Source organism: Pseudomonas hefeiensis, assembly GCF_030687835.1.
Classification (GTDB): Bacteria; Pseudomonadota; Gammaproteobacteria; order Pseudomonadales; family Pseudomonadaceae; genus Aquipseudomonas; species Aquipseudomonas hefeiensis.
Map to the genome: position 1 here is coordinate 5,927,898 of NZ_CP117449.1, position 57,347 is coordinate 5,985,244.

The 57,347-nt window shown below is 60.9% G+C and carries 48 protein-coding genes, 3 pseudogenes and 1 riboswitch (1 of these 52 only partly in view); of the genes and pseudogenes, 18 read left to right on the forward strand and 33 right to left on the reverse strand.

What is annotated here, in order from left to right:
- Positions 1-249: 249 nt before the first annotated feature.
- Positions 250-2,433, forward strand: a complete 2,184-nt coding sequence (gene yccS / locus PSH57_RS26770) for a YccS family putative transporter (protein WP_305386459.1) — start codon at positions 250-252, stop codon at positions 2,431-2,433.
- 142 nt (positions 2,434-2,575) lie between these two features.
- Here yccS and PSH57_RS26775 read toward each other — a convergent pair whose 3' ends face one another.
- Positions 2,576-3,313, reverse strand: coding sequence for a substrate-binding periplasmic protein (locus PSH57_RS26775; protein ID WP_305386461.1), 738 nt, complete (start codon positions 3,311-3,313; stop codon positions 2,576-2,578).
- Positions 3,314-3,574: 261 nt separating this feature from the next.
- Between PSH57_RS26775 and PSH57_RS26780 the strand changes: the two genes are divergently transcribed.
- A complete protein-coding gene (locus PSH57_RS26780; protein WP_305386463.1) occupies positions 3,575-4,027 on the forward strand; it encodes a GNAT family N-acetyltransferase in 453 nt (150 codons plus the stop codon).
- A 125-nt stretch (positions 4,028-4,152) separates the two neighbouring features.
- On the opposite strand, the gene PSH57_RS26785 is transcribed toward PSH57_RS26780, so the two are convergent.
- Genes PSH57_RS26785 through PSH57_RS26795 form a run of 3 tightly spaced genes read right to left on the reverse strand, consistent with a single transcriptional unit; the run spans position 4,153 to position 7,121 of the window.
- On the reverse strand, positions 4,153-4,449 hold the full coding sequence (locus PSH57_RS26785) for a winged helix-turn-helix domain-containing protein (RefSeq protein WP_305386465.1): 297 nt from the start codon (positions 4,447-4,449) through the stop codon (positions 4,153-4,155).
- Positions 4,450-4,453: 4 nt separating this feature from the next.
- The gene (locus tag PSH57_RS26790) at positions 4,454-4,957 is read right to left on the reverse strand and encodes a M48 metallopeptidase family protein (RefSeq protein ID WP_047230503.1); all 504 of its coding nucleotides are present in this window, start codon (positions 4,955-4,957) and stop codon (positions 4,454-4,456) included.
- A 40-nt stretch (positions 4,958-4,997) separates the two neighbouring features.
- Complete coding sequence (locus PSH57_RS26795; protein ID WP_305386468.1) at positions 4,998-7,121, reverse strand: putative bifunctional diguanylate cyclase/phosphodiesterase; 2,124 nt, start codon at positions 7,119-7,121, stop codon at positions 4,998-5,000.
- Between the two features lie 323 nt (positions 7,122-7,444).
- Between PSH57_RS26795 and PSH57_RS26800 the strand changes: the two genes are divergently transcribed.
- The 3 genes from PSH57_RS26800 (at position 7,445) to PSH57_RS26810 (ending at position 9,828) form a co-directional block, all read left to right on the forward strand.
- The gene (locus PSH57_RS26800) at positions 7,445-8,116 is read left to right on the forward strand and encodes a polysaccharide lyase family 7 protein (protein ID WP_305386470.1); all 672 of its coding nucleotides are present in this window, start codon (positions 7,445-7,447) and stop codon (positions 8,114-8,116) included.
- Between the two features lie 294 nt (positions 8,117-8,410).
- Entirely contained in the window at positions 8,411-9,079 is a 669-nt protein-coding gene (locus PSH57_RS26805; RefSeq protein WP_305386473.1) for a polysaccharide lyase family 7 protein, read from the forward strand.
- Between the two features lie 464 nt (positions 9,080-9,543).
- The gene (locus tag PSH57_RS26810; protein WP_305386475.1) at positions 9,544-9,828 is read left to right on the forward strand and encodes a fructose-bisphosphate aldolase; all 285 of its coding nucleotides are present in this window, start codon (positions 9,544-9,546) and stop codon (positions 9,826-9,828) included.
- 753 nt (positions 9,829-10,581) lie between these two features.
- Here PSH57_RS26810 and fba read toward each other — a convergent pair.
- The 6 genes from fba to tkt all read right to left on the reverse strand — a co-directional run bounded on the left by fba (position 10,582) and on the right by tkt (position 16,976).
- Positions 10,582-11,646, reverse strand: coding sequence for a class II fructose-bisphosphate aldolase (gene fba / locus PSH57_RS26815; RefSeq protein WP_003177554.1), 1,065 nt, complete (start codon positions 11,644-11,646; stop codon positions 10,582-10,584).
- A gap of 244 nt (positions 11,647-11,890) precedes the next feature.
- Positions 11,891-12,226 (reverse strand): MliC family protein, encoded by a 336-nt coding sequence (locus PSH57_RS26820; protein WP_305386479.1) that lies wholly within the window; start codon positions 12,224-12,226, stop codon positions 11,891-11,893.
- Positions 12,227-12,283: 57 nt separating this feature from the next.
- On the reverse strand, positions 12,284-12,508 hold the full coding sequence (locus PSH57_RS26825) for a hypothetical protein (protein WP_305386481.1): 225 nt from the start codon (positions 12,506-12,508) through the stop codon (positions 12,284-12,286).
- A gap of 31 nt (positions 12,509-12,539) precedes the next feature.
- Positions 12,540-13,703 (reverse strand): phosphoglycerate kinase, encoded by a 1,164-nt coding sequence (locus tag PSH57_RS26830; protein WP_305386483.1) that lies wholly within the window; start codon positions 13,701-13,703, stop codon positions 12,540-12,542.
- 24 nt (positions 13,704-13,727) lie between these two features.
- Complete coding sequence (epd, locus tag PSH57_RS26835) at positions 13,728-14,813, reverse strand: erythrose-4-phosphate dehydrogenase (protein ID WP_256233287.1); 1,086 nt, start codon at positions 14,811-14,813, stop codon at positions 13,728-13,730.
- Positions 14,814-14,978: 165 nt separating this feature from the next.
- The gene (tkt, locus tag PSH57_RS26840; protein WP_305386485.1) at positions 14,979-16,976 is read right to left on the reverse strand and encodes a transketolase; all 1,998 of its coding nucleotides are present in this window, start codon (positions 16,974-16,976) and stop codon (positions 14,979-14,981) included.
- Between the two features lie 256 nt (positions 16,977-17,232).
- Between tkt and PSH57_RS26845 the strand changes: the two genes are divergently transcribed.
- Positions 17,233-18,228 carry an ArsR/SmtB family transcription factor gene (locus tag PSH57_RS26845; protein ID WP_305386487.1) on the forward strand — a complete coding sequence of 332 codons (996 nt, stop codon included), beginning with the start codon at positions 17,233-17,235 and terminating at the stop codon, positions 18,226-18,228.
- Between the two features lie 19 nt (positions 18,229-18,247).
- Positions 18,248-19,438: a methionine adenosyltransferase gene (gene metK / locus PSH57_RS26850; RefSeq protein ID WP_305386490.1), complete on the forward strand. Its 1,191-nt coding sequence runs from the start codon at positions 18,248-18,250 to the stop codon at positions 19,436-19,438.
- A gap of 228 nt (positions 19,439-19,666) precedes the next feature.
- Here the strand turns inward: metK and PSH57_RS26855 are convergent, their stop codons facing one another.
- A complete protein-coding gene (locus tag PSH57_RS26855) occupies positions 19,667-20,287 on the reverse strand; it encodes a LysE family translocator (protein WP_305386492.1) in 621 nt (206 codons plus the stop codon).
- 206 nt (positions 20,288-20,493) lie between these two features.
- Between PSH57_RS26855 and ligB the strand changes: the two genes are divergently transcribed.
- A complete protein-coding gene (gene ligB, locus PSH57_RS26860; protein WP_305386494.1) occupies positions 20,494-22,167 on the forward strand; it encodes an NAD-dependent DNA ligase LigB in 1,674 nt (557 codons plus the stop codon).
- Between the two features lie 87 nt (positions 22,168-22,254).
- On the forward strand, positions 22,255-22,650 hold the full coding sequence (locus PSH57_RS26865; RefSeq protein WP_305386496.1) for a DUF1090 domain-containing protein: 396 nt from the start codon (positions 22,255-22,257) through the stop codon (positions 22,648-22,650).
- Between the two features lie 67 nt (positions 22,651-22,717).
- On the opposite strand, the gene PSH57_RS26870 is transcribed toward PSH57_RS26865, so the two are convergent.
- Positions 22,718-23,167: a c-type cytochrome gene (locus PSH57_RS26870; RefSeq protein ID WP_305386498.1), complete on the reverse strand. Its 450-nt coding sequence runs from the start codon at positions 23,165-23,167 to the stop codon at positions 22,718-22,720.
- A gap of 123 nt (positions 23,168-23,290) precedes the next feature.
- Between PSH57_RS26870 and mltA the strand changes: the two genes are divergently transcribed.
- On the forward strand, positions 23,291-24,475 hold the full coding sequence (gene mltA, locus PSH57_RS26875) for a murein transglycosylase A (protein ID WP_305386501.1): 1,185 nt from the start codon (positions 23,291-23,293) through the stop codon (positions 24,473-24,475).
- Positions 24,476-24,627: 152 nt separating this feature from the next.
- Here the strand turns inward: mltA and PSH57_RS26880 are convergent, their stop codons facing one another.
- Positions 24,628-25,011, reverse strand: a complete 384-nt coding sequence (locus tag PSH57_RS26880) for an MAPEG family protein (RefSeq protein ID WP_305386503.1) — start codon at positions 25,009-25,011, stop codon at positions 24,628-24,630.
- 50 nt (positions 25,012-25,061) lie between these two features.
- Entirely contained in the window at positions 25,062-25,895 is an 834-nt protein-coding gene (locus PSH57_RS26885; protein ID WP_305386505.1) for an EamA family transporter, read from the reverse strand.
- A gap of 198 nt (positions 25,896-26,093) precedes the next feature.
- Here PSH57_RS26885 and PSH57_RS26890 point away from each other — a divergent pair.
- Positions 26,094-27,267 (forward strand): annotated as a pseudogene (locus PSH57_RS26890) (MFS transporter).
- Here the strand turns inward: PSH57_RS26890 and PSH57_RS26895 are convergent.
- Both PSH57_RS26895 and PSH57_RS26900 read right to left on the reverse strand, forming a co-directional pair.
- Entirely contained in the window at positions 27,218-28,099 is an 882-nt protein-coding gene (locus PSH57_RS26895; protein ID WP_092401564.1) for a formate/nitrite transporter family protein, read from the reverse strand. The pseudogene PSH57_RS26890 and the gene PSH57_RS26895 overlap by 50 nt on opposite strands.
- A gap of 206 nt (positions 28,100-28,305) precedes the next feature.
- Positions 28,306-28,710 (reverse strand): acyl-CoA thioesterase, encoded by a 405-nt coding sequence (locus PSH57_RS26900; protein WP_188251837.1) that lies wholly within the window; start codon positions 28,708-28,710, stop codon positions 28,306-28,308.
- A 191-nt stretch (positions 28,711-28,901) separates the two neighbouring features.
- Positions 28,902-29,008, forward strand: a riboswitch (S-adenosyl-L-homocysteine riboswitch).
- A 23-nt stretch (positions 29,009-29,031) separates the two neighbouring features.
- Here PSH57_RS26900 and ahcY point away from each other — a divergent pair.
- From ahcY to PSH57_RS26920, 4 genes are all read left to right on the forward strand, one after another.
- Positions 29,032-30,441, forward strand: coding sequence for an adenosylhomocysteinase (gene ahcY / locus PSH57_RS26905; RefSeq protein WP_305386514.1), 1,410 nt, complete (start codon positions 29,032-29,034; stop codon positions 30,439-30,441).
- 180 nt (positions 30,442-30,621) lie between these two features.
- A complete protein-coding gene (gene metF / locus PSH57_RS26910; RefSeq protein ID WP_305386517.1) occupies positions 30,622-31,467 on the forward strand; it encodes a methylenetetrahydrofolate reductase [NAD(P)H] in 846 nt (281 codons plus the stop codon).
- Between the two features lie 135 nt (positions 31,468-31,602).
- On the forward strand, positions 31,603-32,379 hold the full coding sequence (locus PSH57_RS26915; RefSeq protein WP_305386520.1) for a substrate-binding periplasmic protein: 777 nt from the start codon (positions 31,603-31,605) through the stop codon (positions 32,377-32,379).
- A 266-nt stretch (positions 32,380-32,645) separates the two neighbouring features.
- Positions 32,646-34,511 (forward strand): RNA helicase RhlE2, encoded by a 1,866-nt coding sequence (locus tag PSH57_RS26920; RefSeq protein ID WP_256233301.1) that lies wholly within the window; start codon positions 32,646-32,648, stop codon positions 34,509-34,511.
- A gap of 86 nt (positions 34,512-34,597) precedes the next feature.
- Here PSH57_RS26920 and PSH57_RS26925 read toward each other — a convergent pair whose 3' ends face one another.
- The 4 genes from PSH57_RS26925 to PSH57_RS26940 all read right to left on the reverse strand — a co-directional run bounded on the left by PSH57_RS26925 (position 34,598) and on the right by PSH57_RS26940 (position 39,152).
- On the reverse strand, positions 34,598-35,560 hold the full coding sequence (locus tag PSH57_RS26925) for an IS110 family transposase (RefSeq protein ID WP_305386055.1): 963 nt from the start codon (positions 35,558-35,560) through the stop codon (positions 34,598-34,600).
- Positions 35,561-35,933: 373 nt separating this feature from the next.
- Complete coding sequence (locus PSH57_RS26930; protein ID WP_305386522.1) at positions 35,934-36,530, reverse strand: YceI family protein; 597 nt, start codon at positions 36,528-36,530, stop codon at positions 35,934-35,936.
- 32 nt (positions 36,531-36,562) lie between these two features.
- Entirely contained in the window at positions 36,563-37,114 is a 552-nt protein-coding gene (locus PSH57_RS26935; protein WP_305386524.1) for a cytochrome b, read from the reverse strand.
- A 319-nt stretch (positions 37,115-37,433) separates the two neighbouring features.
- Positions 37,434-39,152 carry a flavin monoamine oxidase family protein gene (locus tag PSH57_RS26940; protein ID WP_305386525.1) on the reverse strand — a complete coding sequence of 573 codons (1,719 nt, stop codon included), beginning with the start codon at positions 39,150-39,152 and terminating at the stop codon, positions 37,434-37,436.
- A gap of 224 nt (positions 39,153-39,376) precedes the next feature.
- On the opposite strand from PSH57_RS26940, the gene PSH57_RS26945 reads away from it, so the two are divergent.
- Together PSH57_RS26945 and PSH57_RS26950 are read left to right on the forward strand one after the other, a co-directional pair.
- The gene (locus PSH57_RS26945; protein ID WP_305386528.1) at positions 39,377-40,783 is read left to right on the forward strand and encodes an adenosylmethionine--8-amino-7-oxononanoate transaminase; all 1,407 of its coding nucleotides are present in this window, start codon (positions 39,377-39,379) and stop codon (positions 40,781-40,783) included.
- 128 nt (positions 40,784-40,911) lie between these two features.
- The gene (locus tag PSH57_RS26950; protein WP_305386529.1) at positions 40,912-41,631 is read left to right on the forward strand and encodes a 16S rRNA (uracil(1498)-N(3))-methyltransferase; all 720 of its coding nucleotides are present in this window, start codon (positions 40,912-40,914) and stop codon (positions 41,629-41,631) included.
- Between the two features lie 147 nt (positions 41,632-41,778).
- Here PSH57_RS26950 and trhA read toward each other — a convergent pair whose 3' ends face one another.
- The gene (gene trhA / locus PSH57_RS26955; protein ID WP_305386532.1) at positions 41,779-42,396 is read right to left on the reverse strand and encodes a PAQR family membrane homeostasis protein TrhA; all 618 of its coding nucleotides are present in this window, start codon (positions 42,394-42,396) and stop codon (positions 41,779-41,781) included.
- Between the two features lie 220 nt (positions 42,397-42,616).
- On the opposite strand from trhA, the gene PSH57_RS26960 reads away from it, so the two are divergent.
- On the forward strand, positions 42,617-43,531 hold the full coding sequence (locus PSH57_RS26960; RefSeq protein ID WP_305386534.1) for a LysR family transcriptional regulator: 915 nt from the start codon (positions 42,617-42,619) through the stop codon (positions 43,529-43,531).
- 87 nt (positions 43,532-43,618) lie between these two features.
- On the opposite strand, the pseudogene PSH57_RS26965 reads toward PSH57_RS26960, so the two are convergent.
- From PSH57_RS26965 to PSH57_RS27020, 12 genes and pseudogenes are all read right to left on the reverse strand, one after another.
- Positions 43,619-44,565: pseudogene (locus tag PSH57_RS26965) on the reverse strand (IS110 family RNA-guided transposase).
- Positions 44,566-44,819: 254 nt separating this feature from the next.
- A complete protein-coding gene (madM, locus tag PSH57_RS26970; RefSeq protein ID WP_305386540.1) occupies positions 44,820-45,584 on the reverse strand; it encodes a malonate transporter subunit MadM in 765 nt (254 codons plus the stop codon).
- Between the two features lie 5 nt (positions 45,585-45,589).
- Positions 45,590-45,982: a malonate transporter subunit MadL gene (gene madL / locus PSH57_RS26975; protein ID WP_256230007.1), complete on the reverse strand. Its 393-nt coding sequence runs from the start codon at positions 45,980-45,982 to the stop codon at positions 45,590-45,592.
- 67 nt (positions 45,983-46,049) lie between these two features.
- Positions 46,050-46,970, reverse strand: a complete 921-nt coding sequence (gene mdcH / locus PSH57_RS26980) for a malonate decarboxylase subunit epsilon (protein ID WP_305386544.1) — start codon at positions 46,968-46,970, stop codon at positions 46,050-46,052.
- The gene (locus tag PSH57_RS26985) at positions 46,967-47,587 is read right to left on the reverse strand and encodes a malonate decarboxylase holo-ACP synthase (protein WP_305386545.1); all 621 of its coding nucleotides are present in this window, start codon (positions 47,585-47,587) and stop codon (positions 46,967-46,969) included. The genes mdcH and PSH57_RS26985 overlap by 4 nt, the downstream gene beginning before the upstream one ends.
- Entirely contained in the window at positions 47,584-48,387 is an 804-nt protein-coding gene (gene mdcE / locus PSH57_RS26990; protein ID WP_305386547.1) for a biotin-independent malonate decarboxylase subunit gamma, read from the reverse strand. Before mdcE ends, PSH57_RS26985 begins: the two co-directional genes overlap by 4 nt.
- The gene (locus PSH57_RS26995; protein ID WP_305386548.1) at positions 48,384-49,235 is read right to left on the reverse strand and encodes a biotin-independent malonate decarboxylase subunit beta; all 852 of its coding nucleotides are present in this window, start codon (positions 49,233-49,235) and stop codon (positions 48,384-48,386) included. The genes mdcE and PSH57_RS26995 overlap by 4 nt, the downstream gene beginning before the upstream one ends.
- The gene (locus PSH57_RS27000) at positions 49,228-49,527 is read right to left on the reverse strand and encodes a malonate decarboxylase subunit delta (RefSeq protein ID WP_214913753.1); all 300 of its coding nucleotides are present in this window, start codon (positions 49,525-49,527) and stop codon (positions 49,228-49,230) included. The genes PSH57_RS26995 and PSH57_RS27000 overlap by 8 nt, the downstream gene beginning before the upstream one ends.
- Complete coding sequence (locus PSH57_RS27005) at positions 49,527-50,402, reverse strand: triphosphoribosyl-dephospho-CoA synthase (RefSeq protein ID WP_305386552.1); 876 nt, start codon at positions 50,400-50,402, stop codon at positions 49,527-49,529. The genes PSH57_RS27000 and PSH57_RS27005 overlap by 1 nt, the downstream gene beginning before the upstream one ends.
- The gene (mdcA, locus tag PSH57_RS27010; RefSeq protein ID WP_305416224.1) at positions 50,403-52,073 is read right to left on the reverse strand and encodes a malonate decarboxylase subunit alpha; all 1,671 of its coding nucleotides are present in this window, start codon (positions 52,071-52,073) and stop codon (positions 50,403-50,405) included.
- 458 nt (positions 52,074-52,531) lie between these two features.
- Complete coding sequence (locus PSH57_RS27015; RefSeq protein ID WP_305386554.1) at positions 52,532-53,008, reverse strand: chemotaxis protein CheW; 477 nt, start codon at positions 53,006-53,008, stop codon at positions 52,532-52,534.
- Positions 53,001-57,347: pseudogene (locus PSH57_RS27020) on the reverse strand (Hpt domain-containing protein); it runs 1,565 nt beyond the window's last position. The gene PSH57_RS27015 and the pseudogene PSH57_RS27020 overlap by 8 nt, the downstream one beginning before the upstream one ends.

The window sequence follows — 57,347 nt, forward strand, 5'->3', positions numbered from 1 at the left end:
GGAATGTGGGCAATAACCCTGTGGGAGCGGGCTGTGTGGGAGCAAAGCTTGCCCGCGATGAAAACGCCGCGGTCTCTTGAGGACCGCAGCGCCTGGATCGCGAGCAAGCTTTGCTCCCACACAGCCTGCACACAGTGGGTTGGTGGCGGACATCGGAACACTTTTTGCTGCCGGATGTGATCAGCGCCATTGCGTCGGCGTCATTACTGCCTCAATTTAACGTCATTGTCCGTCAGGCCCGTGCACTTCATGTCATCGACCTCGTTTAGTCAGTCTCTGCGTCGCCTTTGGGCGTTGGATAAATTCAGTTATAGCGTGCGGGTGTTCATCGCCCTGACCGGCAGCATGGCGCTGTGTTGGTATCTGGATGAAATGGCGCTGCTGATCCCGCTGTTCCTGGGCATCATCGCCAGCGCCCTGGCGGAGACCGATGACAGCTGGCAAGGCCGCCTCAACGCGCTGGCCGTGACCCTGGTGTGCTTTACCGTCGCGGCGCTGTCGGTGGAGTTGCTGTTCCCTTATCCCGTGCTATTCATCGTTGCCCTGGCGCTGGCCAGCTTCGCACTGACCATGCTTGGCGCCCTGGGCGAGCGCTATGGCGCAATTGCTTCGGCCACGTTGATTCTCTCGGTCTACACCATGATCGGCGTGGACCAGCGCGGTGGCGCGGTCACCGATTTCTGGCACGAACCTTTGTTGCTGGTGGCCGGTGCGGCTTGGTACGGCCTGCTCTCGGTACTGTGGCAGGCGCTGTTTTCCAACCAGCCGGTGCAGCAAAGCCTGGCGCGGCTGTTTCGCGAACTGGGACGTTACCTGAAGCTTAAATCGTCGCTCTTCGAGCCGATCCGGCAGCTGGATGTCGAAGCCCGCCGCCTGGAGCTGGCCCAGCAGAATGGCCGGGTGGTCGCCGCGCTTAACGCGGCGAAGGAAATCATCCTGCACCGTGTAGGCAACGGGCGACCGGGTTCGAAAGTCAGCCGTTACCTGAAGCTGTACTTCCTCGCCCAGGATATCCACGAGCGCGCCAGCTCCTCCCACTATCCCTATAACGCATTGGCCGAGGCGTTCTTCCACAGCGACGTGCTGTTCCGCTGCCAACGCTTGCTGCGCCAGCAAGGCAAGGCCTGCCAGGCGCTGGCCGAGTCGCTCCAGCTGCGCCAGCCATTCGTCTATGACGCCAGCTTCGCCGAGGCGCTGAATGACTTGCATGCCTCCCTTGAGCACCTGCGGATCCAGAGCAACCCGGCCTGGCGCGGGTTGCTGCGTTCACTGCGGGCATTGTCGGCGAACCTTGGCACCATGGACCGTCTGCTCAGCGACGCGAGCAACCCCGACGCCCTGGCCGACGCCACCGACAGCAGCCTGCTGGATCGCTCACCGCACAACCTGAAAGACGTATGGGTGCGCTTGCGCACGCAGCTCACGCCCACCTCGCTGCTGTTCCGTCATGCTCTGCGCCTGCCGCTGGCGCTGAGCGTGGGTTACGCCATGGTGCATCTGATCCACCCGTCCCAGGGTTACTGGATCATCCTCACCACGCTGTTCGTGTGCCAACCCAATTACGGCGCCACCCGACGCAAGCTCGGTCAACGGATCATCGGCACCGCCATCGGCCTGACGGTGGCCTGGGCGCTGTTCGATCTGTTCCCCAACCCGCTGGTGCAATCGTGTTTCGCCATCGCCGCCGGGGTGGTGTTCTTTACCAACCGCACGACCCGCTACACCCTGGCGACCGCCGCGATCACGATCATGGTGCTGTTCTGCTTCAACCAGGTGGGCGACGGCTACGGACTACTGCTGCCACGACTGTTCGATACCCTGCTCGGCAGCGTGATCGCGGGCCTTGCGGTATTCCTGTTCCTGCCAGACTGGCAAGGCCGCCGGCTGAACAAGGTGTTGGCCAACACGCTGACCTGCAACAGCATTTACCTGCGCCAGATCATGCAGCAATACGCCGCCGGCAAGCGCGACGACCTGGCCTATCGCCTGGCCCGACGCAACGCCCACAACGCCGACGCCGCGTTGTCCACCACCCTGGCGAACATGTTGATGGAACCGGGGCATTTCCGTAAGGAAGCCGATGTCGGGTTCCGTTTCCTGGTGCTGTCCCACACCCTGCTCAGTTACTTGTCAGGCCTGGGCGCCCATCGGGAAACCCAGTTGCCCGCAGACGTGCGCGAACACCTGATCAACGGCGCGGGGGTGAAACTGGCAGCGAGCATCGACGAAATCGCCCAGGGTCTGGCGAGCAAACAACCGATAGCGGTCCAAAGCGACGAGGAAGAAACCTTGGCCAATGAGCTTGAGCAAATGCCCGATGAAATCGACGAGGGCCAGCGGCTGGTACAGACGCAACTGGGGTTGATCTGCCGTCAGTTGGGGCCGCTACGCACGTTGGCAGCGCATCTGGTCAAGGACACCAGCGAGGCTTGAGGAGTGTGCTGCTCGCACCACAGCCATCGCGAGCAGGCTCGCTCCCACAGTTTGATCTATAGCGGACACTTAAATTTTGTACACCGAGATCCACTGTGGGAGCGAGCCTGCTCGCGATAGCGCCAGTCCAGGCACCGCAAGATCACATCCCGTGCGCCTTCAATAACCGCGCATAACTGCCATCGGCCTTCATCGCCGCAATCTCCCGATCGAACCCCGCCACAATCTGCTCATGCTGCGGGTTCTTCAGGCTGACCAGAATGTGCAGGCTGTTTTCACTCAGTGGCTTGGGCATGAACTCCACGGCGTTGCGCACCTTGGCGGATTCACGAGACAGGTAATAACGGGCGACGAACTCATCTTCCAGGGTCAGCTTCACCCGGTCGGCGGCGAGCATGCGCACGGCCATCGCGAAGTTATGCACAGGGACTTTCTGCAGTTGCTGATCCTCATCGAACGCCTTGGAGTAGGCATATCCGCGTACCACGGCGATGGGATAGGTATGCAACTGCTGTAGGTTCTCGAACTGAATCGGTGCGTCCTTGCGCTTGATGAAGCGCACGCGATTAAGCAGGTACTCAGCCGAGAACCGACCCACATGAGTACGTTCTTCGCTGTACCAGGCATTGATCAGCACGTCATAACGACCTTCACCGATACCCAGCATCGCCCGGGCCCAGGGCACCTGCTCAAAATCACTGGCATAACCGGCCCGCGCCAGAGCGGTACTGACGATATCGGTCGCCAGGCCACCATTGACCAGCGTGGTATCGGTAAAAGGCGGCCAGCCATCGGCCACCAGACGCAACTTTTGCGCGCACGCGTTGTGGCTCAGCAACAGCAACCCAACCAAAGCAAGAGCTCGATGCAATCGCGGCATGCCAAACATCCTTGACGGGTTCAAAGCCCGGTTTGTTTTTAGCCGAAACTCATGAGATGTCGTCAGACATCCGGTCCTAACATTAGCTCAGTGGAACCGCTGCGCAGCGTTGAACCGAAGATTACACAAAGAAGACCGCGCCGCGACAATTCGATGATGGCATTTTGGCCTTTGTCACAGTTTTTTACAGTTGTTCAAGAAAGAGACTTCCACAGCCAGCCCGCTTAATATCGGCATCAGGTTCTTCAGGAAATTCAAAAAATGGATATCGATTGGGTCTGCAAACATCACAGTGACCTGAGCAAGGAACAGCTGTACGCCGTCCTCAAATTGCGCGCCGAAGTGTTCGTCGTGGAGCAGAATTGCCCCTATCTGGACGTAGACGGACTGGACCTGGAAGGCGATACCTGCCACCTGATGGCCTGGCAGGACAATCGTCTGGTGGCTTACCTTCGCCTGCTCGATCCGCACTCGCAAAACAGTGACGTGGTCATCGGGCGCGTGCTCATCGCCGCCGAAGCGCGGGGACAGGGGCTGGGCCATAAGCTAATGGAACAGGGCCTCAAGCAGGCCGAGCGGCACTGGCCCGGGACATCGATCTCACTGTCGGCACAAGCGCATCTGCAGGGGTATTACTCGCGGTACGGGTTTGGAGTGGTGGGTATCGAGTATATGGAGGACGGGATTCCACACATTGGCATGCATCGGCCTTGATGCCCTCTTCGCGAGCAGGCTCGCTCCCAAATTGATCGGCTGTGGACATATGATTTATGTACCACTGAGATCCACTGTGGGAGCGAGCCTGCTCGCGATAACGCCTACCCAGACACCGCCAATGTTCAGGGATACTCCAACACCGCTTTAATGCGCTGCAAATTCCCCTCGATCCAGCGCCGATCAATCGCCCCCCAATCACGTATCCGATAATGCCCGGCATGGTTACGCGCGCCCTCTTGCTGCTCGAATTCACACACAATATCCAGGTCCGCCAGCGCTGCAACGGTGTCCTGGGCGGTGCGCCGCGGCATGCCGGTGACTTCGGTGAGCGTGGGGATGTTGCTGGCCACACCGCTATCAATCAGGTACGCCACATACAAACGACGATAGAAGCTGCTTTTGGTCTTGCTGACGTCCATTCGGTCATTCCTTGGGTGGTTGCAGATCGCGCCAGGTCAGGTACACCCGCAAGTCGAACTCCAACTGGTGATACCCCGGCAGCATGTGCTCGCAGAGTTGGTAGAACGCTTTGTTGTGGTCCGACTCCTTGAAGTGGGCCAGTTCGTGCACCACGATCATTTTCAAAAACTCAGGCGCCGCGTCCTTGAACAGCGCAGCGATACGAATTTCTTTCTTGGCCTTGAGCTTGCCGCCCTGCACCCGTGAAATCGCAGTGTGCAGGCCGAGTGCACGGTGGGTCAGGTCCAGGCGATTGTCGAACAGCACCTTGTCGATAGCGGGCGCGTTACGCAGGTATTGCTGCTTGAGATCCAGCGCATAACCGTACAGGGCTTTGTCGCTCTGGACCGAATGCCGGTCGGGATAGCGCTGCTGCAAGTAGTCGCCCAGTCGATCCTGGGCAATCAATTGCTGCACTTGGGCTTGCAGGGCGGCGGGGTAAGCCTGGAGGTATTTGAGCGCGATCATCGACGGCAACACAGTCACAAAAGGCGCCAGTGTAGCGAATTCAGACCTGCATCGCGCTCCAGTCGAATGGCCGGGCAAAGGCATCGGTGTCTTCGGCCATCAAGGGGCGCGCTACCAGGAACCCCTGCACATATTCACAGCCGTGAGCCTTGAGCCACTGATATTGCTCAGGTGTCTCTACGCCCTCGGCAATCACCCGCAAACCCAACTGTCTGCACAAATCGATGACCGACGCGGCCATTGCCGCATCCCGGGGCGAATCCGGCAGACGGGCGATCAAGTGTCGGTCAAGCTTGAGGGTATCGAGTTCCAGGTCCCGCAAATGCGCCAGCGAGCAGGGGCCGGAACCGAAATCATCCAACGCCACCCGCACCCCCAGGTTACGCAGCAGCCGCAGTTGCTTATGAGTTTCGTCGGGGTTGCGCATCAACGCATCTTCGGTCACCTCGACCTCCAACTGCCGGGGTTTGAGCGCATGTCGCTCCAGGACCTGGCGCAACTCGGTCACCAGGTTAGGCAAACCAAACTGGGTGCTGCTCAGGCTCACCCCCAGCACCAGATCATCAGCGAACAACCGCTCCCAGACTTTACGCTGAGCCGCGCTGCGATGATAAATCCAGCTCCCCAACCGGCTGATCAATCGGGCCTCTTCCAGCAATGGCAGGAACAGGCCCGGCGGCACATCACCCACGCTGGGATGCTGCCAGCGCAACAGCGCCTCAAACCCGCGAATCCGCCCGTCGCCGACCCCCACCTGTGGTTGGTAGACCATATTGAAATCGCGGTTTTCGATGGCCGAGCGCACACTTTCTTCGAGCATCAGCCGTGAACGGGCTCGACCGTTCATTTCGTGATCGTAAAAACGGTACTGCTGACGCCCGGCGCGCTTGGCCTCGTACATGGCGATGTCGGACGCGCGCAGCAGCCCGTCGAGATTGGCGCCGCAGTCGGGGTACGTCGCAATGCCGATGCTGGCTCCCAGCATTACGTCCATGCCCTCGATCTGTTGGCAGATAGAGACCCGTTCGATGAGTTTTTCGGCAATCTTGGCCGCTTGCTCCGGCACTTCCAGATCCAGCAGGGCGGTGAACTCATCGCCGCCAAGACGGGCCAGAATGTCGAACGGGCGCAGGCACGCCTTCAGTTGTTCCGACACCCAGCGCAACACGCGGTCACCGGCATCATGGCCCAACGAATCATTGACCCGCTTGAAGCCATCAAGATCCAGGTACAGCAACACCCAGTTGCTTTCCAGCCGCTCGCTGCGCATCAGCAGGTTTTCGGCGGTCTGATAAAACCCCCTGCGATTGAGCAAACCGGTCAGCGGGTCTGTGACGGCCTGGTATTCAAGCTGTTGGTGCAAGTGACGCACCACCGACATGTCCTGAAGCGTTACCACCATGGCCTTCTGCTCGGCAGGCAGCGGCGCACAAGACAAGGCCACTGACACCTGCTGGCCCGGCGCGGTGCGCAAGACCGCATCGTGCAGGCGCCAGGTTTGCCCACGGCAATAGGCGACATGGATATCGGAGTCGACCCACTCGGGGATGTGGGGCTTTTGCAGGAAATCCAGGAGCGGCATTCCCTGCAACTGCTCGGCGGTGGCATTGAGCAGCCGGCAGGTGGACGGGTTCGCAAAGCGGATACAACCGCTTTCATCCACCACGAGGATGCCTTCGGCGGCGTTATCCAGCACCGAGGCGTTGAAGGCCCTGGCCGCTTCCAGATCCTGGCTCAGGCGCTGCAAGGCCCGGCGATTGCGCTGATGTTCGAGCAGCGCATGAACCTTGGGTTTGAGAATCTGCGGATCGAAAGGTTTGAACAGGTAATCCACGGCGCCGCTGGCGTAACCCTTGATCACCGCATCCTGGGATTGCTCGTTGGCGGTCAGGAAAATGATCGGGGTCAACCGTGTGCGCTGGCTGCCACGCATCAGACGCGCCACTTCAAAACCGTCCATGTCGGGCATCTGCACATCCAGCAGAACCAGATCAATGTCATGTTCGAGTAGAAGGTTAAGGGCCTCGACACCTGAGGACGCGGTCATCACCTTCCAATCCTGACGCTGCAACAACGCTCGCATGCTGAGCAAGTTTTCAGGGTAATCATCAACTATCAAAAGGACGGAACTGTCTTCGCCAAGCGTTGGTTGCACGCATTCCATGCTGCTTCTCTTATCGGGCGCCACGTCCGTCTTGACGTAGCAAGGCGGACAAATACTGTGACCTCACTCTAGACCGTGATTCTGAAAAGCAGTAGGTGTCATCGCGCCATCATCCAGACAAAGCCCAAAATAGCCGACTAACGGTCACCCACCTCGGGCACAAAACCTGCAATGACACCCTCGACGGACAATTGACGTCAATCATCCGCCGGACGGTCACTCATAAAGATCCATCCTGCGTGAAAAAACCGCCCAGAACGCGCGGAGCAGAGCCTCGCGCTGTGGCGTTCAGCATTTTTACTTTCGTTACGCAGGATCCGACCATGATCGATCTCACCACCTGGAATCTGAGCATTCCCGAAGGCAGCCCTCCGGCGACCATCGAGACGCCCAGACTGGCGCAAGGGTTCAAAGACCAGTATTTCAATGCCGAAACCGGCACCCTGTTTTTTTGGGCTCCCGTGACCGGCGCCAAGACCGCCAACGCCATTTACCCGCGCAGCGAACTGCGGGAAACCTACAGCGACGGCACCCTTCGCAACTGGCTCTACTCAGCGGCAGACAACAAGCTGCGCGCCACCCTCTCCGTCAGCCAGGTGCCGAGCACCGGCAAGATCGTGATCGGCCAGATCCACGCCAAAGACAGCACCAGACCCATGGTGAAACTGGAATACCAGTACAAGGCCTATAGCTCCACCGGCAACATCGTCGCTAAAGTCCGGCTGCGCCCCGACGACGAATCGGGCCAGGTCATCACCATCGCCACGGGCGTGCAACTTGATCGCAGGTTTACCTACCAGATTCACCTCAGCCCGAAGGGTGCGCTGGGCATCAGCGCGGCAGGTTACAACTGGAGAACCACGGTAAGCCCGGACTGGAAGGACAAGCCGCTGTATTTCAAAGCCGGCGTCTACGTGCAGGACAACACCGGCTACACCACTGAAGGTGGAAAAGTGACGTTCAGCATGCTGGAAATTCATCACACCGTTCGATAAGCGTATTTCTCCTGGCATACCGCAGCATGGACGCTGCTCCCTTCGAACCTGACGCGCATCGTTGCCGATGCCATAGCGCCATCGTTCAAAAAAAATTCGAATTGCCCGACTAACGGTCGTCGTCCTCGGGCACCAATGCGGCAAACACCACTCTGACGGACAGTTGACGCCAACCCCCCGCCGAACAGACATGAAAAGTTCGATCCCCGGGTTTCTGAGGGCGCGTCATAAAGCGCTGGCTAGAGCCTCCGGCTGGATCTTGCAACACATTCATTCCGTAGAAAGGATCCGCACATGGTCGATCTTGCAACCTGGAATCTGAGCATCCCCGAGGGGAGCCCACCCAAAACCATCGAAACCCCTCGACTGGTGGACGGTTTCAAGAACAAATATTTCAACTCTGAAGGCCAGGCCGTGTATTTCTGGGCACCGGTCACCGGCGCCAAGACGGAAAACGCCATATACCCGCGCAGCGAGCTGCGGGAAACCTATAAAGACGGCACCCTGCGCAACTGGCTGTACCCCGACGCCGACAACTTTCTGCAGGCGACCCTGGCAGTCAACCAGGTGCCCAGTAGCGGCAAGATCGTGATCGGTCAGATCCACGCCAAGGACAGCAACAAACCCATGGTGAAACTGGAATACCAATACAAGGACGCCAGCGGCACCGGCAACATCGTCGCTAAAGTGCGTATGCGCCCCGATGACGACGAAGGCCGGGTCATCACCGTCGCCACGGGGGTGAAGCTTGATCGGTCCTTTTCTTACCGGATCCATCTTGACCGTACCGGCGACCTGGGCATCACCGCGGCGGGTCGTAGCTGGTACACCACCATGAGCACCAAATGGAAGGTCAAGCCGCTGTACTTCAAGGCTGGCGTGTATGTGCAGGACAATACGGGCTACACCAGCGAAGGAGGGAAAGTGACGTTCAGCAAGCTGGATATCGATCACAACACCTGAGATTTTCAGCTCCGAAAATCTCGTAGGAATTTACCTTTGTGGCGAGGGGATTTATCCCCGCTGGGCTGCGCAGCAGCCCCCCTCTTTCGTCAGACCAACCGCATGCGCCGGTTTTGCGGCGGCTGCGCCCCCGAGCGGGAGCAAGCTCCCTCGCCACCGGGGGCCGGTGCGTCCTACAGGTCGATTTTGGCCTCGAAAATCTCCTCTATAGTTCGGGTTCGTCTGCTGGCTTTGGTCAGCGGGCACGGGTTTCGCAGCCCACTGACAGAACAGAGACTTTGCACCGTCAAATGAAAATTCAGGCAAACTCGCCTGCGTTCATTTTATGGCGGTTGCGCGCGGGAGACCTTCGGGTCTGCCGGGTTTGGTCTCTGTCTCGGTCTGCGAACCCGCGCGCAACTGCCACCCATTTGTTTCGCAGCAAGAAGGTGGCAATTAATTTCTATTAATAGAGCCCAAACCTTATGACGACGACTCAATCACTCAGCCGCTTCACCCCGCTCACTCCAATCGCCACCACCCAACCGGTCCTGTTCATCGACAAAACCGCCCCGCTAACAGAGCTTCACGCCTGCGCCAGCGAACGCCTGCACGCCACCCTCGATTATCTGACGCTCATGGCCTGCGCCACTTTGCGTGACTCAGCCGCCAGCGACTTCAACACCCTCACCAATGTTGCCCGGATCCTGGTTCAGGATGTCACCGATGTGTTCGGCGTCATTGAACAACGCGGCCTCGAAGTGGAATAAAATGCTGCGGGCATATCCATTCCTGCGGTAACGGCCGCTTATGGTTCCGCCCTTACGGCGGGTCACTTTTGGAAGAGCCGGGAGCCGGACCTGCCAAAAGTAACCAAAAACGCTTTGCCCCACCACTCGGCACCTCGCCTAGGCTCGGTGTTCCCGAACGCAGGCATTGCTCCGTGGGCCCGCCGCGAAGGGCCATCCATGGCCCAGCGCGGCTACCTCGGCATCCATGCCGAGGTGCCCACTACGCAACACCTGCGTTCGGCCAGCGTGGTTAACGGGGCTCCAGATCAACGTCCTCCGCGAGGCGGCCTTATAGCCGACCTGTTTTTTGATTGATCGCGTTTCTCCTGTGGGAGCGGGCTTGCTCGCGAAGGCGGTATAACAGCCTATGAGGATGTGTTGCATGCACTGGCCTCTTCGCGAGCAAGCCCGCTCCCACAATGGACGTGTGGCATATATAAACTTGTGCCTGTTAAATATCGAAATGTGGGAGCGAGCCTGCTCGCGATGACGGCAGTAAATCCAACTTCTGTGCAACTGAATTACCGCTATCGCGAGCAGGCTCGCTCCCACAATTGGGGCGGAGGACAGCCGTGACAAATAGGCCGGCTATCAGGCCCGTTTGCCAAAAGTAACCCGCCGTAAGGGCGGAACCATAAGCAGCCGTTACCCAAAAACGGATACACACACAAATCCCACACATAAAAAAACCCGCATCACTGCGGGCTTTCTCACAACCACAACGCTGAAGCCTCAGTTAACCTTAGCGTTCAACTCACCCTTCAAATACCGCTGGTACATCGCTTCCAGAGAGATCGGCTTGATCTTCGAAGCATTACCCGCAGTACCGAAAGCTTCGTAACGAGCAATACACACATCACGCATGGCAGTCACGGTCGCACCGAAGAACTTACGCGGGTCAAACTCACTCGGGTTGGTCGCCATCAGACGACGCATGGCACCCGTGGAGGCCAGGCGCAGGTCGGTGTCGATGTTGACCTTGCGCACGCCGTACTTGATGCCTTCAACGATTTCTTCAACCGGCACACCATAGGTTTCTTTGATGTCACCGCCGTACTGGTTGATGATCGCCAGCCATTCTTGCGGGACCGAGGACGAACCGTGCATCACCAGGTGGGTGTTGGGGATGCGTTTGTGGATTTCCTTGATGCGGTCAATGGCCAGCACGTCGCCGGTAGGCGGCTTGGTGAACTTGTAGGCGCCGTGGCTGGTGCCGATGGCGATGGCCAGGGCGTCAACCTGAGTCTTCTTGACGAAGTCCGCGGCTTCTTCAGGGTCGGTCAGCATCTGGCTGTGATCCAGCACGCCCTCGGCGCCGATGCCGTCTTCTTCACCGGCCATGCCGGTTTCCAGCGAGCCCAGGCAACCCAGTTCGCCTTCAACCGAGACGCCGCAGGCATGGGCCATGGCGACGGTTTGCTGGGTGACGCGCACGTTGTACTCGTAGTCGGTCGGGGTCTTGCCGTCTTCGCCCAGGGAGCCGTCCATCATGACCGAGCTGAAGCCCAGCTGGATGGAGCGCTGGCAGACATCAGGGCTGGTGCCGTGGTCCTGGTGCATGCACACCGGGATGTGCGGAAATTCTTCGATGGCGGCCAGGATCAGGTGACGCAGGAACGGTGCGCCGGCGTATTTGCGGGCGCCGGCCGAAGCCTGGACGATCACCGGGGAGTCAGTCTTGTCAGCGGCTTCCATGATGGCGCGCATCTGCTCAAGGTTGTTGACGTTAAAGGCTGGGACGCCGTAGCCGAACTCGGCTGCGTGGTCCAGCATCTGACGCATGCTGATAAGTGCCATTAGTGTGTCTCTCCCGGTCGAGGGTCGTTAATCGTGCCAGCCTGCCGGAGCGGCGGCGGCTATTCAAGTCATTGCGGGTCGGGGGTGGGTCCGGCCTGCGTGTTCGGTGAAACAAAATCTCGAAACTGTAAAGGCCCCTGTGGGAGCGAGCCTGCTCGCGATGAGGGCCTGACAGTCAACATCACTGGTGCCTGATCCATCGCTATCGCGAGCAGGCTCGCTCCCACATTGGATCTCTATTGAATCAGTCAGCCTTACAACCCCGGCCAATCAAGTCATTGGTGGCGACCCAGTACACCAGGCCTTCCTCACCTTTGACGTGAAACGCCAGCATGTCGTCGCTGTACAGCGTACCCGATGCGCCCGGCTCTTCCCTCAGGTGATAGACCTGCTCGGCACCGCCGAGGCGAACGTCGACTTCCTTGCGGGTGTCATCGGTATAACGCCAGAGTACTTTGGCCTGGCTGTCGCAGGTCCAGGTTGTCCAGCCCTCTACGACAGGCTCGGACGAACGAAACCGATCCAGCTGCGCACAACCGGCCAGCATTGCCAGCGCCACAACGGCGATAAAGCCTTTCATCCGTGTTCCTCGACTGACAGCGCAAGCCGCCAGCCATGAGTTAATGAGTCAGACCCGTCAAGGGCAACCATGTTCCTTGGCCGGGGCCTGCGTCTCGTATTTGTCCAGCCCCTCCGGCCCGGAACGCTTATTGAGCACCGGGTTGGTTTCGGCCTGCCACTCGGCCTGGTAGCAACCTGTTTTCGGCTCGCTGGGAGTGACTGCTTCCGGTGCGGCTTGCGGGTGGCTCCCGCAAGCCGCCAGGGATGCGGCCAGCAACAAAAGCGCCAACGTCTTGACCATCACAACACTCCTTTGCCTGGTCAACGCAATTTCAGGCCTTGGCCCGGCTTTCCAGGACTTCCACGGCTGGCAATACTTTGCCTTCGACGAATTCGAGGAATGCACCGCCGCCGGTAGAAATGTAGGAGATCTGCTCGGCCACGCCATATTTGTCGATGGCCGCCAGAGTGTCGCCGCCGCCCGCGATGGAGAATGCGTCACTCTCGGCGATCGCCTGGGCCAGCACTTTGGTGCCATTGCCAAATTGGTCGAACTCGAACACACCGACCGGACCGTTCCACAGGATAGTCTTGGAAGACTTCAGCAGTTCGGCGAAGTTGGCTGCAGTTTGTGGACCGATGTCGAGGATCATGTCGTCCTCGGCCACGTCAGCGATCAGCTTGACGGTAGCGGTAGCGCTTTCGGCGAACTCCTTGGCAACCACCACGTCCACCGGCAACGGCACACTGACTTTGGCGGCGATTTCCCGGGCGGTGTCCAGCAGGTCCGGCTCGTACAGGGATTTACCGACCGGGTGACCGGCGGCGGCAAGGAAAGTGTTGGCAATGCCGCCGCCGACGATCAACTGGTTGCACACCTGACTCAGGCTGTTGAGCACGTCGAGCTTGGTGGAGACCTTGGAGCCGGCAACGATGGCGGCCATCGGCTGGGCCGGAGAGCCCAGAGCCTTGCCCAGTGCGTCCAGTTCGGCGGCCAGCAGCGGGCCAGCGGCGGCAACTTTGGCGAACTTCGCCACGCCGTGGGTCGAACCTTCGGCGCGGTGGGCGGTGCCGAACGCGTCCATCACGAACACGTCGCACAGGGCCGCATACTGCTTGGCCAGTTCGTCAGCGTTCTTTTTCTCGCCTTTATTGAAGCGCACGTTCTCGAACAGCACGACATCGCCGGCCTTCACGTTCACGCCATCCAGGTAGTCAGCCACCAGCGGTACGTCACGGCCCAAGGCTTTGCTCAGGTAAGCGGCGACCGGCTTGAGGCTGTTTTCGGCCGAGAATTCGCCTTCGGTCGGACGACCCAAGTGCGAGCAGACCATCACGGCCGCGCCTTTTTCCAGGGCCAGCTTGATGGTCGGCAGCGAAGCCAGGATGCGCGCGTCGCTGGTGACAACACCGTCCTTGACGGGGACGTTGAGGTCTTCGCGGATCAGTACGCGCTTACCTTGCAGATCGAGGTCGGACATCTTCAACACGGTCATGGGTCGCAATTCCTGGGTAACTGTTTAGTGAGCAGGTGTTTTTGAAACAGAGAGCTGAGAAACAGAAAGCGAAGTCGCTGCTTGCAGATAATGTTCAGCGACATCCAGCATTCGGTTGGCAAACCCCCATTCGTTGTCGAACCAGGCCAGGATGTTCACAAGCCGCGGCCCGGAAACCCGGGTCTGGCTGGCATCGACAATGGCCGAATGAGGGTCATGATTAAAATCACAACTGGCATGGGGCAACTCGGTGTAGGCCAGCAGGCCTTTGAGCGGACCGCTGGTAGCGGCTTCGCGCAGGATCCGGTTGACCTCGGTGGCGTCGGTATCGCTCACGGTCTGCATCGTAATGTCGAGGCAAGACACGTTGACCGTCGGCACCCGCACGGCTTTGGCCTGAATTCGCCCCGCAAGTTCCGGCAGCAACCGTTCAATACCACGCGCCAGACCAGTGGACACCGGAATCACCGACTGGAACGCCGAACGGGTCCGACGCAGGTCTTCATGGTGATAGGCATCGATCACTGGCTGGTCGTTCATCGCCGAGTGAATGGTGGTGATCGACACGTATTCCAGGCCAATGGCCTGGTCCAGCAGGCGCAACAGCGGCACGCCGCAGTTGGTGGTGCAGGACGCGTTGGAGACCAACAGCTCATCGCCGGCCAGGCAGTCCTGGTTTACGCCGTAGACGATGGTGGCGTCCACATCCGCTTCGCTGGCCATCGGCTGGGAGAACAACACTCGCGGCGCGCCAGCGGCAATGAAACGCTGGCCATCTTCACGGGTGTTGTAGGCACCGGAGCACTCAAGCACCAGGTCGACACCCAAGGCCGCCCAATCGATGCCTTCGGGGGTGGCACTGCGCAGGACTTTCACGCAATCGCCATTAATGTGCAGACAATCGCCCTCGACCCGCACTTCGCCAGGGAACCGGCCGTGGGTGGAGTCAAAGCGTGTCAGGTATTCGATGCTGGCCATGTCGGCCAGATCGTTGATGGCCACAATCTCGAACCCGGCCTTCGCTCCTCGCTCGAACAACGCACGCAAGACGCAACGACCTATCCGGCCGTAGCCGTTGAGTGCAACTTTGTAGGGACGCGGTTGAGGCATGGGGTTCTCTGACCTGGGTGAATCCATGAATAAGGCGCTGAACATTCCATTGTCATCGCGGGCAAGCCTTGCTCCCACAGGATGGCATTTCCCCGTGGGAGTGCACATCCTGTGGGAGCAAGGCTTGCCCGCGATAGTGTCAGAACAGGCGATACATTCCTGGACTTAGTCTTCCAACAGCTCTTCAGCCTGACCCAGGATGTTCTCCAGGGTAAAGCCGAACTCCTCGAACAACGCCGGCGCAGGTGCCGATTCGCCGTAGGTGGTCATGCCGATCACGCGACCTTCCAGGCCCACGTACTTGTACCAGTAATCGGCGTGCGCGGCTTCGATGGCAATCCGGGCGCTGACTTGCAACGGCAATACCGCTTGTTTATAGCCGGCGTCCTGGGCATCGAACACGCTGGTGCACGGCATGGATACCACACGTACGTTGCGGCCCTGCGCGGTCAGTTTGTCGTAGGCCTGAACGGCCAGGCCGACTTCGGAGCCGGTGGCGATCAGGATCAGCTCTGGCTCGCCAATGCAGTCCTTGAGCACATAGCCGCCGCGGGTGATGTCGCCGATCTGGTCGGCATCGCGGTTCTGGTGCTGCAGGTTCTGGCGGGAGAAGATCAGCGCCGATGGACCGTCGTTACGCTCGATGGCGTATTTCCAGGCCACTGCCGATTCCACGGCGTCACATGGGCGCCAGGTGTCCAGGTTCGGCGTGCAGCGCAGACTCGCCAGTTGCTCGATCGGCTGGTGAGTCGGGCCGTCTTCGCCCAGGCCGATGGAGTCGTGGGTGAACACAAAAAGCACGCGCTTCTTCATCAGGGCCGACATGCGCACTGCGTTGCGGGCGTATTCCATGAACATCAGGAAGGTCGCGCCGTAAGGCACCAGGCCGCCGTGCAGGGCCACGCCGTTCATGATCGCGCTCATGCCGAACTCGCGAACGCCGTAATACATGTAGTTGCCGCTGGCATCTTCGGCGCTGACGCCTTTGCAGCCCTTCCACAAGGTCAGGTTGGAACCGGCCAGGTCGGCCGAACCACCCAGCAGCTCCGGCAGCAGCGGGCCAAAAGCGTTGAGGGTGTTCTGGCTGGCCTTGCGGCTGGCAATGGTTTCGCCTTTGGCGGCGACTTCAGCAATATAAGCCGAGGCTTTCTCAGCGAAATCGGCAGGCAGCTCGCCGCTGAGGCGACGGACCAGCTCATTGGCCAGCTCAGGGAATTGCGCGGAGTAGGCGGCAAAGCGCTGGTCCCACTCGGCTTCGGCGGCACGGCCTTTTTCCTTGGCGTCCCACTCGGCATAGATGTCGGCCGGGATTTCGAACGGACCGTGCTCCCACTTCAACGCAGCGCGGGTCAGGGCGATTTCTTCGGCGCCCAGTGGCGCGCCGTGGCAGTCTTCCTTGCCTTGCTTGTTGGGCGAGCCGAAACCGATGGTGGTCTTGCAGCAGATCAGGGTCGGCTGGGCGCTCTTGCGCGCCGTCTCGATGGCGGTCTTGATCTCTTCCGGGTCGTGGCCGTCGACATTGCGAATGACCAGCCAGTTGTAGGCTTCGAAACGCTTGGGAGTGTCGTCGGTGAACCAGCCTTCGACTTCGCCGTCGATGGAAATGCCGTTGTCATCGTAGAAGGCGATCAGCTTGTTCAGGCCCAAGGTGCCGGCCAGGGAGGCGACTTCGTGGGAAATGCCTTCCATCATGCAGCCATCACCCAGGAACACGTAAGTGTGGTGATCGACAACGTTGTGGTCTGGACGGTTGAACTGCGCCGCCAGGACTTTTTCCGCCAGGGCAAAGCCCACGGCGTTGGCCAGACCCTGGCCCAGTGGACCGGTGGTGGTTTCCACGCCTGGGGTGTAGCCATATTCCGGGTGGCCCGGAGTGCGGCTGTGCAACTGACGGAAATTCTTCAGGTCATCGATCGACAGGTCATAACCGGTCAGGTGCAGCAACGAATAGATCAACATCGAGCCGTGGCCGTTGGACAGCACGAAGCGGTCACGGTCGGCAAACGATGGGTTGCTCGGGCTGTGCTTGAGGTAGTCGCGCCAAAGCACCTCGGCGATATCCGCCATACCCATAGGGGCACCGGGATGGCCGCTGTTGGCTTTTTGCACGGCATCCATGCTGAGTGCACGGATGGCATTGGCACGCTCACGACGGCTGGGCATCGCTGATCTCCTGGATTTTGAATGGTGAAACTGAAAAAGGCGAGCATTTTCCCTCACCCACCCGCCCCGGGGCAATGACAGATAGTCATCCAGAGGCTTTTTTCCGGTGGATAAAGTCGCATTCGCCAGGTGAAACCTTTCCGCTGATGGGTTGTAGAGTCAAGCACACCTGTGGAAGTGCCATTTATCGAGCAATATCAAAACTTTTTGATATTGCTCTTGCGGTGATCCATACCCCTCACTAGACTGCCGCCCTATGAATTTACGCGTGCCTTCCATTCGCCATGACGATTGCGATGAGCTGGCGGCCCTTTGCAAGGCCGGCGGCGATCCGTTGCGGCTCAATGTATTGCGCGCCTTGGCTAACGATTCGTTCGGCGTGCTGGAATTGGCGCAGATCTTCGGCATCGGTCAATCCGGCATGAGCCACCACCTCAAGGTCCTGGCCCAGGCCGACCTGGTGGCAACCCGTCGTGAAGGCAATGCGATTTTTTACCGCCGCGCCCTGCCCCATACCGATCTGCTGGGCGGCAAGCTGCATGCCGCGTTGCTCGAAGAGGTGGACGAGCTGGACCTGCCGGCAGACGTGCAGGCCCGCATCGCCCAGGTACACGGGCAGCGAGCCGCCGCCAGCCAGGACTTTTTCGCCCGGGTGGCCGAGAAGTTTCGCGCCCAGCAGGACCTGATTGCCGGGCTGCCGCAGTACCGCGAAAGCGTAGTGGCGCTGCTCGACACACTGGGCTTCGAGCCCACCGCCACAGCTATTGAGGTCGGCCCTGGCGACGGCGCGTTTCTGCCGGAGCTGGCGCGGCGTTTCAGCCAGGTGACGGCGCTGGACAACAGCCCGGCCATGCTCGAGCTGGCACGCCAGGTGTGCGAACGTGAAACACTGGCTAATGTCAGCCTGCAACTGGCCGATGCCTTGGATGGTGTGAGCCTGCAGGCCGATTGCGTTGTATTGAACATGGTGCTTCACCATTTCGCCGCGCCGGCCGATGCGCTCAAGCACATGGCCGGCCTGCTGCAACCGGGCGGTAGCCTTTTAGTGACAGAGTTATGCAGCCACAACCAGAGTTGGGCCAAGGAGGCCTGCGGTGATCTCTGGCTGGGGTTTGAACAGGACGATCTGGCCCGTTGGGCCACCGCTGCGGGCCTCGTGCCCGGGGAAAGCCTCTATGTGGGCTTACGTAATGGTTTCCAGATTCAGGTCCGCCATTTTCAGCGACCGACTGGCGACACTCACCATCGGTAACTTGTAGGAAAACATCGAGATGAGCGAATACTCCCTTTTCACCTCCGAGTCCGTGTCTGAAGGGCATCCGGACAAAATCGCCGACCAGATTTCTGATGCGGTGCTGGACGCCATCATTGCTGAAGACAAGTTCGCCCGCGTGGCGTGCGAAACTCTGGTGAAAACGGGCGTGGCGATCATCGCCGGCGAAGTCACCACCTCGGCCTGGGTCGACCTGGAACAGATCGTCCGTGACGTCATCCTGGGCATTGGCTACAACAGCTCCGACGTCGGCTTCGATGGCGCGACCTGCGGCGTGATGAACATCATCGGCAAGCAGTCGCCCGACATCAACCAGGGTGTTGACCGTGCCAAGCCTGAAGACCAGGGTGCCGGTGACCAGGGCCTGATGTTCGGCTACGCCAGCAACGAGACCGACGTGCTGATGCCAGCCCCGATCACCTTCTCGCACCAATTGGTGCAACGCCAGGCTGAAGCCCGTAAATCCGGCCTGCTGCCTTGGTTGCGCCCGGATGCCAAGTCACAGGTGACTTGCCGTTACGAAGGCGGCAAGGTTGTCGGTATCGATGCCGTCGTACTGTCGACCCAGCACAACCCTGAAGTGTCCTACAAAGACCTGCGCGAAGGCGTGATGGAGCTGATCGTCAAGCACGTACTGCCTGCCGAGTTGCTGTCCAAGGACACCCAGTTCCACATCAACCCAACCGGCCAGTTTATCATCGGTGGCCCAGTCGGCGACTGCGGCCTGACCGGCCGCAAGATCATCGTCGACAGCTACGGCGGCATGGCCCGTCACGGCGGTGGTGCGTTCTCCGGCAAGGATCCATCGAAGGTTGACCGCTCGGCGGCCTATGCCGGTCGTTATGTGGCCAAGAACATCGTCGCCGCCGGCCTGGCCGAGCGCTGCGAGATCCAGGTTTCCTACGCCATCGGCGTCGCCCAGCCTACGTCGATCTCGCTGAACACGTTCGGCACCGGCAAGATCGGCGATGACAAGATCATCAAGCTGGTTCGTGAAGTGTTCGACCTGCGTCCGTACGCCATCACCACCATGCTTGACCTGCTGCACCCGATGTACCAGGACACTGCTGCCTACGGCCACTTCGGTCGCACGCCGCAAACCAAGACGGTCGGTAACGATACCTTTACCACTTTCACCTGGGAAAAAACCGACCGCGCCGACGCCCTGCGCGCCGCTGCCGGCCTGTAAAACCCGCTGGTACGAAAAAGCCCCTGGCGACTGAGTCGTCAGGGGCTTTTTCATGTCCGGCTCATACCCATTGAGGGGGTTGAAGCCATGCAAGGTTTTTTCGCTTGGGCACTTATCTGTGAGAGCAAGGCTTGCCCGCGATGAGGGCAACGCGGTCACCCGGAGGAACGAGGCGCCTGTATCGCGGGCAAGCCTTGCTCCCCCCCTCGCCACAAGGGGCCATCGACTTCAAGACCGGCGCGCCACCAGCAAAAACGAAGCCGCACTGGCCAGCAACCCCGCACACATGCGATTGAACAGACGCTTGCCGCTCGGCCGGGCAAACAACCGCCGCGCATAAATCCCCATGTAGCAATACAACCCGATGGCAATGCACTCCAGCGCCAGGAACAGGCCGCCCAGCATGGCGAACTGCTGGGTGACGGTGCCGACGCGGTCGACGAACTGCGGCAGGAAGGCGGTGAACAACAGGATCGCCTTCGGGTTGCCGATCGCCACCAGAAACTCCTGGCGGGCCAGGCGGGTCACGCTCATCGAAGTGACCGAGGCTTCAGCTCCGGCTTCTGGCTGTGCTCGCCACAATTGCACGGCAAGGTAGAACAAATAAGCGGCACCCACGAACTTGATCCCCAGGAACAACAGTTCCGAGGTATGCAGCACAGCGGTCAACCCCAACGCTGCCAGGGCAATCATGAGTGCAAACGCCAGCAGCCGACCAATGCCACCGCTGCACGCCCGGACGAAGCCATAACGCGAGGCGTTGCTGATGGACAGCAGGTTGTTCGGCCCCGGCGCCATGTTCAGCGCGAAGCAGGCCGGGATGAAAACAGCGAGGGTCGGCAGGTCCATTCGGGCGCTCCAGGCAGAGGTGGATCGAGGACCCATTCTGCACCGGTCATTGATCGGTTCAAGGGACAGTTGCGCGGCTAAATCGCGCAGGACTGTACCGCCGCGACGTTGCCACCAGGCTGCGCAAAATCCGGTAACGCTCCAGGCCTCGCAACTTCCGGGACGGTGGCTAGCCTTCAGGTACTCAACCAAGCAAGGATGCTTCGATGCCACCGTTTTTGTATGCACTCGCCTGTCTTGTATTCATTGCCATTCCAGCGGTCGCCGCGCCCTGTCCCGACTGGCCCACTGAACGCGCCCGGGCCGAGATCGCCGCGCTGCAACAGCAAATCGACACCTGGGACGACAGCTATCACCGCCGCGGCCAGTCGTTGGTGGCCGACGAACTGTATGATCAATCCCACACACAGTTGGGCCAATGGCGCCACTGCTTCAACCTTGCAGCCCCCGATGATCCCCTGCGCTCAGCGGGCGGAAAGGTGCTGCACCCCGTTATCCATACCGGCCTGAAAAAACTGAAGGATGCCGACGCCGTGGGGGCCTGGCTGCACGGTCGAGAGGACGTCTGGGCACAGCCGAAAGTCGACGGTGTGGCGGTAACCCTGGTCTATCGCAAGGGTCGCCTGCATCAGGCAATCAGCCGGGGTGATGGCGTCCACGGACATGACTGGACCACCAATGCGCGCAAGATCGGCGCCATCCCGCAGCGACTGCGCCAGCCTGTGGACCTGGTCGTCCAGGGCGAGTTGTACTGGCGCCTGGAGGCCCATGTCCAAGCCAGCAGCGGCAGCGTGAACGCCCGCGGAACCATGGCGGGCTTGATCGCACGGAGCAATTTGACGGTGCACGATGGGGTGTATATCGGCCTGTTTGCCTGGGAGTGGCCTGAGGGCCCGGACACCCTGCCCGAGCGGGAGGCGGCCTTGAAGGCGCTTGGCTTTGCCGACACGACCGGCTACAGCCAGCCCGTCCAGGCATTGACCGACGTCGAGCATTGGCGCGACCACTGGTATCGCACACCGCTGCCGTTTGCCAGCGACGGAATCGTCCTGCGCCAGAGTCGCCGCCCACCCGCCGACCGCTGGCAGGCCCGGGCACCGTTCTGGAGCGTGGCCTGGAAGTACCCGTATGCCCAGGCCTTGGCCGAAGTGCGCAAGGTCCGCTTCAAGGTCGGTCGTACCGGGCGCATCACCCCCGTATTGGAGCTTGAACCTACCCTGCTCGACGACCGACGGATTCGCCGGGTGAGCGTCAGCTCCCTCAAGCGTTGGGAAGAGATGGACATCCGCCCCGGCGATCGGGTCGCCATCAGCCTGGCCGGGCTGACCATCCCGCGACTCGACGAGGTTGTGCTACGCAGCCTCGAGCGCCAGGACGTCAATGCCCCTGCGGCGACCGACCATCACTTCTTGAGTTGCTGGCAAGCGACGCCAGGCTGCGAAGGCCAGTTCCTCGCACGCCTGAACTGGCTCAGCGGCAAGCACGGGCTCGCCCTACCCCATGTCGGCCCCGGCACCTGGGAAAAACTCCTGGCAGCAGGTCGACTCCACGGATTGCTGGATTGGTTGACCCTTGATGCCGCCGAGCTTGCTAACATTGCCGGCTTGGGCGAACGCAGTAGCACCCGCCTGCTCGCCAGCCTGGACAGCGCCCGGCAACGCCCTTTCGGGCAATGGCTCAAGGCTCTGGGCTTGCCACCCGTCGGTGAAGCCCGACTGGATGGGCCGTGGCAGGCGCTGGCCGAGCGCAATACCGAACAATGGCAAGCCGAAGCCGGTATCGGCCCGGAACGCGCCGCGCAGCTGAGGGCATTTTTTCGCGACCCACAGGTGTTGGCGCTGAGTGAAGTATTACGCACTGCCGGGATCGACGGCTTTTAATCCGCCCCCACAGTTGAACCCAAGAGGTAAAGGTACGCTCCAACTGCGCATCTATACCGACCGCTCGCGAGTTTTCACGGAGTAGCTATGAATTTTATGTCCTCGATCGCGCTGCTGACTCTATGCAGCGCCATGGCCGCCCCCCTGATGGCAGCCGAGCAAACACCGGAGCTCACCGGCTGCGCGGCCAAGCGTCAGGGCATCATCAATCAAATCGAGCTGGCCAAGTCCCGTGGCAACAAAGATCAGCAAGCCGGCCTGGAAACGGCGTTGAGCCAGGTCACCACCCATTGCACAGACGCCTCCCTGCGTAAGGAACGTGAAAACAAGGTCCTTGAAGCCAAGCACGAGGTCAGCCAGCGTCAGGCCGACCTGGACAAGGCCATGAAAAAGGGCGATGCGCAGCGGATCAACAAACGCAAGGACAAGCTGGCCGCTTCTCGCAAAGAGTTGCAGGAAGCGGTGGATGAGCTGGATAAATAAGCGACAAGTTTCAAGCGGCAGGCCCAAAGCCCGACACTTGCAGCTAAAAACTTGTAGCTGCTCCTACTCAATAGTCCCGAAACTGTTTATGGCAGGCGCTGCACGCATCTTCCACCTTCTGCACCGCAGGCCCCAGGTTGCTGGCCCTGTACGGTTGGACTTTGCTGACGGCCACCAACTCACCAGTGGCCGCTTCAAGGTTGCGGGCCAGTTCCTGGAAATGCGCCTGTTTTTGCCAGACCTCATCGCGGGCACTGGTGTGGTCTTCTTCACGCACTTGCGGAAAATGTTTCCACGGCTCGCGGGACAGTTGATCAAGTTTCACCGCCCCCTCGGCAAAGCGCGGGCCGTCGAACGGGATGCGACCGCGCAACATGCCACCCAGCTCTTCGTTGGTCTTGAGCATCTGCTTGAAGATCGCTTTGCGTTGGCCCAGCGGGGAATTGGGATCGACACCGCCACAGGCGGACAACATCAGGCAGGCCAGCACGGCCATGGAAAATCGTTTTACAAACATCTTGGCCTCGGAGCAGGAAACGGCGGTTAGTATCCTCGGGTCATCGGCAAAGACCAATAGCCCTATTATCAACACGGGTTGTCCGGACGCCTGGAGCGTTCGCACGACCGGCAAGGAAATCTCATGCACAGTTTCAAGACCTGGCACAAAGGCCTGGCGCTGACCCTACCGCTTATCGCGCTGCTGGCCGGTTGCAACCGCGGCGACAAGGTCGAAGAGCCCAAGACCCACGCCGTCGCCACTTATGTCAGCGCACCGTGGGAAGCCTTGCCATCGGTCTCCGACGAAGACCTGCTGGCGGGCTTCGGCTCCTGGCGCAGCGCCTGCACCCGGCTCAAGGCCGATACGGTGTGGGGCGCCACGTGCGCGGCGGCGGTCAGTGTGCCGCTGACCGCCGTGGATGTGCGCAACTTTCTGAAGCAGAACCTGGATGTCTACGGCCTGCGTTCGGGTGACAACAGCCCCAACGGTCTGATTACCGGTTACTACGAGCCGGTCTACCCCGGCAGCCTCACCCAGACTGCCAGCGCCAACATCCCGGTGTACGGGGTGCCGGAAGACATGATCATCGTGTCACTGGACAGTATTTATCCCGAGCTCAAGGGCAAGCGCCTGCGCGGTCGCCTCGAAGGCCGGGTGCTCAAGCCCTACGACGACGCGGCCACCATCGAAACCAACGGGGTGAAGGCGCCTGTGATCGCCTGGCTGACAGACCCGATGAACCTGCAATTCCTGCAGATCCAGGGCTCGGGCCGCATTCGACTCGATGACGGCCGCCAGTTGCGCATCGGCTATGCCGACCAGAACGGCCACCCCTACCGGCCCATCGGGCGCTGGCTGGTCGAACAGGGCGAGCTGAAGAAAGAAGACGTGACCATGGGCACCATCAGTGCCTGGGCAAAAGCCAACCCGAACCGGATTCCCGAATTGCTCGGCAGCAACCCCAGCTACGTGTTTTTCAACCGCAACCCCGACAGCAACGAAGGGCCACGGGGCTCACTGAATGTGCCGCTGACCGCCGGCTACAGCGTGGCGGTGGATCGCAAGGTGATCCCCCTGGGAAGCCTGTTGTGGTTATCCACTACCCGCCCTGACGGCAGTGCATTGAACCGGCCGGTCGCGGCCCAGGACACCGGCGGCGCAATTGCCGGCGAAGTACGGGCAGACCTGTTCTGGGGCACCGGTGAAGCAGCGGGGAACCTGGCCGGGGATATGAAACAACAGGGGCAGATCTGGATGCTGTGGCCCAAGGGCATGGCATTGCCGCAGGTGCCGCAGGTTGCCAATACTGTCACCGCCAATCCCTAGGAGATGCGGTGACTGCCCGGCCCTATCGCGAGCAGGCTCGCTCCCACAGTTGATCTCCAGTGGACACATGTTTTGTGAACAACTAGATCCAATGTGGGAGCGAGCCTGCTCGCGATGGCGCCAGCACAGACAACGGGATTCGACCGCCAGACTCAGACCGAAACGAAGAAGAAACTCAACACCAACCCTGCCCCCACGAACCACACCAGCGAACGCAAGATCGCCCAGTCCGCCAGATAGCAGATGATGTACAGCAGGCGACTGGTGATAAACAGCACCGCCAGCACATTGATGGTCACAAGCTCGGCATTGCCGGCCAGGTGCGCGACGATCACGGCAGCGGCGAAAAACGGGGTGATTTCAAAGCTGTTCAGTTGCGCGGCGTATGCACGCCGGGGAGCTCCTTCGAGCGAGTCCAGAAAATCCCGAGGGTCGTGGTTGTCCCGCAACCGGTACTTTCCACCGACCTTGGCGATCGCAACGCATACGTAAGGCAGGAGAAAAGCAATCAAAATGCACCACAGGGCAACCGTCATGAAGCAGTTCCTTCTTTGAATGTTATAGAAATCGAGAATCAGGGCACTGGTCAGAATTTCATCACCAGCATGCCAATCAGCACCAGCCCGCAGGCTAAGAGCCGCGGCCGGCCAAAAGGTTCTTTCAGGTAGCGCATGCCAAACAGCACCACCAGGATCACGCTGATCTCCCGCAGCGCCGCCGCTTCGGCGATCGAGCCCAGTTGCATGGCCCATAGCACCAGAGCGTAGCTCAACAATACGCAAAATCCGACCGCCAGCCCCAACTGCCACTGTTCACGCCAGAACAGCATGAACGCAGGTCGTTTGCGTACCAGCGCCAGCAACGGAAATGGCCAGGCACTGAGCAGCGTGACCCAGACCAGGTAATCCAGTGGCCGGGGCCAGCGCCGCAGGGCATGGCCGTCGATAAAGGTGTAGCAGCCGATGCACAGGCCTATCAGCGCCACCACTGGCAGCATCGACCAGGGCAACCGTTCGCCACCGCCGCCCTGCCACAACAGGCAAAGCATGCCGAACGGGATCAGCAAGATGCCGATGATCTGATGGGTCGTCAGCACTTCTCCGGCGAAGATCAACGTCAAAGCCAGCACCACCAACGGCGACAGACCACGCATCAGCGGATAGACCAGCCCCAGGTCACCCACCCGATACGCCTGGATCAACAGATAGCGGTACAACAACTCGAATGCCGCCGACGCCAGGATCCACGGCCAGATTTCCAGCGGTGGTAACGCCACGAAGCCCAGTGCCAGGATCACGAACAGCAACGCGACGCTGTCCATGCACGCCACCACCAGCAAACGCTCGCCACTGAACTTGATCAGCGTATTCCATGCCGCATGCAACAGCGCAGCGACCAATACCAAAGCGGTTGCCAGCACAGCACGCTCCTTACTTGCGTCCAGAGAATTGATTCGCCATCCATCAGCGGCCGTTTATACTGCAAGCGACCACGCCGCACTCAGTTGCGCATAAATCAATTCCAATAATTTTTGCTGCTGCCCCGTTTCATCCGAACCGGCGCATCGGCATGCGTATGCCTGATCAGAGCGTCAAGACTACAGACAGAGACCCTGCGCATGCCACTCGCCTTGCTTGCTTTGGCCGTCGCCGCTTTTGGCATCGGCACCACCGAATTCGTCATCATGGGGCTGCTACCCGATGTCGCCCGTGACCTGGCCGTGAGCATTCCCCAGGCCGGGTTGTTGATTACCGGGTACGCCCTGGGTGTGGTGTTTGGCGCGCCGATCCTGGCCATCGGCACCGCCAACATGCCGCGCAAGGCAACGCTGCTGGGCATGACGCTGATGTTCATTGTCGGCAACGTGCTCTGCGCCCTGGCACCGAACTACGCCACGCTGATGGCCGCCCGAGTCATCACCGCGCTGTGCCACGGGGCATTTTTTGGTATCGGTTCGGTGGTCGCGGCCGGCCTGGTGGCACCGAACAAACGGGCCCAGGCCATTGCGATGATGTTCACAGGGCTGACCCTGGCCAATGTGCTGGGCGTGCCGCTGGGCACCGCGCTGGGCCAATATGCCGGCTGGCGCTCGACCTTCTGGGCGGTATCGGTCATCGGGATTATTGCCGCCATTGCCCAATGGGTCTGGCTGCCCCGGGAAATCCCGATGGAAAAAGCCAACTTGGCCAGCGAGTTCAAAGTGCTGGGCAAGGCCAACGTGCTGCTGGCCCTGGGCATGAGCGTGCTGGCCTCTACCAGCCTGTTCAGCGTGTTCACCTACATCGCGCCGATCCTGCAAGACATCACGGGGGTCAGCCCCCACGGCATCACCCTCATGCTCTGCTGCTGTTCGGTGTCGGCCTGACAGCGGGCAGTTTCCTCGGTGGCCGCCTGGCGGACCGGCGCCTGCTGCCTTCGCTGGTAGCCATGGCCCTGGCGGTGGTGCTGGTGCTGGCCGCGTTCAGCCAGACCAGCCGGTCAGTGGTTCCGGCGGCTATTACCCTGGTCCTATGGGGTGTGTTTGCCTTTGCACTGTGTCCGATCCTGCAATTGCTGATCATCGACCAGGCCCAAGAAGCGCCGAACCTGGGCTCGACCCTGAACCAGAGCGCGTTCAACCTTGGCAACGCGGCGGGTGCCTGGATTGGCGGCCTGGTGGTGGCCAGCGGCGCCGATCTGGCCGACCTGCCATGGACCGGCGCTCTGGTAGGCGGGCTGACCGTGTTGACGGCACTGTATATTTTATTTATCGTCAGCGTCGTCAGGACGCCCTGGAGGGTGTGGCCGACTAGGCTGGCCGGTCTCGCTACGAACCTGGGCATGACTCAGCAGCGCAAAGATGAAGCTGCCACCAATGATGTTCCCCGCCAGGGTCGGCGCGGCGAACACCATCCAGAAGTCCTCCCACGACAGCTGGCCGGCGAACACCAGATAGGACACTTCGGCCGAGCCGACGACAATGTGGGTGAAATCCCCAAGCGCCATCAGGTAGGTGATGAGGATGATGATCCACATCTTGGCGCTCTCCATGGAAGGGATCATCCAGACCATGGTGGCGATCATCCAGCCTGAAATGATGCCCTTGGCGAACATCTGGCCGGTGTCGTTTTCCATGACCTTACGACCGATCTCCAGAAACGCCATATCGGTGCGACGGTCGAAAATCGGCAGATGCAGCATCACATAAGCCACCAGCAAGGTTCCGCACAGGTTGCCCACCAGCACCACACCCCAGAGCCGGAACAGACGGCCGAAGTTGCCCAAGGTGGGTTTGCTCATGATGGGCAGCACGGCGGTCAAGGTGTTTTCGGTGAACAGTTGCTGGCGAGCAAGAATCACCGCGAGAAAACCGGCGCAGTAGCCGAAGCTGGCGATCACCTTGAAAGCTTCGCCCTCGGGCAAGCGGGAATTGAGCAACCCCATCGCCATCAGTGACAGGCCCATGGTCAACCCGGCGGCCAGGGCCGACCACCAAAGCGCGGCGACACTGCGCTCCAGTTCCTGGTTGCCCTGGGTACGGATAATTTCATGCAGTACCGCGGCCCGCGGTGGCTGATTGCGGTCGACTTCGTGCTTTTCCTGCGCCGAAAGATCAGGGGTCTTGCCGTCTTTTCGAGTGTCCATGGAGCTCCTGAACCGGTGGCGTGATGTACCTACGACATGCGGCGTTCGGAGCTGTTCAGTGGCGGGCCACAATGTTCATCGGTGCCTTGAAACCGCTATCGCGAGCAGGCTCGCTCCCACAAGGGATTGGTGGTGGACAACAATGCTGCGACCGGCCGCAAGTTCATGTGGGAGCGAGCCTGCTCGCGATGGGCGCACCGCCAATCTCACGCGCTGGCAATATCGTCCTGGAACTGATCCTTGACGTACCTGATCTCGGTCCGGCCATGCGGCGCTGGCAGACCATCTTCTCCAAGATTGACGAAGACCATCTTCTCCACGGTCAGGATGCTTTTACGGGTGATCTTGTTGCGCACTTCGCAGGTCAGGGTGATGGAGGTGCGGCCGAATTCGGTGGCGGTGATGCCCAGTTCGATGATGTCGCCCTGGCGCGAAGCGCTGACGAAGTTGATTTCGGAGATGTATTTGGTAACCACGCGCTGGTTACCCAGCTGGACAATCGCGTAGATCGCCGCTTCTTCGTCGATCCAGCGCAACAGACTGCCGCCAAACAGCGTGCCGTTGGGGTTGAGGTCTTCGGGCTTGACCCATTTGCGGGTGTGGAAATTCATGTTCACTCCTGAGCGTCTGGCCGATGGATGCCTGCATCATGGCAGACCAGGCTGCGCGGCTCTATGTCGTGGCCCCTATAACGATCATCGGCAATTTTGATTTGCCGACAGAAACCCTTTGGAAGATCCAATTAGCCCGTTATAATCGCCACCGCTTTACCTCGGTCCACGCTTTGGACCGTTCCCGCCACCTGTCCGAGGGGCGCTGCAGCAGGTTCGACCTGTCAGGCTCGGATGGGGCGTTGTTTGTACGGGGCTCCCCGCACGGACACTAAACGCACAACGGCGCCCATTCGCATACATTACGAATGGAGGCTCTTCATGAGCGCTGTTATCACGCCTGCAGATTTTACCGATTACAAAGTCGCCGACATGTCCCTGGCTGCCTGGGGCCGTCGCGAAACCATCATCGCCGAATCCGAAATGCCAGCCCTGATGGGTCTGCGCCGCAAGTACTCTGGCGAACAGCCATTGAAAGGCGCAAAAATCCTCGGCTGCATCCACATGACCATTCAGACCGCCGTGCTGATCGAAACCCTGGTTGCCCTGGGTGCCGAAGTGCGCTGGTCGTCCTGCAACATTTTCTCGACCCAGGACCAGGCCGCCGCCGCTATCGCCGCTGCCGGGATCCCGGTTTTCGCCTGGAAAGGCGAGACCGAGCAAGAATACGAGTGGTGCCTGGAGCAGACCATCCTCAAGGATGGCCAGCCATGGGACGCCAACATGATCCTCGATGACGGCGGTGACCTGACCGAACTGCTGCACAAGAAATACCCGGCCGTTCTGGAGCGCGTCCACGGCGTGACCGAAGAAACCACCACCGGCGTACACCGCCTGCTGGACATGCTGGCCAAGGGCGAGCTGAAGATCCCGGCCATCAACGTCAACGACTCGGTGACCAAGAGCAAGAACGACAACAAGTACGGCTGCCGTCACAGCCTCAACGACGCTATCAAGCGCGGTACCGACCACCTGTTGTCGGGCAAGCAGGCACTGGTCATCGGCTACGGTGACGTGGGCAAGGGTTCGGCTCAATCCCTGCGCCAGGAAGGCATGATCGTCAAGGTGTCCGAAGTTGACCCGATCTGCGCCATGCAGGCCTGCATGGACGGCTTCGAGCTGGTTTCGCCATTCATCGACGGTAACAACGATGGCACCGAAGCAAGCATCGACAAAGCGCTGCTGGGCAAGATCGACTTGATCGTGACCACCACCGGTAACGTCAATGTCTGCGACGCGAACATGCTCAAGGCCCTGAAAAAGCGCGCCGTGGTCTGCAACATCGGCCACTTCGACAATGAAATCGACACCGCTTTCATGCGCAAGAACTGGGCGTGGGAAGAAGTGAAGCCACAGGTCCACAAGATTCATCGCACCGGCGCCGGTAGCTTCGATCCACAGAACGATGACTACCTGATCCTGCTGGCCGAAGGCCGCCTGGTGAACCTGGGCAACGCCACTGGCCATCCAAGCCGCATCATGGACGGCTCGTTTGCCAACCAGGTCCTGGCGCAGATTTTCCTGTTCGGCCAGAAATACGCCGACCTGTCGCCGGCCCAGAAAGCCGAGCGCCTGACCGTGGAAGTGCTGCCCAAGAAACTCGACGAAGAAGTGGCCCTGGAAATGGTCCGCGGTTTCGGCGGCGTGGTCACCAAACTGACCAAGCAACAGGCTGACTACATCGGCGTGACCGTCGAAGGCCCGTTCAAGCCGCACGCTTACCGCTACTGATCGGCGCTGTCTCCTTGGTGGAGCGGACCTGTGGGAGCGAGCCTGCTCGCGATGCAGACACCTTGATCTGACTGTCAGACCGAGGTGATGCCAATCGCGAGCAGGCTCGCTCCCACATGAGTCCGCTCCCACAAGAGATATGCAAGCCTCACCGGCCTACGAGTTTCCAAGGATATGACCATGTCCCAAGACCGTCGCTACAGCTTCGAGTTCTTCCCGACGAAGACCGATGCTGGGCATGAAAAACTGATCGCCACTGCCCGTCAGTTGGCGAGCTACAACCCCGATTTCTTCTCCTGCACCTATGGTGCTGGCGGCTCGACCCGTGACCGCACGATCAACACGGTGTTGCAGCTCGAAAGCGAAGTCAAAATCCCGGCTGCCCCGCACCTGTCCTGCGTGGGTGACAGCAAAGCCGATCTGCGCAGCCTGTTGAGCCAGTACAAGGCTGCCGGCATCACACGTATCGTAGCCCTGCGCGGTGACCTGCCCTCGGGCATGGGCATGGCGAGCGGCGAACTGCGCCACGCCAACGACCTGGTTGAATTCATTCGTGATGAAACCGGTGAGCACTTCCACATCGAAGTGGCTGCCTACCCAGAGATGCACCCCCAGGCACGCAACTTCGAAGACGACCTGCTCAACTTCGTACGCAAGGCCAACGCCGGCGCCAACAGCGCGATCACCCAGTACTTCTTCAACGCCGACAGCTATTTCTACTTTGTCGACCGCGTACGCAAGATGGGTGTCGACATTCCTGTCGTGCCGGGGATCATGCCGATCACCAACTACAGCAAACTCGCGCGCTTTTCCGACGCCTGCGGCGCAGAAATCCCACGCTGGATCCGCAAGCAACTGGAAGCCTACGGCGACGATACATCCAGCATCCAAAGCTTCGGAGAGCAAGTCATCACACAAATGTGTGAACGCTTGTTACAGGGCGGGGCGCCAGGGCTGCATTTCTATACCCTGAACCAGGCCGAACCCAGCCTCGCCGTATGGAATAACCTCAAACTGCCGCGTTAATGACTTGGTTCGGCGGTGTATAAAAAGGCCTTGGCGAAAACCAAGGCTTTTTCGTTCGTCCGATCTCAAAAGACAACCAGGCCGCAAGCCAGAGGGCTCTAGCTATTTGCTGAGCTCTCGTCGTAACCTCAGGCCATGCCCTTCATCGCCCGGTTATTGACTACCTTTTTTCTCCTTTACCTGAGCATGGATGCCCGGGCCGAGAAGTTGCGCATTGTCACCGAGCCCTGGGCACCTTATGTCTACGAAGAGAACGGCCAGGTCCGGGGACTCGACTACGAAACCACCGCCATTGTGTTCAAGCGCCTGGGCATTGATGTGCAATGGCAACTGCTGCCTTGGAAACGTTGTCTGGCGATGCTTGAGCAGGGCCTGGCGGACGGTGCGCTGGACATTTTCCACAGCAACGAACGCGACGCCATGCTGCTTTACCCCAGCGAACCGCTGTCGGACGTGGAGTTCGTGATGTTCTATGCCAACGCCCGCCCCCATCCGTTTCGCACCCTTGATGACCTGGGCGGCCTGACCGTCGGCACGTCACCCGGTTATCTGTACAGCCAGGCCTTCAGTGAGTCGCCCCTGTTCAAGCGTGAAACGGCGCCTACCCATGAAGCCAACTTCGGCAAGTTGCAACTGGGCCGGATTGACCTGCTCATTACCGACCGCCGGGTGGGCCGGCACGTACTCAAGCAAATGCAACTGGGCGACCAGATCACCGAAAACCCCGTGGTCGTGAGCCGTCAAAGCCAATACCTGGCGGTGCGGCGCAACGCCGGGATGGACTTGCTGGTGCAGCGTTTCAGCGCCGAACTCAAGCGTTTCAAGCGCGAACCGGCCTATGCCGAGCTGATCGCCCGCTATGGCGCCGTTCCGTCTGCCGAGACCGAGCCGTCCAGCCCGGCGCAGCACTGAAATAAACCGTTGAGCAGCAGGAAAGCGGCGCGCGGCGTTTGCTCTGTTATACTCCGGCCTTCCCGCCAGGCTCACGCCCGGACGCCCGGTCTTGCAAAAGGCATCCCGACACCGCTACAGCGCAGCTTCCAGCCCGCGCGAGCCCTGTCCGGACCTGCTTTCCAGACTCGGCAGGACCGGACGGGATGACGTCTTTTTGTTGAACGTCATTCGCGCCCGGCAAGACTATCCCATTGGGCCAGGCCCTCACTAAAACAGGATTACTCATGTCCTTTGCTTCCCTCGGTCTCTCCGAGGCTTTAGTCCGCGCCATCGAGGCTGCCGGCTACACCCAGCCTACCCCGGTGCAACAGCGGGCCATCCCCGCCGTGTTGCAAGGTCGCGATCTGATGGTCGCGGCGCAGACAGGCACTGGTAAAACCGGTGGTTTTGCCCTCCCGATCCTGGAGCGGCTTTTCCCCAACGGTCACCCAGACAAATCCCAGCGTCACGGCCCGCGCCAACCGCGCGTCCTGGTCCTGACCCCAACCCGCGAGCTGGCGGCCCAGGTACACGAGAGCTTCAAGGTCTACGCTCGTGACTTGAAGTTCGTCAGCGCCTGCATTTTCGGCGGCGTGGGCATGAACCCTCAGGTCCAGGCCATGTCCCGTGGCGTCGACGTGCTGGTGGCCTGTCCGGGCCGCTTGCTCGACCTGGCCGGCCAAGGCAGTGTCGATCTGTCCCACGTGGAAATCCTCGTGCTGGACGAAGCCGACCGCATGCTCGACATGGGCTTTGTCCATGACGTGAAGAAAGTTTTGGCCCGCCTGCCCGCCAAGCGCCAGAATCTGCTGTTCTCGGCGACGTTCTCCAAGGACATCACCGACCTGGCCGGCAAGCTGCTGCACAACCCGGAACGCATTGAGGTCACACCGCCGAACACCACCGTCGAGCGCATCGAACAACGTGTGTTCCGCCTGGCGGCCAGCCACAAGCGTGCCCTGTTGGCGCACTTGATTACCGCCGGTGCCTGGGAACAGGTCCTGGTGTTCACCCGCACCAAGCACGGCGCCAACCGCCTGGCCGAGTACCTGGACAAGCATGGCCTGCCGGCCGTGGCGATCCACGGTAACAAGAGCCAGAACGCCCGCACCAAGGCCCTGGCTGACTTCAAGGCCGGCGAAGTGCGCATTCTGGTTGCCACCGACATCGCCGCCCGCGGCCTGGACATCGACCAGTTGCCCCATGTGGTCAACTTCGAGTTGCCGAACGTCGATGAAGACTACGTACACCGTATCGGCCGTACTGGCCGGGCCGGCCGTTCGGGCGAAGCGATCTCGCTGGTCGCGCCGGACGAAGAGAAACTGCTCAAAAGTATCGAGCGCATGACCAAGCAGAAAATCGCTGATGGCGACCTGATGGGCTTCGATGCCAGCACCATCGAGGCCGAGAAGCCTGAAGTGCGTGAACGTCCGGACGTGCGCAACCCCCGCAATGCCCGTGGCCCTCGCGGTGACGGTCCAAATGGCGGCGGCGGTGGCGGCGGTCGTAAAGACAAAGGCAAGGACAAGGGCAAGGAAAAATCGGCCAGCACCAGTCGCGGCGAACGCCCGGCCCGCGAGCACAAGCCTCGCGAAGGTACCCCGGCCCGTGAACAGCAGCGTCCGGCACCACGCGCCGCTGCTGATCGCGCACCGGACGAGTTCCTGGACGACGATATCGACAACTTCGGTAACCGCGTCGACTACGTGCCGCAGCAGAAACCGGCCCAGGGTCGCGGACGTCGTCCTGGCGCCCCGGCACAGGGTGCTGGTGCAGGTGCAGGTGCTCCTCGGGGCCAGTCCCAAGGGCGTCAGAACGGCCCGCGCAACAGCAACGGCTCGTCCACCGGCACCCCACCGGCCAAACGCAGCGGCCCGCGCAACGGCGCGCCTCGTGACGGCCAGGCCCGCCGCGAAGACTCCCGCCCTCGCCGTCCGGCCCGTGACGACCAGCCTCGTCAGGAACCCGCCGTGCAAGCCCCCCGTGGCAACCAGCCGAAGATCGTGCACAAGGAATCGAAGGTCGATCGTTTCCCGACGCCTGAACAGCTGGACCAACTGCCAAGCCGTCCACGGGGCGAGAAGCCGGCACTGCTGACCCGCAATCGCTGAGTTTCTCCAGGCCGTAAAAATGCCCCTGATCTCGCGATCAGGGGCATTTTTATTTGAGTGACGCCGACTTCACCCTGTGGGAGATTCTATGTTGCAGGGCAACCCTGCAACATAGGTGTCGGCTGGTACTCGCTCTGATTTTTCATCAAAGCAAATGCCACCCGGCATAACTTTCGGGCCAGCACCACCAATGCCTGGGTTTTTGAGAAACCTCTCGCCAGGTATGACTCGTAGAACGGCTTCCATCTAGGCGAGCGGCGTGCTGTCATTGCAGCGATATGAGCCAATCGGCGTATCTCTGAATCGCCCTTCTTGGTGAGGTGCCGTTGACCCTTCTTTTTTCCGGAGTCATCGACCCTCAAGTCCATCCCCAAAAACGCGATAAATGCATCGCTGTCCGCAAAATCACCTCGCATGAAACTCGTCGCCAATCCAGTAGCGACCAGTTCACCAACGCCCTCGATGGCTTTGCAGCGGCCGATATTCGCCTCAATTCCCGCTTCTTTGCTGACTTTTCGTAGCAACTTCTGAATGGCCTGAATCGCCTGTTCGAACGCCTTTTGCTGAGTGGCCAGCGTTTTTTTTAACAGAGGCTCATCGTGCCAGCTCAACATCAGGCCGGTATGGTTCTTGACCAGCGTCGCACGCCTATGAAGCAGGCTTTTTAACGTCGTGTAGGCTTTCGGTGGCGGGCTCCAGAGCCGCAACTCGTGCTGTTCATTGGTTAAATACCGCGCCAGCAGACGAGCATCACAAGGATCGTTCTTAGCCCGCTGGCCGATGCCGCGACGATAATTGCTCACCCGATAAGCATCCACGACATAGACCTGATGCCCCATCGCATGAGCCAGCTCGACGGTGTCCAGGTGGTAGATGTTGGTTGCTTCGACGGCTAGAGCACTTTGGGCGGGCAACGTTTTAAGCCAGCGTTTGAGGGATGTTCGGTCATTCTTGATGGTGTCAGTGGTTTGCAGGTCATAGCGATAAACAACAACTTCGGCCTTGGCTATATCAATACCAACAACCGTCTGCGAGGTAAGGATTGTCATAGCGAATCCTCGGAGCTAGGGTTTAGGTGCTTGTCGGGGTCTACCTTTGCGCTGGCTTGCCTCTATTGTCGGTTTTACCGATGAATTCCTTATTGGCGCTTTGGGTAGAAGGGGCGGGACGAGAAGTCTCCCACGGTCCGTACTGGCTAGAGTCGGAATCGAGCTTTTAGTCCCGCCCACCCCTTCAAGTCTAAACATACAAGCGAGCCTGCTCGCGATTGCGTCGGCTCAGCCAGTACAGATGTTGACTGACCCACCGCTATCGCGAGCAGGCTCGCACACAAAGGTCATGCGCGGTTCACAAGACTCCATACGGCAATAAAAAACGCCCCTGATTCCAAGATCAGGGGCGTTTTTTTGTCAGGCGCGAAGGTTATTTCGCTTTGACACCTTCAAACGAAACGTACAGCTCGACCATGTCGGACGTTGGGCCCAGGTCTTTCTGCTTGCCGAAATCGGAACGCTTGATGCTGGTGGTCCCTTCGAAGCCAGCACGGTAGCCGCCCCAAGGGTCCTTGCCCTCACCCAGGAACGTGGCTTTGACCACGACAGGCTTGGTCACGCCCAGCAGGGTCAGGTCACCGGTCACGTCGGCAGTTTCCTTGCCATCAGCGTTTTTGCCGGTGGACTTGACGCTGGTGGAAACGAAGGTGGCCTTGGCGAATTTGCTCGCGTTCAGGAAGTCGGCACTGGCGATGTGCTTGTCGCGCTCGGCGTGGTTGGTGAATACGCTGGCAGTGTTCACGTTGAACTCGATCTTGCTGTCTTCAGGCTTGGCGGCGTCGAAGCTGAACTTGCCGTCGATGTCCTTGAAGGTACCAGTGATGTAGCTATAGCCCAAGTGGCTGATCTTGAAGTCGACGAAGGCGTGCTGGCCTTCCTTGTCGACCACATAATCGGCAGCCATGGCCTGGCCGGCCGACAGCAGGGCAGAACCGATTGCCAGGGCGGCGAGCGTTTTTTTCAACATGCTTTCTATTCCTTTGGAGTCGAGGTTGAACATCAGGCTTGGCGTCCCAGCATGCGCTTGAGGGTCGCGTCACGGTCGATAAAGTGGTGTTTCAATGCTGCCAACGCATGAAGGCCGGAGAAAATTACCAGCGCCCATGCCAGGTAGAAGTGAATCTGGCCGGCAATGTCTGCCTGATCAGGCAGCCCAGACACCAGCGCGGGAACTTCAAACAAACCAAACACCGGAATCCCGACACCGTCAGCGGTGGAAATCAGGTAACCGGCAATCATCACGGCGAACAGCCCGAGATACAGCGCGCTATGGCCGAGCTTGGCGCTGACACGGGTCAGGCGCCCATAGGTCTCCAGAGTCGGGGGCGGCGGGCTGACGAAACGCCAGCACACCCGCAACAACATGGCCGCCAGCAGCACCAGGCCAATGCTCTTGTGCAGGTCCGGCGCGTCTTTGCGCCAGGTGTCGTAGTAGTCCAGACCGACCATCCACAGCCCCAGCGCGAACAGCCCGTACACCACCAGTGCAATGGCCCAGTGCAAAACGATGCTGACCCAGCCATAGCGAGAAGAAGAGTTGCGTAGCTGCATTGCTCATATCCTGTGAAAACTGCGACCAAGACTAGCGAGTTATCTATCGATTTAAAGCGGAAATTTTTGCTTTGAAATATCGAGAAATACGATGAAGAGTTTGGGCTGGGTGGGTTAAGGAAAGATTAAAGCCAATACAATGTGTGATCGAGGCGTGTCATGGAGCCATTAGGCGCCAGAAAGGGCCTCATCGCGAGCAGGCTCGCTCCCGCATTTTGATCTGCATACACAAACCCTGTGGGAGCGCGCCTGCTCGCGATGCGGTTTTACAGGCAAAAAAAGCGCGGCTGACTCACCGCGCTTTTTCTCGCACCACGCTTTACTGCGCCTGGGTCTCAGTCGCCGCGGGCTTGGCCGCCGGTTTCTTCACCGGAGCGGCTTTCTTCGCAGGCGCTTTTTTAACCGGTGCCTTGGCCGCAGGCTTTTTGGCCGTTGGTTTGGCCGTTGCCTTCTTCACCGGCTCAACTTTCGCCGGGGCGACCGGTGCAGGCGCTGGCACCGGGGCGGGTGCTGGAGCAGGTGCAACCGGCGCAGCGGCCTTGACCGGCTCCTTGTCCGAGTCGCCGCCAAACAGGTTGGTGAAGAAATTACCCTTCTTCGCCGCCACCGCACCGGCAACTGCTGCCGCGGCCACCGGCACGACCTTGGCCGGCTCAAACGATTTGCCCGCCGCCAGGTCTTCAACCTGGCTGGCCGCCCGCTGCCCACTGCGCAACGCGCCTTCCAGGGTCCCTGGATACAAGGTGTCGGTGTGTTCACCGGCAAAGGCTACGCGCTGCAACGGCATTTCCCACAGACGCCAGTACTTGCTGATCTGGCCCGGCCCAAAGGCCAGGTACGCGCCGCCCATGGACGGGTCGGTGCTGTAGCGACGAATTTCATAACCAGTGAAGGCACCCCGGGCCTTCGGATAAAATGCGTGCAAGCGGATCAGCACCTGATCGGCGATCTGCTTGTCACCAAAGGCCTGCATCACTCGGGCGTTGTCGCCGGACAGATTGACGACCACATTGGCGCCGCCCTTCATGGCCGGCTCGATCCACATCATGCCCAGGCCGGTGTTGCTGTAGATCTCACCCGACATGCGCGCCTTGCTGTCCCAGACCGGGGTCTTGAACTTGAGCATGATCTGGTCGCGCCAGCCGTAGTTGGTGCCCTTGATCGCGCCCTGATGCCGGGCATCCAGGGCCGGGGTCAGCTGGATTTTGTTCAGGGCTCGCAACGGCACCGCCAGCACGACGTAATCCGCTTGGTAGCCGACGCTGCCAACCTTGACGGTGACGCCGTCCTTGTCCTGGGAGATGGCCGAGACGGGCGATCTGGTCTTGATGGTTTTCAGTTGCTTGACGAAGGCCTGGGCCAACACGGGGCTGCCACCCAGCAGACGCGCGGCGCGCAGGTCACGGTCGGATACACCACGATAGACCCGGGTCTGCTGGGCAAAATACAGCAACGACAGTCGCGACGGTTCGTCATAACGGGTACGAATCTGCTGGTTTACCAACTGCCGCGCGGTAGCCGGCAATTGCAGTCGGTCGAGCCAGTTGGAGACGCTGATCTGGTCCAGTGCGTGCAACGTGTTGTTGGCCGATGGGTTCTGCGGGTCTTCAATGGAACGCGCCAGGTCGTCCAGAGTGGCTTCGTAGCGTTTAAGGGCTTCGGCCGTGGCCGGTTGCTTGGTCGCCAGGTCAGCAGTGGTGAGGTAGGTGCCGTCGATCAGATAGCTGGGGGTGCGCACGAATTCCGGGGCCGGCGTGGTGCTCAGCTTGAAGGTCGAGATGTATTTGTTCAGCACCGGCTGAGTCTTTTCGTTGCCGATCCATTCGCTGGTGGCCATGCCCGAACGGCCGCCCAGGCTTGGCTTGGCTTCCAGCAGGGTCACCAGCCAGCCTTTGTTCTGCAGCTCGTAGGCCGCCGTGAGCCCCGCCAGGCCGCCGCCGATGACGATCACCGTCGGTTGCTTGTCCTTGGCCAGCGCACAAACGCTGAAAAGCCCAATCACCACCAGCGCACAGGCGCGCAGCCAACCAGCAGACATTCAGCGAACTCCGGAATAAAACGTAGGAACGATCAGTTTTTCGAGCCAGACGGCTCAGAGAACGGCGAAGAATACGTCAGCCATCCCAGCGCCGCCAGCGGCGTCTATCGCCTTACTCAAGGTAGCAGGCGTGACACAATGGGTTGTCCCCAGGGCCGCCATTGCATAGGCTTGCGCGATTGTTTTGCCCGCGCCCGCCGCGAGCCGCCTCGAGGAGACTGTATATGGGCCTGAATAACCAGTGGATGCAACGCGATCTCGCGGTGCTATGGCATCCTTGCACCCAGATGAAAGACCACGAAAAGCTGCCGCTGATCCCCATCAAGCGCGGTGAAGGCGTGTGGCTGGAAGACTTCGAAGGCAAGCGCTACCTCGATGCCGTCAGTTCCTGGTGGGTCAATGTGTTCGGCCATGCCAACCCGCGAATCAACCAACGCATCAAGGATCAGGTCGATCAACTGGAACATGTGATCCTCGCCGGCTTCAGCCACCAGCCGGTGATCGAACTGTCCGAACGTCTGGTGAAGATGACGCCCGAAGGCCTGACCCGGTGTTTCTACGCCGATAATGGCTCGTCCTGCATCGAAGTGGCGATGAAGATGAGCTTTCACTACTGGATCAATCGCGGCCAGCCGGATAAAAAGCGCTTCGTCACCCTGAGCAACAGTTACCACGGCGAGACCATCGCGGCGATGTCGGTGGGCGATGTGCCGCTGTTCACCGAAACCTACAAGGCGTTGCTGCTGGACACGATCAAGGTGCCGAGCCCCGATTGCTACCACCGCCCCGAAGGCATGGGCTGGGAAGAGCATTCGCGCAACCTGTTCGCAGCCATGGAGCAGACCTTGGCCGAACACCACGAGACCGTGGCCGCGGTGATCGTCGAGCCGCTGATCCAGGGCGCCGGTGGCATGCGCATGTATCACCCGGTGTACCTGAAACTGCTGCGCGAGGCTTGCGACCGCTATGGCGTGCATCTGATCCACGACGAAATCGCCGTTGGCTTCGGCCGCACCGGCACGATGTTCGCCTGTGAACAGGCCGGTATCACCCCGGACTTCCTCTGCCTGTCCAAGGCCCTGACCGGCGGCTACCTGCCGCTGGCGGCGTGCGTGACGACCGATGAGGTCTACAGCGCGTTCTACGATGACTACCCGACCCTGCGCGCCTTCCTGCATTCCCACAGCTACACGGGCAACCCGTTGGCCTGCGCGGCGGCCCTGGCGACGCTGGATATCTTCGAAGAAGACAACGTCATCGAAAACAACAAGGCCCTGGCCCAACGCATGGCAAGCGCCACCGCGCATCTGGCCGATCACCCGAACGTGGCCGAAGTGCGCCAGACCGGCATGGTCCTGGCCATCGAGATGGTCAAGGACAAGGCCAGCAAAACTGCGTATCCATGGCAGGAACGTCGTGGCCTGACGGTGTTCCAGCATGCCTTGGAACGCGGCGCGTTGCTGCGACCGCTAGGCAGCGTGGTGTATTTCCTGCCGCCGTATGTCATCACCCCCGAGCAAATCGACTTCCTGGCTGAAGTGGCCAGCGAGGGCATCGACATCGCCACCCGGGACAAGGTCAGCGTGGCGGTGCCGAAGGATTTTCATCCGGGGTTCCGGGATCCGGGCTGAGCCTGGGCCTCCGCCATCGCGGGCAAGCCTTGCTCCCACAGTTGATCGCACCGCCCTGTGGGAGCATGGCTTGCCCGCGATGAGGCCATCAGCTTCAACCACGATATTTTTTCTTGCAGAGATTCCACATGAGACTGTCCCGCTTCTTCATCGACACCCCCCTCAGCCTCGGCGCTCACGAACTGCCCGAAGCCCAGGCCCACTACATCGGTCGGGTGCTGCGTATGGCCGAGGGCGATGCGGTGCAGGTGTTCGACGGCTCTGGCCAGGAGTTTCGCGGCACCCTGGCCGAAGTCGGCAAGAAGCGTGTGCGTGTGCAGTTGGACGAGCAATTCGCCGGACAGGTTGAATCGCCCCTGCGCATCCATCTCGGCCAAGGGCTGTCCCGGGGCGAGCGCATGGACTGGGCGATCCAGAAAGCCACCGAACTGGGCGTCAGCGAGATCACGCCGATTTTCAGCGAGCGCTGCGAAGTGCGCCTCAAGGACGAACGCGCCGACAAGCGCCTGCTGCACTGGCGCCAAGTGGCGATCAGCGCTTGCGAGCAATGCGGGCGCTCCACCGTGCCGGTGATCCACCCGCCGCTGCTGCTGGCCGACTGGCTGAAGCAGACCGACGCCGAACTGAAACTGGTGCTGCACCCGGTGGCCGAGCCGCTGGTCAGCCATGCCAGACCGTCGAGCCTGGCCTTCCTGATCGGCCCCGAGGGCGGTTTGTCGGATGCCGAAGTTGAACAGGCCAAGACCGCCGGCTACCACGCAGCCCGCCTCGGCCCGCGTGTTCTGCGCACCGAAACCGCGCCAGTGGTGGCATTGGCCGTGGCGCAGCAGCTGTGGGGGGATTTCTAACTCCCCCCGCAGATTCTGCTAGCACTGAAGACCCATTGTGGGAGCGGGCTTGCTCGCGAATGCAATCTGTCAGTGACATCAATGTTGACTGACCCACCGCTTTCGCGAGCAAGCCCGCTCCCACAGTAGAGCTACGGTGTTCATGGGTCAGAGCACATAGAACAAAATCGCCACAAAGTGCAGCAAACTGCCGGCGATCACGAACAGATGCCAGATGCCATGGGCGTGCCGCAACCGATGGTCCAGCGCGAAAAAGACAATGCCGACGGTGTACAAGACACCGCCCGAGGCCAGCCAGGCAAATCCGGTGCTGCCCAGGGCCGCCAATAACGGTTTGACCGCCACCAGCACGATCCAGCCCATCACCGCGTAGATCACGATCGACAGGATTCGCGCTTCAGAGCGCGGCTTGATCTCCTGCAAGATCCCGATCAGCGCCAGCCCCCAGACAATCCCGAACAAGGTCCAGCCCCATGGCCCGCGCAGGGTGACCAGGCAGAACGGCGTATAGCTGCCGGCAATCAGCAGATAGATCGAAAAATGATCGACCTTCTGCATGATTTCTTTCTTGCGCCCGCGCACGCTGTGGTAAACCGTCGAAGCGCTGTACAGCACCAACAAGGTGAAGCCGTAGATGGCCACGCTGACGATCTTCCACGGATCGCCCGTCATCCCGGCAATTACCAACAACCACACCGCCCCGATAAAAGCCGCCACCGCCCCGACCAGGTGGGTCCAGGCGTTGAGTCGCTCTCCGTGATACATCCAGTCCCACCTCACATTCCAAAACAGACGCCAAGGCTCAGGCTTGGCGCTACAAAGTGCAATGTTTAGCTCCCTGTGGGAGCAAGGCTTGCCCGCGATGGAGATAACGCGATCTCCCAAGAGCCGAGTCGCCGGCATCGCGAGCAAGCTTTGCTCCCACAGATCAACATCCCCCTACTGATTGGGGCACAATCGGGCGATACGAATAAGAGTCCACCCCATGCTGATCGACGAAGAATTGACCCTGAAAAAACTCGAAGTGTTCCTGGCCTTCATGCGCACCGGCAATCTTGCGCGGGCGGCGGCCGAGTTGCAGACCAGCAACGTCAGCGTACACCGGGCCATTCACTCGTTGGAAAGCGCCTTGCGTTGCCCGTTGTTCAAGCACGAGGGCCGCAACCTCACGCCTCTGGAAAGCGCTTACGTGCTGGAAGAACGCACCCAGAAGCTGATTCAGGACGTGGTCGAAAGCGTGCGCCTGACCCGTGAAGCCGCCGGGTTTTCCGCAGAGCGGTTCAAGCTCGGCTCACTGTACTCACTGACGGTCAAGACCGTGCCGCAGTTGATCATGGGCCTGAAGATCCGCCGCAGCGAACTGAACATCGACCTGATTCTGGGCTCGAACATCGACCTGCTGTACAAGCTCAAGAACATGGAGGTGGACGCCATCCTGATCTCCCTGGACGACAGCGTGAACGACCCGGATTGCGAGCATATCGAGCTGTTTTCCGACGACATTTTTCTCGCCACGCCAGCCGACTCGCCCTTTGCCCAACGCAGCGAAGTCGATCTGGCCGAGGTGCGCGACGAGACGTTCATCACCCTGACCCAGGGTTTTGCCACGCACCAGGACGGTATCCGGGTGTTCAAGCAGGCAGGGTTCGAACCGAAGGTGGCGATGCAGGTCAACGATATCTTCACCCTGCTGAGCATGGTCAGCTCCGGGGTGGGTTATGCGTTGCTGCCTGGACGAATTGCGGCGGTGTATGAGAACCGGGTGAAACTGATCCCGTTGCAGGAAAGGTATCGGCTGCAGCAGCGCATTGGCGTGGTGTTCCTTAAAGCCAAGGAGCGTGATCCGAATTTGCTGGCGTTGTTGGCTGAGTGCCGGATGTATGCCAATCGCCAGGTTTGAAACCGAGTCGCGGCCTTCGCGAGCAAGCCCGCTCCCACAGGGACACGCGGTCGACTGTGGGAGATTCTATGGTGCCTGAATAGCCCGCTAAACACTTTTTGGCTGGTATTCGCTCTGGTTCTTCAACAGAGCAAATACCACTCGGGCAAGCTTGCGGGCCAGTGCCACCAATGCCTGAGTCGTGCTGAGCCCTCGGGCTCTCAAGGCTTCATAAAACCCCTTCCATGCCGTTGTGCGACGCGCTGACATCGCGGCGTTGTGCATCAGCCTACGCGCCTCCGGATCACCTCGCTTGGTCAGGCAGCGGCGGCCCTTTTTCTTCCCTGAATCCGATATGCGAAGGTCCAAACCTAGGAAGGCAATGAAGGCATCGGCATTTCTGAAGTCTCCGCGCTGGAAGGATGCGAGCAAACGGGCACCGCTCAATAGGCCAATGCCTTCGACTTTCATGCAGCGTTTGAGCTGATCCAGCAGCCCGGCTTCCTTCAATTCTGTCTGGATTGTTTTTTCAACCAGGGCTTCCAGTCTCTGCATGGACTTGATCTGGTTATTGAACGAGGTCTTGAGCAGCGGCTCGTTCGCCCAGCTTTGCTTAAGACTGACACGAGCTTGAACCACGGCCGCCCGGCGCCGGAAAAGGCTTATAAGCCGACGGTACAAAGGTGATGGTGGAGTCCAAGGGGTCAGATTTTGCCCTTCGTTTTTTAAATAACGGGCCAGTAGCTGAGCATCCAAAGCATCGGTTTTAGCGCGAACGTTCACCCCTTGCGGTAATGACTCAGTTCATAACCACCGACCATGTAAATCCTGCAATCGGCCCCATGCGCCAGATCGGCGAACTCCAAGTGATAGATATTGGTGGCTTCGATGGCGACATTCACTGGCGCAGACAAGGCTTTGAGCCATTTCTTGATCGCCGCTTTAGTGTTGGGGATCGTCTCGAGTCGATCTGATTCGGCGTGAAAAATCACCAACTCGTCTTTGGCGACATCAACACCTACGATCGGCTGAGTGATGGGGACAGGCATTGCCATTGAAAATCCTCCGGGCTAAGGTTTGAACACTTGAAGGGTTCACCCAGAGGCGCAGGCTTGTTCCTATCGTCGGTCTAGGCCAGATGCATTCTTTATCGGCGCTTGGGTGAAAGGAGGAGGGGTGAAATCTCCCACGGTCTGTACTGCGGCTAACAGTCAGAAGCGGACTTTGTCCCTCCTCCTCCCTTCAAGTCTTACCATACAAGCGGGCTTGCTCGCGAAGACGCCAGTCCTTTCAACGAAGAGACTAAACCCTACCCCATCAACCCCCGCATGATCAGAAACAACAGCGAAGGCCCGAGCAAGCACCCGAGCGCCGTATAGAACGCCGCCGTCAGACAACCATACGGCACCAGTTTCGGATCGGTGGCCGCCAAGCCGCCGGCCACGCCACTGGAAGTGCCCATCAACCCGCCAAAGATCACCGCACTGCGCGGATTGTTAAGGCCAATCAAAGGTGCCACGAACGGCGTCGCCACCATCACCAGGATCGCCTTGATCAAACCGGCGGCGATGGACAGCGCCATCACCTCGGAACTGGCACCAATCGCCGCGCCAGTGACCGGCCCGACAATGTAGGTCACCGCTCCGGCGCCGATGGTGGTCAGGCTCACCGCGTCGGTGTAACCGAAGGCCATCGCCACTCCGACACCGGCGATGAACGAGGTGGCCACCCCGACGAACAACGCCAGCACCCCGACGAAACCGGCGCGCTTGAGTTCCTCGACACTCACGCCAAACGCCGTGGCGACAATGGCGAAGTCCCGCAGCATGGCGCCGCCCAGCAGGCCGATGCCCGAGAGCAGCGGAATGTCTACTACACCCTTCTGCCCTCCGGTCATCGCACCGCCGATGTACGACAGCACCAACCCCAGGAGAATCGCGATGGCCGAACCGTGCAGGCGGCCCTTGGTGAACGTGTCGCTGATCCAGTACGACACCCACATGGTGATGCCGACAATCGCAAAGCCACTGAGCAGACCGTAGCCGGTGATCACTTTCATCATTGATTCGTACATGGCAATCACCCGACTGTCTTGGCGGAAACATCGCTTTCAGGCCCTTTGTTGCCGATGCGCACCAGCACCGGCACCATCGCAAAGGCAATCACCACCGCCAGGGTCCCGGCCAGAATCGCCATTGGCCCGCCCTTGAGCGCGCCATAGACGTTTTGCTGGGCCGCCATCGCGACCACGATAGGAATGTAGATCGCACTCCAGAATTCCACGCCGGCTTCGGACTTGCCCTTGAACAGCCCGCGTTTGCTCAGGTAACTGCCCAGGCCGATCAACAGCAGCATCGCAATGCCGACACCGCCGACGTTGGCCGGCACGCCGATCAGCTTGCCCAGCAGCTCACCGATGAAAATACCCGCCAGGGTACAAAAGGCCAGAAACGCCACACCGTAAATAATCATTGTTGTAGTCCTCAAAGTGCATCGTCGAAGTTGTTGTTTTTGTGCTTCGCCAGCTTGAGTCGGTGGTTTAGGGTCGGCGGCGTCCCTCCTCTCTGAGCAACGTCTGCAAGGTGTCCAGGCGCGCACCGTCGAAAGCAATGACGGTGCCTTGCTCGAACACCCGACGCGCCAGTCCCGTCAAAACCGCACCCGGTGGCAGTTCGATCTGTAACCGCACGCCTCGCTCGTAGGCGCTTTGCACGGTGCCGCGCCAGTCCACCACGCGGCACATGTTGAAGGCCAGGTCCTCACGCAAGGCGTCGGTGTTCACCATGGGCCGGGCACGACTGCCGCTCAGATAACCCAACGAGGGCGCTTTCAACGGCACGTCGGCGAACGCCTGGGCCAGTGTCCGGGCCGGGACCTCCAGCAATGGACAGTGGGACGGTACGCTCACCGCCAGCCGACATGCTTTCGCGGCGCCTTGGCTGCGCGCCTTCTCGGCGACGATACCCATTGCCTGGTCACTGCCAGCAATGACCACCTGGTTATCGGCATTGATGTTGGCCAGGTAAACCGGCGTCATGGCGCTGTGTACCTGCGCGAGCAACGCCTCCACCGTCGCAAGCTCAAGACCGATGATCGCCGTCATGCCATAGCCTCGCGGATACGCCTGCTGCATCAGTTCGCCCCGCAGACTGACCAGCCGCAAGGCATCATCGAACTCCAGCGCACCGGCCACCACCGCCGCCGGGTACGCGCCGATGGACAGGCCCGCGACGTAATCCGGCGCAGGTGCCTGCTCCAACAATTGCCGGGCCGCTGCCACACCAGCAATCAACAGACACAGTTGCACGGCCCGGGTCGACTGCAACGCCTCGGTGCTGTCCAACTGTCGTACGTTTTCCCCCAGCACTTCACCGGCCTGTTCCAGCAGTTGCGGCGACACGCCCTGGAGCATGCCCGCTCGCTGCGCACCCTGGCCGGGGAATACCAAAAGGCTGCTCACGCCACTTGCTCCAGCGCCGGTTGCCACGGATCAGTCACCAGACGCGCCTGAAGATTATCCTTGAGCAATACCCGCCGCGCCGCGCCGGCCCACTCGCGCAGGGCGACGGCGCCGAAGGGGGTTTGTAATTGCATGTCTACGGCGCACGTCGAACCGTCCAGTTGCGTCAACAAATCCCGGGCCTGAATACGATCCAGCGGATGCGGTGTGCGCAGGATCAAATCCAGGTCACTGCGCGCATGCAGCGCCTCGATGCCACTGGCCAGTTCAAATCCGGCGCTGCCGCTGACGCCCCAGATCCAGCCGCTGGCATCCAGCATCGGCCGCAATTGAGCGAGCGCCTGCAACGCCGGCAAGTCACGGCGCAATGCGACATGGCAAAGATCCTCCGGGCGCACCCGGCGCTGGATCGCCGTCACCGGCATCGACGTGGCGTAACGCTGTTCCCGCAAGGCTCCGCGCACGCCCACGGCAATGTGCCCCGGCGTGCTCATCGCCCGCCGCACCACCACCGGTTGCCCAAGGCTGAGGGACTCAATGACCCACGCCGGCGCATCCGCAGGCAACGGCTGTGGCGTCATTCCCCACAGCAGGTCGTGGGCCAGGAACGTGCTCACCACTGCGCTCTCAACAATTGGCGAACGGTGCTGGAGGCCGCACGATGCGTCGCCCCGAGGCGGCTGCTCAAGTCCCGAGGCGCGCCTGCCACGTCGTTGATCGCCTGTTGCAAGCACTCCCTGACCCGTGCCAGATCCGCTGCGTTTGGTTGTTCAATCTGCTCCACCGACAAGGTTTCCCACAGCAACCCGAGGCTGGCAAAGCTGTCGATGTCATAAGCCATCGGCGGCACGCTGGCGGCCAAGGCTTCAAGCTCTTCGACGCTGCGCAGGGTCACCCGCGCCGCCGAGGCCTTGCCCATGGCGTGGACCATCACGCCTGGATCGCGTAAGGCGATCAACCGGTTAGCCTGATAACCGTGGGCCAGGAATGCCCCGGACATAGCCTTGCCCACCAGCAAACCAATCACCGGATGCCCGGCCAGCCGCGCTCGGGCATAACTGTCCGCCGCACCGGCCAGGGCCTGATGAATGCCGAGGGCTTCTTCGCGACGACCGTAGGCCTGGCTCGGCACATCGACGATGGCGATCAGCGCGCGCTTGCTGGACGCATCGCGGTCGGCGTCAATGGCGTCATCCACGGCCTTGGCCAAGCCCCAGCCTTCCAGCAAACCGACTTCACCGTTGCGGGCCCGAGGGAAACGGCTATCGGGATCGGCCACGACCGCCAACAGCCGCACGTTTTGCTCGCCCAGTGTGACGTCGGCCACTTTCAGCGAAGCGGGCAGTCCCCCCAACGGCCTGGCGCCGTCGCTCAGCGCCGCGAACCAGCGCAAGCCTCTCAACGAATACGAATTCATGGGCGTTCTCCCTGATACAACTGGCGAACCGCGGCCGGTTCGATTTGCACTTCAGTGTCCAGTCGGGCCAAACGTTGCAGGAACACCTCGGCCTGAGCGCTGCGGTGCTCGGCGGGTACGCCCAAATGCAACAACTGGCTGACTTGCTCGCGGATCTGCGTCACGTCATCGGCCACATAGCGGTCCACCAAGCCGGTGGCAAAGCGTTGCTCACCGCCGGTCAGGCTCCAGATGAACGGCCGATCACGGGAGTCATATTCATCGATCCCGGCTTCCTGCTCGATCACCTGCGGACCGTTCAGGCCCAGTCGCGCTTCCTGGGTCACCAACAAATAGCTGCACAGCCCGGCGGCGATGGACATGCCGCCAAAACAACCGACGCTGCCGGCCACCACACCGATGACGGGCTGGTACTGGCGCAAGTCGACAATCGCCGAATGAATCTCGGCAATCGCCGCCAGCCCGAGGTTAGCTTCCTGCAAACGCACGCCACCGGTTTCCAGCAGCAACACGGCGCGGGTCGGAATGCCTTTGCGGTTGTCCTCGGCGGCCAGCTCCAGCGCGCCGGCGATCTTCGCCCCGCCGACCTCGCCAAGGCTACCGCCCTGGAACGCACCTTCGATGGCCGCGATCACCACTGGCAGGCCATCCAGCAAGCCCTTGGCGATCACCACACCGTCGTCGCTTTGCGGTACCACGCCCTGGCGCAGCAGCCAGGGCGACATGATCCGCTGGAAGGGATCGAGCAGTTCACGGAACGAACCGTCATCCAGCAGGGCTTTGGCCCGTTGCCGGGCACCCAGCTCGACGAAGCTGTGTTTGTTGAGCAACGCTGCGCTGTCAGTCATGGCCGATCTCCTCGAAGCCTTGTTCCAGGCGCAAACGCACCACGCCGGGGGTGGCGCCGAAATCGTGGATGTCGATAGACAGGGCCGGTGGCATCTGGCCGTCGAACATGCGGGCGAACAAGTGTTGCCAGCGTTGTTCACTGCCGTTGACCGAGGTCTGCACCTGAATGGTCAACTTGCCCGCCAGGCCCGGCTCGATCAGCACTTCCAGGTCGCCCGAGCCGACGCAGCCCACCAGCGCCCGGCCCCGTGGCGGCTGCCCGGCGGGAAATTCAAAGGATAAGGTTTGCATCAGCACACTCCTGGGAAGAGGCCATCGCCGCGCTCAATACGGTCGAGGAACAGGCAAGCGGCGAGCAAGTCGGCAGCGCCGCCGGGCGAGGCGTTCATGGCAATCAATTGTTGGTCCAGCGCATGCAACTGGCGACGACCGCCCAGGCTGGCGCTGCCGCCCGCGTCGAGCACCGCTTTGGCGCCGTACTGCATGGCCTGCAAACCCGGTTCGCCGGCGCGGTAGAGCACGCAGGTGTCGGCCAACGTCGTCATGATCGCCAGCAAGGCATCGAGCCGAGCGTTCTGTTCTCCCGCCCCCGCCGCGCGACTGCGCTTGAGTTGCGGCAGGGCCAGGCCGGTGACAGCCGGGAATGCCAGCTGTGCTTCTTCCCGGGCGCCGCGCACACCGTAGCGTTGGGCCACTTGAGCACCATGGCTGAAGGGTTTGGGGGCATAGCGATCTTCCAGCAAGGCCAGGCGGGCGGCTCTTAAAGCAACAGCGCTGGGAGTGCTGGATTCAGGTTCCAGCGCCATAGCAGCGACCAACAGGCCAAGGGCCCAGATGGCGCCGCGGTGGGTGTTCACGCCGTCGGTGGTAGCGAGCATCGCCGCTTCCCCCTCCCGGCCGATCCGCCCAAGGGCTTCGCGCAACGGCAGGCCGATCTCGCCGCATTCAAGGGCGGCGTCGGCCATTTCCTTGAATGCCGGCCACAGCGACAACGCCGAAGCGTGCATCAACCCCAGGTGCAGATCGGTGTGGGCGCCATTGCCGCGCCGATCTACCAGGGCCGGTTTGGGTGACAGATCGGCTTCGTCGATCAGCGCGTCCACCGCCATGTCGGCCAGACGCTCGGCCAGAGACAGGCTTTCCGGTTGCAGGTTGAAGGCGTGCATTTACCAACTCCTGAATTTGGCGGGCGGGTTGTAGAGGCCACCGGACCACTCCACCAGGTCGGCCACACTCTTGGCGGCGAGCAACTCACGGGTGGCGTCGGTGCGGCGAATGCCGAGGTCTTCAGGCAGGGCTATCAAGCCTTCGCGGCGCATACGGGCAGTGTCTTTCGGGTTATGGCGCAAACCGATGGCAGTGACCCCGGCCACGGCGGCGATCATTGCTTGACGCTCTTCCAGAGAGCGAGCCTTGTACAGGTAGGCGATGCCCTCTTCGGTGAGCAAGTGGGTGACGTCGTCGCCATAGATCATGATCGGCGCCAGGGGCATGCCGGCTTTTTTCGCCACCTCCACCGCGTCGAGGGTTTCGACGAAGGTGGGTTTGCCGCCCTCCTGGAAGGTCTCGACCATCTGTACCACCAGTTTCTTGCCCCGTTCGAGCAACGGCGCCTCGCCATCGCCGTGGCGCATGTCGAGCCAGGCCGGCGTGCCGTGACGGCGACCGCGCGGGTCGTGGCCCATGTTCGGCGCACCGCCGAAACCAGCCAGTCGGCCACGGGTCACCGTCGAAGAATGTCCGTCGCCGTCCACCTGCAAAGTGGCGCCGATGAACAGGTCCACCGCGTATTGTCCGGCCAGTTGGCAGACCATGCGGTTGGAGCGCAGTGAGCCGTCATGACCGGTGAAGAACACATCCGGCCGCGCGGCGATGTAGTTTTCCATGCCCAGCTCGGTGCCAAAGCAATGCACGCTTTCGACCCAGCCGCTTTCAATGGCCGGAATCAACGTAGGGTGAGGATTGAGGGTCCAGTTGCGGCAAATCTTGCCCTTCAAACCCAGGGACTCGCCGTAGGTCGGCAGGATCAGCTCGATAGCGGCGGTGTTGAACCCGATGCCGTGATTGAGGGACTGGACGTTGTGTTTCTCGTAGATCCCGCGAATCGCCATCATCGCCATCAACACATGCACCGGCTTGATATGGCGCGGGTCGCGGGTGAACAGCGGTTCGATGTAGAACGGCTTGTCGGCCACCACCACGAAATCGACCCAGGACGCCGGGATATCAACCCGTGGCAGGTCGGTGACATCGTCCACCAATTGGTTGACCTGAACGATGACGATGCCATCGCTGAAGGCCGCCGGCTCAATCAGCGCCGGCGTGTCTTCGGTACTGGGGCCGGTGTAGATATTGCCGGCACGGTCGGCCATGAACCCGGCCGAGAGCACCACGTTGGGAATCAGGTCCACCACCAGCCGGGCATAAAGTTCGATGTAGGTGTGAATCGCACCGACTTCCAGCAGGCCGTCTTCCAGCAGTTGGCTGATGCGCAGGCTCTGGGTGCCGGCGAAGGAAAAATCGAGTTTGCGGGCAATGCCGCGCTCGAACAGGTCCAGGTGTTCGGAGCGACCGACGCTAGGCATGATCATGTGCAGGTCGTGCAGCTTCGCCGGGTCGACTTTGGCCAGAGAGCGCGACAGAAAGTCCGCCTGCTTCTGATTATTGCCTTCCAGCACCACGCGATCACCCGGCAGGATCAACGCCTCCAGCGCCGCAACGATCTTGTCGGTGGGCAACACCACACCGTCGGCAAGCCCCTTCACCAGCTCGAGACGCCGCTGCTTTTCGCAACGCCGCCGCGTCCAGCGCGAGTCGGGGGATATTATTGTTGTCATGACCACTCCACGGGTTCGCTGTCGTGGAGGTCACATTAGGAGCGTTGTGGCGAGGGCATCAATCAAGCTCGGTGGCGGATCGTTACGCTTGGCGTAATGGTTGAACGCAGTTCCTGTGGGAGCGACGCACAACCGGGAGAAACAGGTCGGCTATAAGGCCGCCTCGCGAGCAAGCTTTGCTCCCACAGATCTGATCAAACAGGTCTGATCAAACAGATCTGATTGGCGCATACCCGCTAAAGCCAGGCCGGCTGTCAGGCCGCCATCGCGAGCAGGCTCGCTCCGACACTGCTTTCGGTCGTTTATAAGATCAGTGCCCACCGCCTATCCTGTGGGAGCCAAGCTTGCTCGCGATAGCGGTGGGTCAGCTTGCACCCATGCTGAATAAACCGCCGCCTTCGCGAGCAGGCTCGCTCACACAGTTTGATCGAAGTACAACCATTGCAACTTCGTATGTCTCAGGGTTTGTGGTGCTGAACCAACCCCGCAGCCACCACCAACTCTTCCAATGCCAACAAGTCCGGTACTTTCGCCACATGCTCCCCCACTTGCACCGCGGCCTGTTCCAGCCCGCACAACGGTACGTCGACGTAGCTCAGTTGGGTGTCGAGCTTGTAAGAGCGCGGAATGCCTTGTACCAGCAGCGCGATGAAACGCAGCTCCGGTCGGCCGCCGAGGGCGTTGAGGATGACGATGCGCACTCGCTCGCCAATGACGGTTTTCTGGCCGCAGGCCGACTCGAAGCTCAGCAACGGGATTTGCCGTTCGCGCCAGCTCACCCAACCCAGGAACCACGGCGGAGTGTCCATATCGAACGCGCTGCTCTGGTAATCGATCAGCTCGGCCACGGCCACGTTTGGCAAGATCAGGTGCCGGTCGGCCAGGGGTAGCAGCAACCCGGTGATGTGCCCCGTTCGGGGGTGAAGATCATGCATGGGTTTTGCTCCAGCGGGCGATGCTGTCGAGCAGCACCGATTCCTGATACGGCTTGCCCAGGTAGTCGTTGACGCCGATGGCCATGGCACGTTCGCGGTGTTTCTGACCCGTGCGGGAGGTGATCATGATGATCGGCAGGTGGGCAAGGCGCGGGTCATTGCGCACTTGCGTGGCCACTTCGAAGCCGTCCATACGCGGCATTTCGATGTCCAGCAACATCAGATCGGGGGAATGTTCAGCCAGCAGCGCCATGGCATCCACGCCGTCCTTGGCGGTAAGCACGTGCATGCCGTGGCGCTCCAGCAGGCGGCTGGTGACCTTGCGGACCGTCACCGAGTCGTCCACCACCAGCACCAGCAAGGGTCGCGGGTACTCGCCCTCGCCTTGCGCCGCTGCCGGGCGGCGTGGGGCCTGATGGGGCAAGGCGCGGATCGGTGCCAACAGGTCGAGAATCAACACCACCCGGCCGTCGCCCAGGATCGTCGCCCCCGACAAGCCCTGCACCGCCGAAAATTGCGGGCCGAGGCTCTTGACCACAATCTCCCGGGTCCCGGCGGTAGCATCCACTTGCACCGCGATATGCCGCTCGTTGCATTGCATCAGCAGCACCGGCAACGGTTGGCTCTGGCCCAGCAGTTTCGGGCGAGCGCCGGTTTTCAATAGCTCACCCAGGTAGCACAACTCATAACGCTGCCCGGCGTAGGTGTAGGCAGGCGGGTCGAGCTGGTAATAGCCGTCCAGTTCAGCGGGCAACACCCGAACGATGCTTTCGATGGTATTGAGGGGGATGGCGTACTGGTCTTCGTGACATTGCACCATCAACGCCCGGTTTACCGCCACGGTAAACGGCAAGCGGATGCGAAAATGCACGCCCTGCCCCGGCGTGGAGTCGATAACCATGCCGCCGCCCAGTTGCCGCACCTCTTCGTGGACCACGTCCATGCCGACGCCGCGCCCGGAAATCTGGGTGATTTTTTCGGCGGTGGAAAAGCCCGGCTGCAGGATGAATTGCAGCACGTCTCGGTCGCTGATGTCGCTGTCCGGTGCTAGCAGGCCACGCTTGATCGCTTTGCTGCGCACCGCCTCCAGAGGCACTCCGGCGCCGTCGTCGCGGATGTCGAAAATGATGTCGCCACCTTCGCGGGACAGGTCGAGGCTGATACGCCCCCGGGCCGGTTTGCCGGCAGCGATGCGCACGTCGGCCGGCTCCAGGCCGTGGTCGACGGCGTTGCGCAGCATGTGCTCCAGGGGCGCGGCCATGCGCTCCAGCACGCTGCGGTCCATTTCGCCTTCAGCATTGCCAACCACGAATTCCACGTCCTTGCCCAGTTCCTGCGCCACTTGCCGAACGATGCGTTTGAGCCGCGGCAACATGCGCTCGAACGGCACCATGCGCGTGCGCATCAGGCCTTCCTGGAGTTCAGTGTTGATACGCCCTTGCTGTTGCAACAGGTTTTCAGCGTCGTGGTTACTACGGTCGAGGGTCTCCTTGAGATCGAGCAGGTCCGAGGCCGATTCGAACAGCGCCCGGGACAACTGCTGCAACTGGGAATGCCGGTCCATCTCCAGCGGGTCGAATTCTTCATAGCCCAGGCGCTCGGCCTCGACCTGCTGACGACTGAGGATCCGCCCCTGGGTTTCGGTATCAAGACGGCGCAACTGGTCGCGCATGCGCTCGATGGTGGTTTCCATCTCACCGAGGGCCACGCGCGCGTCGTTGACCTGCTGTTCGATACGCCCACGGAAAATCGAGGTTTCCCCGGCCAGGTTCACCAGGTCGTCGAGCAGTTCGGCGGAGACCTTGACCATGTCCGCGCCGTCGCTCGGGGTACCGGGCTCAGGTCTTGCGGGTGCAGGCGACGGGGTCGGTTCCGGCGCGGAGACGACCTTGGGCGCCTCGCTGTCCTGCGGATGATTCACCGCCTGGATCTGCGCGATCAGCCGGTCGGCGAGCGGGCACGGGTGGCCGGCGCGCACCGCATCGAGCATCTGCGCCAGCCGGTCATGGCTGCTTTGCAACAAAGCGAACAGCGCCGTAGTCGGCTGGAGCAACCCTGCCGATAAGCCTTCATAAAGATTTTCCAGCTCATGAGCCAAGTCGCCGATGGGTACGATTTCCACCATTCGCGCGCCGCCCTTGAGGGTGTGCAAGTCCCTCAGCAGGGTTTCCAGGGCCTGGCGGTTCGACGGTTCGTCCTGCCAGCGCAGCAGCGCTGAGCCGGCGCTGTCGAGAATGTCGAAACCTTCTTCAAGGAAGATTTCCAGCAGCTCCGGATCATGTCCGGCCCCCTCGCTCTGGATCGACCCGGCCGAATCGATTGGGTTCGGCTTGTCCTGACGGAACCGGCGAATGGCGTCGATCAGCGCAACGGGATCACCCAACGGCTGGCCCTGCTGCAACTGCCCGAGCAGCAGGTCGAGGCGTTCGTGACTGCTGCTGAGCAGTTGCTCCAGTTCCGCGCTGTGGCTGTAACGGCGGTCCACCAGCCCTTCGTAGAGGTTTTCCAGCTCCTGGGCCAGGTCGCTCACCGACCGGATATCGGCCATTCGCGCGCCGCCTTTGAGGGTGTGCAGGTCCCCGTTGCAACGAGGACAGCGGCGCTGCATTGTCCGGGTCGGACAGCCATCGTTGCAGGGCCTGGGCGGCGCTTTCGAGAATATCCTGCGCCTCTTCGAGGAAGATCGAGGCAATGTCCTCGTCCACTGAGGTCTCAGCAGGGGCGTTGCGCTGCAGTTCAGCTGTCGCGTTCCCCAGTTCGCGGATGCTCAGGGTGCGGCTGCCATCGCTGCGGATCAGGCCGGTAGCCGATGGGTCGAGGCTCTCCTGGAGCAAGCCCGCGCAGGGCTTGCACCCGCTCGGGCTGTGAATGCACATGTTGGCCGGCGGCCAGTTCATCGAGCATGTCGATCAAGGCTTCATGGGCGCGTTGCGCTTCCTGGAAAAACACCTCGCTGACCGCCAGGCTGCTTTCTTCCACTGCACCATAGAGATCAAGCAAGGCTTCGCAGAGCTCGTCCACCGGGTGCAAGTCGGCCAGGTGCGCGCCTTCGCCGAGGGTGGTCAGCTCGTCCAGCAGTGCACTGAGTTCCTGGCCTTCGCCGGGGTGCTGCTGCCAACGGCGCAACAGGTTCTCGGCGTCAAGCAGGATGTCCATGCCCTGGGCGAGGAAGTTGTTGATCAGTTGTGGATCGCGCTTGGTCCGCAAGCCTTTGTCCGGTGCACTGAGGGCCGCTTGCAGGCGCTCGGCCAGCAGCGTTTGGGTTCGCTGGATCAGCTCTTCGGCGCCGGGAATCGGCGCCAGGGGGGCGTCGTGTAACTGACGCAAGCCCAGGCGCAACAGGCCCTCGGCTTCCAGCAGCAATTCAGTTTCATCAAGGTCGAGGGCGATCAGGTGCGCCTTGTATTCCCGGGCCAACTGGTCCATCGCGCCGGCCAGTTCGGCAATCGGCAACACGCCGGCCATTGATGCGCTGCCCTTGAGGGTATGCAAGGCTCGCTGCAATTCGTCGCTGGCTTGCAACGGCAAGTGTTCGGCAGCCTGGTCGAGAAAGCGATTGAGGCTGGCAAGGTGACCCTGGGCTTCGTTACCGAATATCTTCAGCAACAACGGGTCGAGGGCGGCGACATCCTGTGCGTCTTCGTCGTCGCCACCCTTTGCCAGCACATGGGCACGGGCGGCCAAACGGTCGACATCGTCGCGCTGACGCTGGCGGCTGTCTGCAAATTCGCTCACCAGGGCCGGTAGCAACTGCACCGTGTCATCCAGCAACTGCCGGACCGCAGCACTTGGCTCAACGCTGCGCTCCAGCACCCGGTTGAGCAGGTTTTCCACGGCCCAAGCCAGCTCACCCAAAACCAGCGCCCGCACCATCCGACCACTGCCCTTGAGGGTATGGAAAGCCCGACGCAGTTCAGCCAGGGCGCCGTGGTCGTCCGGGTGAGCGGACCAACGCGGCAGGTATTCGCGCAGAACGTCGAGCACCTCGTCGGTTTCCTCAAGGAAGACCTCGCGCAGCTCGTCGTCCACCGGATGCTCGTCCAGCGGCGGCGGCAGCAGGCTACCCGGCGTGCTCCTGGCCGGCGGGTTGACCGCCGAGACCGGGCTGGCCAGCACTTGAGCCAAAGACTGCACGGTCTGCGGGTCATCGAGCTCCTGCAAGTCTTGCATGACCTGGGCTTCGTTGGGGCTCAGTACATCGTCAAGCAACGGCACACGGGCTTCGTCGGGGAAATAACCGAGGGCGCCCAGGCTCCGTTCGACCACGTCCAACAAGGGTTCGCCGAGCGTTTCCGGGTCTTCGTTCAAACGCTCCAGGTAGTATTCAAGGCCGCTTATC

What these genes read in the sequence shown, in the direction of transcription:
- PSH57_RS26900 (WP_188251837.1), bottom strand. Translation starts at nt 28,710, where the DNA reads ATGAATTTCCACACCCGCAAATGGGTCAAGCCCGAAGACCTCAACCCC.
- mdcE (WP_305386547.1), bottom strand. Translation starts at nt 48,387, where the DNA reads ATGAATTCGTATTCGTTGAGAGGCTTGCGCTGGTTCGCGGCGCTGAGC.
- PSH57_RS26915 (WP_305386520.1), top strand. Translation starts at nt 31,603, where the DNA reads ATGCCCTTCATCGCCCGGTTATTGACTACCTTTTTTCTCCTTTACCTG.
- PSH57_RS26830 (WP_305386483.1), bottom strand. Translation starts at nt 13,703, where the DNA reads ATGACCGTGTTGAAGATGTCCGACCTCGATCTGCAAGGTAAGCGCGTA.
- PSH57_RS26930 (WP_305386522.1), bottom strand. Translation starts at nt 36,530, where the DNA reads ATGTTGAAAAAAACGCTCGCCGCCCTGGCAATCGGTTCTGCCCTGCTG.
- PSH57_RS27015 (WP_305386554.1), bottom strand. Translation starts at nt 53,008, where the DNA reads ATGCATGATCTTCACCCCCGAACGGGGCACATCACCGGGTTGCTGCTA.
- PSH57_RS26790 (WP_047230503.1), bottom strand. Translation starts at nt 4,957, where the DNA reads ATGATCGCGCTCAAATACCTCCAGGCTTACCCCGCCGCCCTGCAAGCC.
- metF (WP_305386517.1), top strand. Translation starts at nt 30,622, where the DNA reads ATGTCCCAAGACCGTCGCTACAGCTTCGAGTTCTTCCCGACGAAGACC.
- PSH57_RS27000 (WP_214913753.1), bottom strand. Translation starts at nt 49,527, where the DNA reads ATGCAAACCTTATCCTTTGAATTTCCCGCCGGGCAGCCGCCACGGGGC.
- PSH57_RS26950 (WP_305386529.1), top strand. Translation starts at nt 40,912, where the DNA reads ATGAGACTGTCCCGCTTCTTCATCGACACCCCCCTCAGCCTCGGCGCT.
- madL (WP_256230007.1), bottom strand. Translation starts at nt 45,982, where the DNA reads ATGATTATTTACGGTGTGGCGTTTCTGGCCTTTTGTACCCTGGCGGGT.
- mdcA (WP_305416224.1), bottom strand. Translation starts at nt 52,073, where the DNA reads ATGACAACAATAATATCCCCCGACTCGCGCTGGACGCGGCGGCGTTGC.
- trhA (WP_305386532.1), bottom strand. Translation starts at nt 42,396, where the DNA reads ATGTATCACGGAGAGCGACTCAACGCCTGGACCCACCTGGTCGGGGCG.
- PSH57_RS26940 (WP_305386525.1), bottom strand. Translation starts at nt 39,152, where the DNA reads ATGTCTGCTGGTTGGCTGCGCGCCTGTGCGCTGGTGGTGATTGGGCTT.
- ahcY (WP_305386514.1), top strand. Translation starts at nt 29,032, where the DNA reads ATGAGCGCTGTTATCACGCCTGCAGATTTTACCGATTACAAAGTCGCC.
- PSH57_RS26895 (WP_092401564.1), bottom strand. Translation starts at nt 28,099, where the DNA reads ATGGACACTCGAAAAGACGGCAAGACCCCTGATCTTTCGGCGCAGGAA.
- tkt (WP_305386485.1), bottom strand. Translation starts at nt 16,976, where the DNA reads ATGCCCAGCCGTCGTGAGCGTGCCAATGCCATCCGTGCACTCAGCATG.
- madM (WP_305386540.1), bottom strand. Translation starts at nt 45,584, where the DNA reads ATGTACGAATCAATGATGAAAGTGATCACCGGCTACGGTCTGCTCAGT.
- fba (WP_003177554.1), bottom strand. Translation starts at nt 11,646, where the DNA reads ATGGCACTTATCAGCATGCGTCAGATGCTGGACCACGCAGCCGAGTTC.
- PSH57_RS26820 (WP_305386479.1), bottom strand. Translation starts at nt 12,226, where the DNA reads ATGAAAGGCTTTATCGCCGTTGTGGCGCTGGCAATGCTGGCCGGTTGT.
- mltA (WP_305386501.1), top strand. Translation starts at nt 23,291, where the DNA reads ATGCACAGTTTCAAGACCTGGCACAAAGGCCTGGCGCTGACCCTACCG.
- PSH57_RS26920 (WP_256233301.1), top strand. Translation starts at nt 32,646, where the DNA reads ATGTCCTTTGCTTCCCTCGGTCTCTCCGAGGCTTTAGTCCGCGCCATC.
- PSH57_RS26960 (WP_305386534.1), top strand. Translation starts at nt 42,617, where the DNA reads ATGCTGATCGACGAAGAATTGACCCTGAAAAAACTCGAAGTGTTCCTG.
- PSH57_RS26845 (WP_305386487.1), top strand. Translation starts at nt 17,233, where the DNA reads ATGAATTTACGCGTGCCTTCCATTCGCCATGACGATTGCGATGAGCTG.
- yccS (WP_305386459.1), top strand. Translation starts at nt 250, where the DNA reads ATGTCATCGACCTCGTTTAGTCAGTCTCTGCGTCGCCTTTGGGCGTTG.
- PSH57_RS26855 (WP_305386492.1), bottom strand. Translation starts at nt 20,287, where the DNA reads ATGGACCTGCCGACCCTCGCTGTTTTCATCCCGGCCTGCTTCGCGCTG.
- PSH57_RS26825 (WP_305386481.1), bottom strand. Translation starts at nt 12,508, where the DNA reads ATGGTCAAGACGTTGGCGCTTTTGTTGCTGGCCGCATCCCTGGCGGCT.
- ligB (WP_305386494.1), top strand. Translation starts at nt 20,494, where the DNA reads ATGCCACCGTTTTTGTATGCACTCGCCTGTCTTGTATTCATTGCCATT.
- PSH57_RS26800 (WP_305386470.1), top strand. Translation starts at nt 7,445, where the DNA reads ATGATCGATCTCACCACCTGGAATCTGAGCATTCCCGAAGGCAGCCCT.
- PSH57_RS26925 (WP_305386055.1), bottom strand. Translation starts at nt 35,560, where the DNA reads ATGACAATCCTTACCTCGCAGACGGTTGTTGGTATTGATATAGCCAAG.
- metK (WP_305386490.1), top strand. Translation starts at nt 18,248, where the DNA reads ATGAGCGAATACTCCCTTTTCACCTCCGAGTCCGTGTCTGAAGGGCAT.
- PSH57_RS26935 (WP_305386524.1), bottom strand. Translation starts at nt 37,114, where the DNA reads ATGCAGCTACGCAACTCTTCTTCTCGCTATGGCTGGGTCAGCATCGTT.
- PSH57_RS26870 (WP_305386498.1), bottom strand. Translation starts at nt 23,167, where the DNA reads ATGTTTGTAAAACGATTTTCCATGGCCGTGCTGGCCTGCCTGATGTTG.
- PSH57_RS26780 (WP_305386463.1), top strand. Translation starts at nt 3,575, where the DNA reads ATGGATATCGATTGGGTCTGCAAACATCACAGTGACCTGAGCAAGGAA.
- PSH57_RS27005 (WP_305386552.1), bottom strand. Translation starts at nt 50,402, where the DNA reads ATGCACGCCTTCAACCTGCAACCGGAAAGCCTGTCTCTGGCCGAGCGT.
- PSH57_RS26810 (WP_305386475.1), top strand. Translation starts at nt 9,544, where the DNA reads ATGACGACGACTCAATCACTCAGCCGCTTCACCCCGCTCACTCCAATC.
- PSH57_RS26995 (WP_305386548.1), bottom strand. Translation starts at nt 49,235, where the DNA reads ATGACTGACAGCGCAGCGTTGCTCAACAAACACAGCTTCGTCGAGCTG.
- PSH57_RS26880 (WP_305386503.1), bottom strand. Translation starts at nt 25,011, where the DNA reads ATGACGGTTGCCCTGTGGTGCATTTTGATTGCTTTTCTCCTGCCTTAC.
- PSH57_RS26795 (WP_305386468.1), bottom strand. Translation starts at nt 7,121, where the DNA reads ATGGAATGCGTGCAACCAACGCTTGGCGAAGACAGTTCCGTCCTTTTG.
- PSH57_RS26945 (WP_305386528.1), top strand. Translation starts at nt 39,377, where the DNA reads ATGGGCCTGAATAACCAGTGGATGCAACGCGATCTCGCGGTGCTATGG.
- PSH57_RS26775 (WP_305386461.1), bottom strand. Translation starts at nt 3,313, where the DNA reads ATGCCGCGATTGCATCGAGCTCTTGCTTTGGTTGGGTTGCTGTTGCTG.
- epd (WP_256233287.1), bottom strand. Translation starts at nt 14,813, where the DNA reads ATGCCTCAACCGCGTCCCTACAAAGTTGCACTCAACGGCTACGGCCGG.
- PSH57_RS26865 (WP_305386496.1), top strand. Translation starts at nt 22,255, where the DNA reads ATGAATTTTATGTCCTCGATCGCGCTGCTGACTCTATGCAGCGCCATG.
- PSH57_RS26805 (WP_305386473.1), top strand. Translation starts at nt 8,411, where the DNA reads ATGGTCGATCTTGCAACCTGGAATCTGAGCATCCCCGAGGGGAGCCCA.
- PSH57_RS26785 (WP_305386465.1), bottom strand. Translation starts at nt 4,449, where the DNA reads ATGGACGTCAGCAAGACCAAAAGCAGCTTCTATCGTCGTTTGTATGTG.